Annotated in this window: 46 protein-coding genes; 28 read left to right on the top strand and 18 right to left on the bottom strand. The window is 53.8% G+C overall.

The genetic code is table 11. The features are described from left to right. Positions 1-24: 24 nt before the first annotated feature. Positions 25-618 carry an NAAT family transporter YhgN gene (gene yhgN / locus OGY19_RS00765; protein WP_061068747.1) on the bottom strand — a complete coding sequence of 198 codons (594 nt, stop codon included), beginning with the start codon at positions 616-618 and terminating at the stop codon, positions 25-27. Positions 619-809: 191 nt separating this feature from the next. On the opposite strand from yhgN, the gene asd reads away from it, so the two are divergent. The 6 genes from asd (at position 810) to glgP (ending at position 11,558) form a co-directional block, all read left to right on the top strand. After that, on the top strand, positions 810-1,916 hold the full coding sequence (gene asd / locus OGY19_RS00760) for an aspartate-semialdehyde dehydrogenase (protein WP_003023482.1): 1,107 nt from the start codon (positions 810-812) through the stop codon (positions 1,914-1,916). Positions 1,917-2,189: 273 nt separating this feature from the next. Continuing rightward, entirely contained in the window at positions 2,190-4,376 is a 2,187-nt protein-coding gene (gene glgB, locus OGY19_RS00755; protein ID WP_105242203.1) for a 1,4-alpha-glucan branching enzyme, read from the top strand. Then, complete coding sequence (gene glgX / locus OGY19_RS00750) at positions 4,373-6,349, top strand: glycogen debranching protein GlgX (protein ID WP_115601357.1); 1,977 nt, start codon at positions 4,373-4,375, stop codon at positions 6,347-6,349. Before glgB ends, glgX begins: the two co-directional genes overlap by 4 nt. A 13-nt stretch (positions 6,350-6,362) precedes the next feature. Next, positions 6,363-7,658, top strand: coding sequence for a glucose-1-phosphate adenylyltransferase (gene glgC / locus OGY19_RS00745; protein WP_057067161.1), 1,296 nt, complete (start codon positions 6,363-6,365; stop codon positions 7,656-7,658). After that, positions 7,658-9,091: a glycogen synthase GlgA gene (gene glgA, locus OGY19_RS00740; RefSeq protein ID WP_115601358.1), complete on the top strand. Its 1,434-nt coding sequence runs from the start codon at positions 7,658-7,660 to the stop codon at positions 9,089-9,091. Before glgC ends, glgA begins: the two co-directional genes overlap by 1 nt. Before the next feature lie 19 nt (positions 9,092-9,110). After that, complete coding sequence (glgP, locus tag OGY19_RS00735) at positions 9,111-11,558, top strand: glycogen phosphorylase (RefSeq protein WP_115601359.1); 2,448 nt, start codon at positions 9,111-9,113, stop codon at positions 11,556-11,558. Between the two features lie 90 nt (positions 11,559-11,648). Here glgP and glpD read toward each other — a convergent pair whose 3' ends face one another. Beyond that, the gene (gene glpD / locus OGY19_RS00730) at positions 11,649-13,157 is read right to left on the bottom strand and encodes a glycerol-3-phosphate dehydrogenase (protein ID WP_115601360.1); all 1,509 of its coding nucleotides are present in this window, start codon (positions 13,155-13,157) and stop codon (positions 11,649-11,651) included. Between the two features lie 197 nt (positions 13,158-13,354). Between glpD and glpE the strand changes: the two genes are divergently transcribed. The 3 genes from glpE to OGY19_RS00715 all read left to right on the top strand — a co-directional run bounded on the left by glpE (position 13,355) and on the right by OGY19_RS00715 (position 15,361). Further along, positions 13,355-13,681: a thiosulfate sulfurtransferase GlpE gene (gene glpE, locus OGY19_RS00725; RefSeq protein WP_048213564.1), complete on the top strand. Its 327-nt coding sequence runs from the start codon at positions 13,355-13,357 to the stop codon at positions 13,679-13,681. A gap of 75 nt (positions 13,682-13,756) precedes the next feature. Further along, entirely contained in the window at positions 13,757-14,587 is an 831-nt protein-coding gene (gene glpG, locus OGY19_RS00720) for a rhomboid family intramembrane serine protease GlpG (RefSeq protein ID WP_115602374.1), read from the top strand. A 15-nt stretch (positions 14,588-14,602) separates the two neighbouring features. Then, complete coding sequence (locus OGY19_RS00715) at positions 14,603-15,361, top strand: DeoR/GlpR family transcriptional regulator (RefSeq protein WP_003023499.1); 759 nt, start codon at positions 14,603-14,605, stop codon at positions 15,359-15,361. A 41-nt stretch (positions 15,362-15,402) separates the two neighbouring features. Here OGY19_RS00715 and malT read toward each other — a convergent pair whose 3' ends face one another. Next, positions 15,403-18,108, bottom strand: coding sequence for an HTH-type transcriptional regulator MalT (gene malT, locus OGY19_RS00710; protein ID WP_048213563.1), 2,706 nt, complete (start codon positions 18,106-18,108; stop codon positions 15,403-15,405). Between the two features lie 628 nt (positions 18,109-18,736). Here malT and malP point away from each other — a divergent pair. Together malP and malQ are read left to right on the top strand one after the other, a co-directional pair. After that, a complete protein-coding gene (gene malP / locus OGY19_RS00705) occupies positions 18,737-21,130 on the top strand; it encodes a maltodextrin phosphorylase (protein ID WP_115601361.1) in 2,394 nt (797 codons plus the stop codon). Positions 21,131-21,139: 9 nt separating this feature from the next. Next, the gene (gene malQ / locus OGY19_RS00700; RefSeq protein ID WP_115601362.1) at positions 21,140-23,227 is read left to right on the top strand and encodes a 4-alpha-glucanotransferase; all 2,088 of its coding nucleotides are present in this window, start codon (positions 21,140-21,142) and stop codon (positions 23,225-23,227) included. Between the two features lie 45 nt (positions 23,228-23,272). Here the strand turns inward: malQ and gntT are convergent, their stop codons facing one another. From gntT to gntX, 3 genes are all read right to left on the bottom strand, one after another. Continuing rightward, the gene (gntT, locus tag OGY19_RS00695) at positions 23,273-24,589 is read right to left on the bottom strand and encodes a gluconate transporter (protein ID WP_032950402.1); all 1,317 of its coding nucleotides are present in this window, start codon (positions 24,587-24,589) and stop codon (positions 23,273-23,275) included. 368 nt (positions 24,590-24,957) lie between these two features. Next, on the bottom strand, positions 24,958-25,533 hold the full coding sequence (gene nfuA / locus OGY19_RS00690; protein ID WP_003023509.1) for a Fe-S biogenesis protein NfuA: 576 nt from the start codon (positions 25,531-25,533) through the stop codon (positions 24,958-24,960). Positions 25,534-25,591: 58 nt separating this feature from the next. Then, positions 25,592-26,275: a DNA utilization protein GntX gene (gene gntX / locus OGY19_RS00685; protein ID WP_115601363.1), complete on the bottom strand. Its 684-nt coding sequence runs from the start codon at positions 26,273-26,275 to the stop codon at positions 25,592-25,594. 37 nt (positions 26,276-26,312) lie between these two features. Here gntX and bioH point away from each other — a divergent pair, with 37 nt between their 5' ends. After that, positions 26,313-27,092: a pimeloyl-ACP methyl ester esterase BioH gene (gene bioH, locus OGY19_RS00680; protein ID WP_115601364.1), complete on the top strand. Its 780-nt coding sequence runs from the start codon at positions 26,313-26,315 to the stop codon at positions 27,090-27,092. A gap of 96 nt (positions 27,093-27,188) precedes the next feature. Here the strand turns inward: bioH and feoC are convergent, their stop codons facing one another. From feoC to greB, 5 genes are all read right to left on the bottom strand, one after another. Further along, complete coding sequence (feoC, locus tag OGY19_RS00675; protein ID WP_003023516.1) at positions 27,189-27,425, bottom strand: [Fe-S]-dependent transcriptional repressor FeoC; 237 nt, start codon at positions 27,423-27,425, stop codon at positions 27,189-27,191. 11 nt (positions 27,426-27,436) lie between these two features. Beyond that, complete coding sequence (gene feoB / locus OGY19_RS00670; RefSeq protein WP_286596185.1) at positions 27,437-29,755, bottom strand: Fe(2+) transporter permease subunit FeoB; 2,319 nt, start codon at positions 29,753-29,755, stop codon at positions 27,437-27,439. 18 nt (positions 29,756-29,773) lie between these two features. Continuing rightward, entirely contained in the window at positions 29,774-30,001 is a 228-nt protein-coding gene (feoA, locus tag OGY19_RS00665) for a ferrous iron transporter A (protein ID WP_003023519.1), read from the bottom strand. A 374-nt stretch (positions 30,002-30,375) separates the two neighbouring features. Continuing rightward, on the bottom strand, positions 30,376-32,709 hold the full coding sequence (locus OGY19_RS00660; protein WP_061068735.1) for a Tex family protein: 2,334 nt from the start codon (positions 32,707-32,709) through the stop codon (positions 30,376-30,378). Positions 32,710-32,807: 98 nt separating this feature from the next. Continuing rightward, positions 32,808-33,281, bottom strand: a complete 474-nt coding sequence (gene greB / locus OGY19_RS00655) for a transcription elongation factor GreB (RefSeq protein WP_003023524.1) — start codon at positions 33,279-33,281, stop codon at positions 32,808-32,810. Between the two features lie 225 nt (positions 33,282-33,506). Here greB and ompR point away from each other — a divergent pair, with 225 nt between their 5' ends. Then, complete coding sequence (ompR, locus tag OGY19_RS00650; protein ID WP_001157751.1) at positions 33,507-34,226, top strand: osmolarity response regulator transcription factor OmpR; 720 nt, start codon at positions 33,507-33,509, stop codon at positions 34,224-34,226. After that, on the top strand, positions 34,223-35,575 hold the full coding sequence (gene envZ / locus OGY19_RS00645; RefSeq protein ID WP_048213556.1) for a two-component system sensor histidine kinase EnvZ: 1,353 nt from the start codon (positions 34,223-34,225) through the stop codon (positions 35,573-35,575). The genes ompR and envZ overlap by 4 nt, the downstream gene beginning before the upstream one ends. A gap of 111 nt (positions 35,576-35,686) precedes the next feature. Here the strand turns inward: envZ and pckA are convergent, their stop codons facing one another. Then, positions 35,687-37,309: a phosphoenolpyruvate carboxykinase (ATP) gene (pckA, locus tag OGY19_RS00640; protein ID WP_048213555.1), complete on the bottom strand. Its 1,623-nt coding sequence runs from the start codon at positions 37,307-37,309 to the stop codon at positions 35,687-35,689. A 378-nt stretch (positions 37,310-37,687) separates the two neighbouring features. Between pckA and OGY19_RS00635 the strand changes: the two genes are divergently transcribed. Further along, on the top strand, positions 37,688-39,406 hold the full coding sequence (locus tag OGY19_RS00635) for a DUF4153 domain-containing protein (protein WP_115601365.1): 1,719 nt from the start codon (positions 37,688-37,690) through the stop codon (positions 39,404-39,406). A gap of 94 nt (positions 39,407-39,500) precedes the next feature. On the opposite strand, the gene hslO is transcribed toward OGY19_RS00635, so the two are convergent. The 4 genes from hslO to igaA form a co-directional block, all read right to left on the bottom strand. Beyond that, positions 39,501-40,379, bottom strand: coding sequence for an Hsp33 family molecular chaperone HslO (gene hslO, locus OGY19_RS00630; RefSeq protein WP_005121631.1), 879 nt, complete (start codon positions 40,377-40,379; stop codon positions 39,501-39,503). 24 nt (positions 40,380-40,403) lie between these two features. Then, complete coding sequence (gene hslR, locus OGY19_RS00625; protein WP_048213553.1) at positions 40,404-40,805, bottom strand: ribosome-associated heat shock protein Hsp15; 402 nt, start codon at positions 40,803-40,805, stop codon at positions 40,404-40,406. A gap of 10 nt (positions 40,806-40,815) precedes the next feature. Continuing rightward, positions 40,816-41,484, bottom strand: coding sequence for a GMP/IMP nucleotidase (yrfG, locus tag OGY19_RS00620; RefSeq protein ID WP_048213552.1), 669 nt, complete (start codon positions 41,482-41,484; stop codon positions 40,816-40,818). A gap of 62 nt (positions 41,485-41,546) precedes the next feature. Further along, the gene (gene igaA / locus OGY19_RS00615) at positions 41,547-43,682 is read right to left on the bottom strand and encodes an intracellular growth attenuator protein IgaA (RefSeq protein WP_286596184.1); all 2,136 of its coding nucleotides are present in this window, start codon (positions 43,680-43,682) and stop codon (positions 41,547-41,549) included. Between the two features lie 322 nt (positions 43,683-44,004). Here igaA and nudE point away from each other — a divergent pair, with 322 nt between their 5' ends. Continuing rightward, positions 44,005-44,565: an ADP compounds hydrolase NudE gene (gene nudE, locus OGY19_RS00610; RefSeq protein WP_115602375.1), complete on the top strand. Its 561-nt coding sequence runs from the start codon at positions 44,005-44,007 to the stop codon at positions 44,563-44,565. Positions 44,566-44,677: 112 nt separating this feature from the next. Here the strand turns inward: nudE and mrcA are convergent, their stop codons facing one another. Further along, a complete protein-coding gene (gene mrcA, locus OGY19_RS00605) occupies positions 44,678-47,230 on the bottom strand; it encodes a peptidoglycan glycosyltransferase/peptidoglycan DD-transpeptidase MrcA (protein ID WP_186336728.1) in 2,553 nt (850 codons plus the stop codon). A gap of 120 nt (positions 47,231-47,350) precedes the next feature. Here mrcA and OGY19_RS00600 point away from each other — a divergent pair, with 120 nt between their 5' ends. The 12 genes from OGY19_RS00600 (at position 47,351) to trpS (ending at position 57,534) form a co-directional block, all read left to right on the top strand. Next, the gene (locus OGY19_RS00600) at positions 47,351-48,130 is read left to right on the top strand and encodes a type IV pilus biogenesis protein PilM (RefSeq protein ID WP_048213549.1); all 780 of its coding nucleotides are present in this window, start codon (positions 47,351-47,353) and stop codon (positions 48,128-48,130) included. Continuing rightward, positions 48,130-48,669 (top strand): PilN domain-containing protein, encoded by a 540-nt coding sequence (locus tag OGY19_RS00595; protein WP_101742609.1) that lies wholly within the window; start codon positions 48,130-48,132, stop codon positions 48,667-48,669. The genes OGY19_RS00600 and OGY19_RS00595 overlap by 1 nt, the downstream gene beginning before the upstream one ends. Then, complete coding sequence (locus OGY19_RS00590; RefSeq protein ID WP_115601367.1) at positions 48,653-49,120, top strand: HofO family protein; 468 nt, start codon at positions 48,653-48,655, stop codon at positions 49,118-49,120. The genes OGY19_RS00595 and OGY19_RS00590 overlap by 17 nt, the downstream gene beginning before the upstream one ends. After that, positions 49,110-49,514: a HofP DNA utilization family protein gene (locus tag OGY19_RS00585; protein ID WP_075551437.1), complete on the top strand. Its 405-nt coding sequence runs from the start codon at positions 49,110-49,112 to the stop codon at positions 49,512-49,514. The genes OGY19_RS00590 and OGY19_RS00585 overlap by 11 nt, the downstream gene beginning before the upstream one ends. After that, entirely contained in the window at positions 49,426-50,664 is a 1,239-nt protein-coding gene (gene hofQ, locus OGY19_RS00580; protein ID WP_115601368.1) for a DNA uptake porin HofQ, read from the top strand. Before OGY19_RS00585 ends, hofQ begins: the two co-directional genes overlap by 89 nt. Positions 50,665-51,068: 404 nt before the next feature. Beyond that, a complete protein-coding gene (gene aroK, locus OGY19_RS00575) occupies positions 51,069-51,590 on the top strand; it encodes a shikimate kinase AroK (RefSeq protein WP_003023552.1) in 522 nt (173 codons plus the stop codon). Positions 51,591-51,647: 57 nt separating this feature from the next. Beyond that, positions 51,648-52,736 (top strand): 3-dehydroquinate synthase, encoded by a 1,089-nt coding sequence (aroB, locus tag OGY19_RS00570; protein WP_048213545.1) that lies wholly within the window; start codon positions 51,648-51,650, stop codon positions 52,734-52,736. A gap of 96 nt (positions 52,737-52,832) precedes the next feature. Then, the gene (damX, locus tag OGY19_RS00565) at positions 52,833-54,137 is read left to right on the top strand and encodes a cell division protein DamX (RefSeq protein ID WP_101743302.1); all 1,305 of its coding nucleotides are present in this window, start codon (positions 52,833-52,835) and stop codon (positions 54,135-54,137) included. A gap of 117 nt (positions 54,138-54,254) precedes the next feature. Then, positions 54,255-55,091 (top strand): adenine-specific DNA-methyltransferase, encoded by an 837-nt coding sequence (gene dam / locus OGY19_RS00560; protein ID WP_048213543.1) that lies wholly within the window; start codon positions 54,255-54,257, stop codon positions 55,089-55,091. A 17-nt stretch (positions 55,092-55,108) separates the two neighbouring features. Then, positions 55,109-55,786, top strand: coding sequence for a ribulose-phosphate 3-epimerase (gene rpe / locus OGY19_RS00555; RefSeq protein ID WP_040231743.1), 678 nt, complete (start codon positions 55,109-55,111; stop codon positions 55,784-55,786). After that, positions 55,779-56,537, top strand: a complete 759-nt coding sequence (gph, locus tag OGY19_RS00550; protein ID WP_048213542.1) for a phosphoglycolate phosphatase — start codon at positions 55,779-55,781, stop codon at positions 56,535-56,537. Before rpe ends, gph begins: the two co-directional genes overlap by 8 nt. After that, on the top strand, positions 56,530-57,534 hold the full coding sequence (gene trpS / locus OGY19_RS00545; protein WP_048213541.1) for a tryptophan--tRNA ligase: 1,005 nt from the start codon (positions 56,530-56,532) through the stop codon (positions 57,532-57,534). The genes gph and trpS overlap by 8 nt, the downstream gene beginning before the upstream one ends. Before the next feature lie 74 nt (positions 57,535-57,608). Here trpS and OGY19_RS00540 read toward each other — a convergent pair. Then, positions 57,609-57,671, bottom strand: a 63-nt coding sequence (locus OGY19_RS00540; protein WP_071603212.1) for an IS1 family transposase, incomplete at its 5' end; no start/stop codon positions are given.

Below are 57,671 nucleotides of genomic sequence, written 5' to 3'. Positions count from 1 at the left end.
GCCACCCGGCGTGAAACGAGTACATCACCCCTTCATCCACATCCGTACGCCATCGAGGAACATCTGGGTGGCCATCATCACCAGAATCAGCCCCATCAGGCGCTCCAGCGCGTTCACCCCTTTCTCCCCCAGCAGGCGTAAAAATAGCGACGACTGCAACAGAATCACAAACGTACCGCCCCAGGCGATCAGCAGCGCAATCACCAGATGCCCCATCTGGTTCGGGTACTGATGCGACAACAGCATTAATGAGGCCAGGATTGTCGGACCGGCTACCAGCGGAATCGCCAGCGGGACGATAAACGGCTCTTCACCCGCCGGAAGCCCGGCGCTATTCCCGGTGGCGCTGGGGAAAATCATCTTAATGGCGATCAGGAACAAAATGATGCCCCCGGAGATAGAGACGGTTTCCGCGCGCAGGTTAAGAAATGCCAGAATTTTCTCGCCCGCAAACAGGAATATCAGCATCACTAACAGCGCAATGAACAGCTCGCGAATCATAATCGCGCGGCGGCGTTTCGGTTCGGTATGTTTCAATACGGACATGAAAATGGGCAGATTTCCGAGTGGATCCATAATCAGGATCAATAAAACTGCCGCTGAAATGATTTCATTCATAACTCAAATTCCCTGATAATTACCGCGGACTTTCTGCTTGCTTGCGCAGCGGGATAAGTCGCATTACTGATGGCTTCGCTATCATTGATTAATTTCACTTGCGACTTTGGCTGCATTTTGTATGGTGAAGGATATGCCACCAGGACACTGGCATACATACACAGCACACATCTCTGCAGGAAAAAAACGCTATGAAAAATGTTGGTTTTATCGGCTGGCGCGGTATGGTCGGCTCTGTTCTCATGCAACGCATGGTTGAGGAGCGTGACTTCGACGCCATTCGCCCTGTTTTCTTTTCTACTTCCCAGCTCGGGCAGGCGGCACCGACATTCGGTGGAACCGCGACCGGCACGCTTCAGGACGCTTTTGATCTGGACGCGCTGAAGGCGCTCGATATCATCGTGACCTGTCAGGGCGGCGATTATACCAACGAAATCTATCCAAAGCTTCGTGAAAGCGGTTGGCAGGGTTACTGGATTGACGCGGCCTCTTCGCTGCGTATGAAAGACGATGCCATCATTATTCTCGATCCGGTTAACCAGGATGTCATCACCGATGGCCTGAATAAAGGGATTAAGACCTTTGTCGGCGGTAACTGTACCGTTAGCCTGATGCTGATGTCCCTTGGTGGCCTGTTTGCCAACGACCTGGTCGACTGGGTCTCCGTGGCGACCTACCAGGCGGCTTCCGGCGGCGGCGCGCGTCATATGCGCGAGCTGTTGTCTCAGATGGGTCATCTGTATGGCCATGTGGCCGATGAACTGGCGACCCCATCCTCTGCTATTCTCGATATCGAACGTAAAGTAACGACGCTGTCCCGCAGCGGCGAACTGCCGGTTGATAACTTCGGCGTACCGCTGGCCGGTAGCCTGATTCCGTGGATCGACAAACAGCTCGATAACGGTCAGAGCCGTGAAGAGTGGAAGGGACAGGCGGAAACCAACAAAATTCTCAACACGTCTTCCGTGATCCCGGTTGATGGTCTGTGCGTGCGCGTCGGCGCGTTGCGCTGCCACAGCCAGGCGTTCACCATCAAACTGAAAAAAGATGTGTCTATTCCGACCGTGGAAGAACTGCTGGCGGCGCACAACCCGTGGGCGAAAGTAGTACCAAACGATCGTGAAATCACCATGCGTGAGTTAACCCCGGCGGCCGTTACCGGCACGTTGACCACGCCAGTAGGTCGTCTGCGTAAGTTGAATATGGGACCGGAGTTCCTGTCAGCCTTTACCGTAGGTGACCAGCTGCTTTGGGGTGCTGCGGAGCCATTGCGCCGCATGTTACGTCAACTGGCGTAATGGTTTGTTAATGATCAAAGGGTGCTGAGTCACCCTTTTTTTTGCGTAATACAGGAGTAAGCGCAGATGTTTCATTTTTTACCAGGAGTAAGATAAAGCATTGGCTATTCTTTAAGGGTGACTTAGTACCGGAGGTATTAAGTTGTTGCCTGAAGGTGGGACGACGCAGAGAGGATGCACAATTGTGCTGCGCCGTTCAGGTCAAAAAAAGTGTCGCTACCTGATGTCGAAAATCAGTTGGAAGGGGTGACACCATAAAACAGGATGACAACCATGTCCGTTCGTATCGATAGAGACGTGATTAATGCGCTAATTGCAGGCCATTTTGCGGATCCTTTTTCCGTACTCGGTATGCACCAAACTGACGCTGGACTTGAAGTCCGCGCCTTATTACCTGACGCCACCGAAGTGTGGGTGATCGAACCCAAAACCGGACGCAAAGTCGGCAAGCTGGATTGCCTCGACTCTCGCGGTTTTTTCTGTGCTGTACTTCCCCGCCGTAAAAATTTCTTTCGCTATCAGTTGGCCGTTGTCTGGCATGGACAGCAGAATCTGATTGATGACCCTTATCGTTTTGGCCCATTGATCCAGGATATGGATGCCTGGCTGCTATCTGAAGGTACGCACCTGCGACCTTACGAAACGCTGGGCGCGCATGCGGATACTATGGATGGCGTAACCGGTACGCGCTTCTCCGTCTGGGCACCTAACGCTCAACGCGTGTCAGTGGTTGGGCAGTTCAACTACTGGGATGGTCGACGCCACCCGATGCGCCTGCGCAAAGAAAGCGGTATCTGGGAGCTGTTTATCCCCGGTGCCCAGCAGGGTCAGCTGTATAAATATGAGATGATCGATGCCAACGGTAAGCTGCGAATCAAAGCGGACCCTTACGCGTTTGAAGCGCAAATGCGCCCGGAAACCGCATCGCTTATCTGTGGTTTGCCGGAAAAAGTGGTGCAAAGTGAGGAGCGCAAAAAAGCCAACCAGTTTGATGCGCCGATTTCTATCTATGAAGTGCACCTGGGGTCATGGCGTCGTCATACCGATAACAACTTCTGGCTGAGCTACCGCGAGCTGGCGGATCAACTGGTGCCTTACGCCAAGTGGATGGGCTTTACCCACCTTGAACTGTTGCCGATTAACGAGCATCCGTTCGACGGTAGCTGGGGTTATCAGCCTACCGGCATGTACGCGCCGACCAGCCGTTTCGGCACGCGCGATGACTTCCGCTATTTTGTCAATGCCGCGCATCAGGCGGGGCTGAACGTCATTCTCGACTGGGTGCCGGGTCATTTCCCGTCGGACGACTTTGGTCTGGCTCAGTTTGATGGCACCAGTTTGTATGAACACAGCGATCCGCGTGAAGGCTATCACCAGGACTGGAACACGCTGATCTACAACTATGGCCGCCGTGAAGTCAGCAACTATCTGGTGGGCAACGCCCTGTACTGGATTGAGCGCTTTGGTATCGACGCGCTGCGCGTGGATGCCGTGGCATCGATGATTTATCGCGACTACAGCCGTAAAGAAGGGGAATGGGTTCCGAACGAATTTGGCGGTCGTGAAAACCTCGAAGCTATTGAATTTTTACGCAATACCAACCGTATTCTTGGCGAACAGGTGCCGGGTGCGGTGAGCATGGCGGAAGAGTCCACTGATTTTGCTGGCGTTTCAAGACCGCAGGACATGGGCGGTTTAGGGTTCTGGTATAAGTGGAACCTCGGCTGGATGCACGACACGCTGGACTACATGAAACTGGACCCGGTTCATCGTCAGTACCATCACGACAAGCTGACCTTCGGTATGCTGTACAACTACACCGAAAACTTTGTCCTGCCGCTGTCGCATGACGAAGTGGTACACGGTAAAAAATCCATTCTCGATCGCATGCCGGGAGACGCATGGCAGAAGTTTGCCAACCTGCGCGCCTACTACGGCTGGATGTGGGCCTTCCCCGGTAAGAAACTGCTGTTTATGGGCAACGAGTTTGCGCAGGGACGTGAATGGAACCACGACGCCAGCCTCGACTGGCACCTGCTGGAAGGCGGCGACAACTGGCACCACGGCGTACAGCGTCTGGTGCGCGATCTGAACCACACCTACCGTCATCACAAAGCGCTGCACGAGCTCGACTTTGACGCCTATGGCTTTGAGTGGCTGGTGGTGGATGACAACGAACGTTCGGTGCTGGCTTTCGTGCGTCGTGACAAGGTCGGCAATGAAATCATCGTGGTCAGTAACTTTACGCCTGTGCCCCGCCACGGCTATCGCTTCGGTATCAATCAGCCGGGGAAATGGCGAGAGATCCTCAATACCGATTCGATGCATTACCACGGCAGCAATACCGGCAACGGCGGTGCGGTGCACAGTGATGAAATCGCCAGTCATGGTCGTCAGCATTCACTGAGCCTCACGTTGCCGCCGTTGGCAACGATTTGGCTGGTTCGGGAGGGGGAATGACGCAACTGGCAACCGGCAACGCCACCCCCCATGGTGCAACGTATGACGGCCATGGCGTCAATTTCACCCTTTTCTCGGCCCACGCTGAGCGCGTTGAATTATGCGTATTCGATGAGCAAGGCTGCGAACTCCGCTACGACCTGCCGGGGCGTAGCGGCGATGTCTGGCACGGCTATCTGGCCAACGCCCGGCCCGGTCTGCGCTATGGCTATCGCGTCCATGGCCCATGGCAACCGCAGCAGGGCCACCGGTTTAACCCAGCCAAGCTGCTGCTCGACCCTTGCGCGCGTCGGGTAGAGGGCGAGTTAAAAGATAACCCGCTGCTGCACGGCGGGATAAATGAACCAGATCACCGTGATAACGCCGCCATCGCGCTGAAGGGCGTGGTGGTGTCCGACCATTATGACTGGGAGGATGATGCCCCGCCGCGCACGCCGTGGGGCAATACCGTGATTTACGAAGCGCATGTCAAAGGGTTGACGTATTTGCATCCTGACCTGCCGGAAGAGATTCGCGGGACTTACAAAGCGCTGGGTCATCCGGTGATGATCGATTACTTCAAGCGTCTCGGTATTACCGCGCTGGAGCTGCTGCCGGTGGCGCATTTTGCCAGCGAACCGCGACTTCAGCGGCTGGGCCTGTCGAACTACTGGGGCTACAACCCGGTGGCCATGTTCGCGCTGCATCCGGCCTATGCCTGCTCGCCGGAGAGTGCGCTTGATGAGTTTCGCGACGCGGTAAAAGCGCTGCACAAAGCGGGGATTGAGGTCATTCTCGATATCGTTTTGAACCACAGCGCCGAGCTGGATCTTGAAGGACCGGTCTTCTCCCTGCGCGGAATTGATAACCGTAGCTATTATTGGATCAGGGACGATGGTGATTACTACAACTGGACCGGCTGCGGGAACACCCTCAACCTGAGCCATCCTGGCGTTGTGGAATACGCATGTGAATGCCTGCGTTATTGGGTGGAAACCTGCCACGTGGACGGCTTTCGTTTTGATTTAGCATCCGTCATGGGGCGTACGCCTGCGTTTCGTCAGGATGCGCCGCTGTTTACCGCGATCCAAAACTGTCCGCTGCTCTCTCGCGTCAAACTGATTGCGGAACCGTGGGATATTGGTGAAGGCGGGTATCAGGTGGGGAATTTTCCCCCACCGTTTGCCGAGTGGAATGACCATTTTCGCGACGCAAGTCGACGCTTCTGGCTTCAGCGTAATCTGTCTTTAGGTGAGTTTGCCGGACGTTTCGCTGCATCCAGCGATGTGTTTAAACGCAATGGCCGCAAACCCAGCGCCACGGTCAATCTGGTGACCGCGCACGACGGTTTTACGCTACGCGACTGTGTGTGCTTCACAAATAAGCACAATGAAGCGAATGGTGAGGAAAATCGCGACGGCACTAGCAATAACTACAGCGACAATCATGGTAAAGAAGGATTAGGCGGCACGCTGGACCTGATTGAACGGCGGCGCGACAGCATTCATGCGCTGTTAACCACGCTGTTGCTCTCCCAGGGGACGCCGATGTTGCTGGCGGGCGATGAGCATGGTCATAGCCAGCACGGCAACAATAACGCTTACTGTCAGGATAACGCCTTAACCTGGCTGGACTGGCAGCAGGCAAACAGTGGGCTAACCACATTTACTGCCGCGCTGATTCATCTGCGCCGGCAAATACCCGCATTAACGGGGGATTGCTGGTGGGAAGAGGGTGATGGCAATGTTCGTTGGCTGAATAAGTACGCACAACCCTTAAGTGCGGATGAGTGGCAAAACGGCCCGAGGCAGATGCAAATCCAGCTTTCAGACCGTTTTCTGATTGCAATAAACGCCACGCTTGAGGTGACAGATATCGTTTTACCTGAAGGGGAATGGCACGCCATTCCCCCATTTGCCGGAGAGGATAATCCGGTGCTTACGGCTGTCTGGCAGGGACCTGCGCACGGACTGTGTGTGTTCCAGAGAAGATAAAAAGGAGTTAGTCATGGTGAGTTTAGAGAAGAACGATCGTGTAATGTTGGCGCGCCAGCTGCCATTAAAATCTGTTGCCCTGATCCTGGCCGGTGGCCGCGGAACCCGTCTGAAAGATTTAACCAACAAACGAGCCAAGCCTGCCGTGCACTTTGGCGGTAAGTTCCGCATTATCGATTTTGCTTTATCCAACTGTATTAACTCCGGGATCCGCCGTATCGGCGTGATCACTCAGTACCAGTCCCACACGCTGGTGCAGCATATTCAGCGCGGCTGGTCGTTCTTTAGCGAAGAGATGAACGAGTTCGTCGATCTGCTGCCTGCCCAGCAGAGAATGCAGGGTGAAAACTGGTATCGCGGCACGGCGGACGCGGTAACCCAAAACCTGGATATCATTCGACGCTATAAAGCGGAATATGTGGTGATCCTCGCGGGCGATCATATTTATAAGCAGGACTACTCACGCATGCTGATCGACCACGTCGAGAAAGGCGCGCGCTGCACCGTGGCCTGTATGCCTGTGCCGATCGAAGAAGCTAGCGCGTTTGGCGTAATGGACGTGGACGACACCGATAAAATTATCGAGTTCGTTGAAAAACCTGCCAACCCGCCGGCTATGCCAGGCGATCCGACCAAATCCCTTGCCAGTATGGGGATCTACGTTTTTAACGCCGATTACCTGTATGAATTGCTGGCGGAAGATGACCTCGATGAAAACTCCAGCCACGATTTCGGCAAAGACATTATCCCGAAAATCACTGAAGCTGGCATGGCGTATGCACATCCATTCCCGTTGTCCTGCGTGCAGTCTGACCCAGAGTCCGAACCGTACTGGCGCGATGTGGGAACGCTGGAGGCCTACTGGAAGGCGAACCTCGATTTGGCTTCGGTGACGCCTGAACTGGATATGTACGACCAGGACTGGCCAATCCGAACGCACATGGAATCGCTGCCTCCGGCGAAATTTGTTCAGGACCGTTCCGGCAGCCACGGCATGACGCTGAACTCGCTGGTTTCCGGTGGCTGTATTATTTCGGGTTCGGTGGTGGTGCAGTCCGTTCTGTTCCCGCGCGTGCGGGTGAATTCTTTCTGTAACATTGATTCGGCAGTGTTGTTACCTGAAGTGTGGGTTGGACGTTCGTGCCGCTTACGTCGTTGCATTATCGATCGCGCCTGCATCATTCCTGAGGGCATGGTGATTGGCGAAAATGCGGAAGAAGATGCTCGTCGCTTCTACCGCTCAGAGGAAGGCATTGTGCTGGTCACGCGTGAAATGCTACGCAAACTGCAAATCAAACAGGAGCGATAATGCAGGTTTTACACGTTTGTTCAGAGATGTTCCCCCTGTTAAAAACCGGGGGACTGGCGGATGTTATTGGGGCGTTACCTGCGGCACAAATTGCGGACGGTGTGGATGCCCGCGTATTGCTTCCGGCGTTTCCTGATATTCGTCGCGGCATTCCCGATGCGCAGGTCGTGACGCGTCGGGATACCTTCGCCGGACGGATAACGCTGTTGTTCGGACATTACAACGGCGTCGGCATTTATCTGATTGATGCGCCACATCTCTATGACCGTCCCGGGAGCCCGTATCACGATACGAACCTGTTTGCGTATACCGATAACGTGCTGCGTTTTGCGCTGTTGGGTTGGGTCGGCTGTGAAATGGCCTGCGGCCTTGACCCATTCTGGCGCCCGGATGTGGTGCATGCGCACGACTGGCACGCTGGCCTGGCCCCGGCGTATCTGGCGGCGCGCGGCCATCCGGCGAAATCGGTGTTCACCGTACACAACCTGGCGTATCAAGGCATGTTTTATGCAAAGCATATGGATGACATCCAATTGCCATGGTCGTTCTTTAATGTGCACGGGCTGGAGTTTAACGGCCAGATTTCGTTCCTGAAGGCCGGGTTGTACTACGCCGACCACATTACGGCGGTGAGTCCAACTTACGCGCGGGAGATTACCGAGCCGCAGTTTGCCTATGGTATGGAAGGTCTGTTGCAGCAGCGTCATCGCGAAGGACGGCTTTCCGGCGTGCTGAACGGCGTTGATGAAAAAATCTGGAGCCCGGAAACTGACCTGCTGCTGGCGTCGCGCTATACGCGTGACACGCTGGAAGAGAAGGCGGAGAACAAACGTCAGCTACAGATCGCGATGGGACTTAAGGTTAACGATAAAGTGCCGCTGTTTGCTGTCGTGAGCCGCCTGACCAGTCAGAAAGGGTTGGATCTGGTGTTGGAGGCTCTGCCGGGTCTGTTAGAGCAGGGTGGACAGCTGGCGCTACTTGGCGCGGGCGACCCAGTATTACAGGAAGGTTTCCTCGCCGCGGCGGCGGAACATCCGGGCCAGGTGGGCGTACAGATTGGCTATCATGAAGCCTTCTCGCATCGCATCATGGGCGGGGCTGATGTGATATTGGTGCCCAGCCGTTTTGAGCCGTGTGGCTTAACACAATTGTATGGACTGAAGTACGGCACGTTGCCGCTGGTGCGACGTACCGGTGGGCTGGCTGATACGGTGTCTGATAGTTCGCTGGAGAACCTGGCGGACGGTATCGCCAGTGGGTTTGTATTTGAAGATAGTAATGCCTGGTCGCTGCTACGGGCGATCCGGCGTGCTTTCGTATTGTGGTCCCGGCCTTCGCTGTGGCGGTTTGTACAACGTCAGGCCATGACCATGGATTTTAGCTGGCAAGTCGCGGCGAAGTCATACCGTGAGCTTTACTATCGCTTGAAATAGTTATCCAGGAATCACCTATATGAATGCTCCATTTACTTATGCATCGCCCACACTCAGCGTAGAGGCACTTAAGCATTCTATCGCCTACAAGCTGATGTTCACGATTGGTAAAGACCCGGTCATTGCCAATAAACATGAGTGGCTGAACGCCACATTGTTCGCGGTGCGCGATCGTCTCGTGGAGCGCTGGCTGCGTTCTAATCGTGCGCAATTATCCCAGGAAACTCGACAGGTCTATTACCTGTCTATGGAGTTCCTGATTGGCCGCACGCTTTCCAATGCACTGTTATCGTTGGGGATTTATGACGATGTCAAAAATGCGCTGGAAGGCATGGGGCTGGATCTTGAAGATCTGATCGACGAAGAAAACGACCCGGGTCTTGGCAACGGTGGCCTCGGGCGCCTGGCGGCCTGCTTCCTGGACTCGCTGGCAACGCTGGGACTGCCGGGACGTGGCTACGGTATTCGCTATGACTACGGCATGTTCAAGCAAAACATTGTTGATGGCCGACAGAAAGAGTCGCCAGACTACTGGCTGGAATACGGTAACCCATGGGAGTTCAAACGCCACAATACGCGCTACAAAGTGCGTTTTGGCGGGCGTATTCAGCAGGAAGGCAAGAAAACGCGCTGGATAGAAACTGAAGAGATCCTCGCGGTTGCCTACGACCAGATTATCCCCGGTTACGACACTGATGCCACCAACACGCTGCGCCTGTGGAATGCACAGGCCAGTAGCGAAATCAACCTTGGTAAATTCAATCAGGGCGATTACTTTGCGGCGGTGGAAGATAAAAACCACTCCGAGAACGTTTCCCGCGTGCTGTATCCGGATGACTCCACCTATTCGGGACGCGAGCTGCGCTTGCGTCAGGAGTATTTCCTGGTCTCCGCCACGGTGCAGGATATCCTGAGTCGTCATTACCAACTGCACAAAACCTACGACAACCTGGCGGACAAAATTGCTATTCACCTCAATGACACCCATCCGGTGCTGTCGATCCCTGAGCTGATGCGTCTGCTGATTGATGAGCACAAGTTTAGCTGGGACGATGCCTTTGAGGTGTGCTGTCAGGTCTTCTCGTATACCAACCATACGCTGATGAGCGAGGCGCTGGAAACCTGGCCGGTGGATATGCTGGGTAAAATTCTGCCGCGCCACCTGCAAATTATCTTTGAGATTAACGATTACTTCCTGAAAACGCTGCAGGAGCAGTATCCGAGCGATACGGGTCTGTTGGGGCGGACGTCGATCATCGATGAATCCAACGGCCGCCGGGTGCGTATGGCATGGCTGGCGGTGGTGGTGAGCCACAAGGTTAACGGCGTGTCGGAACTGCACTCCAACCTGATGGTACAGTCGCTGTTTGCTGACTTTGCGAAGATCTTCCCGATCCGTTTTTGCAACGTTACCAACGGCGTGACGCCGCGTCGCTGGCTGGCGCTGGCGAATCCGGCGCTTTCCAATGTGCTGGATGAGAACATTGGCCGTACCTGGCGCACCGATCTCAGTCAGCTCAGCGAACTGGAACAACACTGCGATTACCCGCTGGTAAATCAGGCGGTGCGTCATGCGAAGCTGGAGAACAAAAAGCGACTGGCGACGCTCATCGCGCAGCAGTTGAATGTGGTGGTGAATCCGAAATCGCTGTTTGATGTGCAGATAAAGCGTATTCACGAATACAAACGTCAGTTGATGAACGTGCTGCATGTGATCACCCGCTACAACCGCATTAAGGCCGATCCTGACGCCGAGTGGGTGCCACGTGTGAATATCTTCGCCGGTAAAGCGGCTTCGGCTTATTACATGGCGAAGCACATCATTCACCTGATTAACGATGTCGCGAAAGTGATCAACAACGATCCGCAAATTGGCGACAAGCTGAAGGTGGTGTTTATTCCTAACTACAGCGTCAGCCTGGCGCAGGTGATTATTCCTGCCGCCGACCTGTCTGAGCAAATCTCACTGGCCGGGACCGAAGCCTCCGGGACCAGTAACATGAAATTTGCGCTGAATGGCGCGCTGACCATCGGTACGCTGGATGGCGCCAACGTCGAGATGCTGGAGCATGTGGGCGCAGAAAATATCTTTATCTTTGGTAATACGGCGGAAGAAGTGGAGGCGCTGCGTAGTCAGGGTTACAAGCCGCGTGAGTATTACGAGAAAGATGAAGAGCTGCATCAGGTGCTGACGCAGATCGGCAGTGGCGTATTCAGCCCTGAGGAGCCGGGACGCTATCGCGACCTGGTGGACTCATTGATTAACTTTGGCGACCACTATCAGGTGCTGGCGGATTATCGCAGCTACGTTGATTGCCAGGATAAGGTTGATGAACTGTATCGTCATCCGGAAGAGTGGACCACCAAGTCGATGATTAATATCGCCAACATGGGCTACTTCTCGTCGGACAGGACGATCAAAGAGTACGCCGAAAACATCTGGCATATTGATTCGGTGCGGTTGTAAAACACGAGGCCGGGGGCGCTTCGCTTGCCCGGCCTACGTTTATGCACTTTTGTAAGCCGGATAAGGCGTCGCCGCCATCCGGCATTTTTATCAGGACGCCAGCGACAGTTGGTGCTTCTCAATGTACTCCGCCAGCCACTGGGTCATGCGCGACTGCTGTTCTGCATTCAGCCACATCCCTTCTTTCGTACGACGCCACAGCGCATCGTCCGCACGACGAACCCATTCGTGATCGACCAGATATTTCAGCTCGGCCTCATAAAACTCATGGCCAAAGTCTTCACCTAACTCGGCAAGCGAGGTGGCTTCGCCGATGACCCATTCGGTGTTGCTGCCGTAGGTACGCGAATAATGGCGCGCCAGCGACTCGGTCAGGAATGGGTAGCGACGGCGCAGTTTGGCCGCGTAATCCTCGCGATCGCCGCCGATGTCACCGCCTGGCAGGATGCACTCTTTGGTCCATGCAGGCCCAATGCCCTGATAGTACGACGCCAGTTTTTCCATCGCATGTTCAGCCAGCTTACGGTAGGTCGTCAGCTTGCCGCCAAAGACCGACAGCAGCGGCGCTTTGCCGTTTTCATCATGGATATCCAGCGTGTAATCACGGGTGATAGCCTGCGGCGAGTCGGACTCGTCGTCGCACAGCGGGCGCACGCCTGAGTAAGTCCAGACGATATCATCACGGCCCAGCTGTTTCTTAAAGTGCGCATTGTAGACCTTCAGCAGGTAATTGATTTCACTCTCATCAATTTTCACCGCTTTTGGGTCGCCTTTGTATTCGACGTCGGTCGTCCCGATGATCGAGAATTCGTCCATCCATGGGATGACAAACACAATACGTTTATCTTCGTTTTGCAGGATGTAAGCCTGTTTCTGGGTATGGACGCGCGGCACCACGATGTGGCTGCCTTTAATCAGGCGAATACCGTACGGCGATGGCAGGTGCATGCCGTCGTCGAAGAACTCTTTCACCCACGGGCCGGTGGCGTTGACCAGACCGCGCGCCTGCCAGGTGTGCTTTTTGCCGGTGTCGATGTCTTCGGCTTCCACAATCCACAAACCGTTTTCACGGCGAGCGGAGGTGGCGCGCGTGCGGGTTAACACTTCTCCGCCTTTGCGTACGACCATTTGGGCATTTGCCAAAACCAGTCGTGCATCGTCTACCCAGCAATCAGAATATTCGAAACCGCGCACAATCTCGGGTTTCATTACGGAATCCGCGCCAAAACGCAAACCGGTAGAACCTGGCAAACTGGTGCGTTTGCCCAGATGATCGTACATAAACAGACCAATACGGATCATCCACGCCGGACGCAGATGCGGGCGATGGGGCAGACGAAAGCGCATTGGGAAGGCGATATGCGGTGCCATTTTCAACAGCACTTCACGTTCGGCCAGCGCTTCGCTAACCAGACGGAATTCGTAGTGTTCCAGGTAGCGCAGGCCACCGTGGATGAGTTTGGAGCTGGCGGAGGAGGTCGCGCAGGCTAAATCCTGTGCTTCCAGCATCAGTACGGATAATCCGCGTCCAGCGGCATCTGCCGCGATACCGGCACCGTTGATGCCTCCACCTATCACAATCAGATCTTTGGTTTCCATGCTGGCCTCTCGCACTTTCGTTATAGCTCATTAATGTTCGTTATCGAGCATAATAGCAAAGAATCGCGCCATTGGTAACATCGGATAAACAATTTACAGTGATACATATAACATTATGGTGTTTAACTGCCGTCGGGACGTACACTAAGAAGTAACATGTTTGAAAAGCGTCACCTGCTAATAAAGAAGAGAGAGCAATGGATCAGTTTGAATGTATTAATGTCGAAGAAGCGCATCAGAAGCTGCATCAGGGAGCTGCGGTGTTAGTGGATATCCGCGATCCGCAAAGCTATGCGATGGGTCACGCCCCGCAGGCGTTTCATCTGACGAACGACACGCTGGGGTCATTTATGCGTGAGCATGATTTCGACACCACTGTGTTGGTGATGTGTTATCACGGCAACAGCAGTAAAGGCGCGGCGCAATATCTTCTGCAGCAGGGCTATGACGCGGTTTACAGCGTTGACGGCGGCTTCGATGCCTGGCATCGACATTTTCCGGCAGAAGTGGCATACGGTTCGTAAGCTAACAAAGATGCAGCCTGAAATGGGCAGGATATATATACTGTCCTCTTTTGTGTGGATGAAGCGACAGCAACCATGTTGATGATTACCTCTTTTGCTAACCCCCGCGTGGCGCAGGCATTTGTTGATTATATGGCGACACAGGGCGTTATCCTGACGATTCAACAACATCAGCAAACGGATGTCTGGTTGGCGGATGAGTCCCAGGCTCAGCGCGTGCACGCTGAACTGGCGCGATTTCTGGAGAACCCGGGCGATCCGCGCTATCTGGCGGCAAGCTGGCAGTCAGGGCAGACCGACAGCGGTTTGCGCTATCAACGCAATCCGTTTCTTGCCACGTTGCGCGAACGTGCGGGTCCGGTGACCTGGGCGGTGATGGCCGCGTGTGTGCTGGTGTTTATCGCAATGAATGTGATGGGTGACCAGGCGGTTATGCTCTGGCTGGCATGGCCGTTTGATCCTACGCTGAAATTTGAATTCTGGCGTTATTTCACCCACGCGTTTATGCACTTCTCACTGATGCACATTCTGTTCAACCTGTTGTGGTGGTGGTATCTCGGCGGCGCGGTTGAAAAACGACTCGGCAGCGGAAAACTAATCGTCATTACCGTAATTAGCGCGCTGTTGAGCGGCTATGTGCAGCAGAAATTTAGCGGCCCGTGGTTCGGTGGACTTTCCGGCGTAGTGTACGCCCTGATGGGCTACGTGTGGTTGCGCGGTGAGCGCGATCCGCAAAGCGGCATTTTCCTGCAGCGTGGTTTGATTATCTTTGCGTTGATGTGGATTGTTGCCGGCTGGTTTGATTTGTTCGGCATGTCGATGGCGAACGGCGCGCATATCGCCGGGCTGGCCGTCGGTCTGGCAATGGCATTTGCTGATACTATTCATGTGCGAAAACGAACGTAATTTCAGGGAACCATAATGAAGCAAACACAACGACATGACGCGATCATCGAACTGGTAAAAAAACAGGGATACGTCAGCACCGAGGAGCTGGTGGAGCATTTCTCCGTCAGCCCACAGACGATTCGCCGCGATCTCAACGATCTGGCCGATCAGAACATGATTTTGCGCCATCACGGCGGCGCGGCGCTGCCCTCCAGCTCGGTCAACACGCCGTGGCATGACCGTAAAGCGACGCAGACGGCGGAAAAAGAGCGCATTGCCCGCAAAGTCGCCACGCAGATCCCGAACGGCTCCACGCTGTTTATTGATATCGGCACCACGCCGGAAGCGGTCGCTCATGCGCTGCTTAATCACAGCAACCTGCGCATTGTGACCAACAACCTCAATGTGGCGAATACGCTGATGGCAAAAGAGGATTTCCGCATTATTCTGGCCGGTGGCGAACTGCGTAGCCGTGACGGCGGTATTATGGGCGAAGCGACCCTCGACTTTATTTCACAGTTCCGTCTGGACTTTGGCATCTTAGGGATAAGCGGTATCGACAGCGATGGTTCGCTGCTGGAATTTGATTATCACGAAGTTCGCACCAAACGCGCCATTATTGAGAATTCACGTCATGTGATGCTGGTGGTGGATCATTCGAAGTTTGGTCGTAATGCGATGGTGAACATGGGCAGTATCAGCATGGTGGATGCAGTATATACCGACACGCTACCGCCTGCTGGCGTGATGCAGGTCATTGCTGACCATCATATCCAGTTAGAGTTGTGCTAAGCGGGTTCCAGGCCTGATACGCATAGCGCATCAGGCGTTAACTAAACGCCATACCCCATCATCTTCAGCAGTTTCTGCGCATGTTGCACCGCATCCTGGCGGTGCGCCACACCGAGCTTTTGGTACAAATTGCGGATGTGCGTCTTAATGGTCGTCGCGGCAACAGCCAGCTCACCGGCAATTTGCTCGTTGCTGTAGCCAGAATAAATCAGACCGAGAACCTGCCATTCACGCTGGGTCAGCGGGCTGGTACGGATCAGCTCCGGGACGTCCGGGTGGGTGAGCAGACGTTCAACGAATCCTTCATCAAAGTGGGCGAATTTGTGGCGGTGATGCTGGTTAATCTCGCGCAAAATACGCTGCGCACGATGCTGTTCAAGTTCCGGTAATGTGTTGAGCTGAATCAGCTGGCGTAACTGCTGCGCCATGGCCTCGCCTTCGATCACAAAGTGGCTGATGAACCCGGTGCGGTTCGCCAGTTGCAGGGCGTCGAGCAACACCCGCTGTGCGTCATTTTTGCGCCCCGCCTGCCAGTACAACTGATTAAGCAGCAGCAGGTTACGGTTCAGATCGCTCATCAGGCGCAGATTGCGCGCATTTTCATTCAACTCTTCCAGCACAATCTCAGCCGGTTCAAACTCGCCCAACAGGATCTGCGCACGGGCGATGTTGCGCCACTGTCCTTGCAGGAAGTGGTTATTGGCGAATTCCGGTTTCGGCGTGTGGCGCAGCCAGTTGGCGGCTGAATTTTTGTCGCCGACCATTTGCCAGTAAATCACCCGGACCTTATCAGCGTTGGAGATCCAGTCGCTGTGATAGTGGCCATTACCCAGCAGGTTTTCCAGACGGTTGAGCAGGCTACGGGCGTTGTCCAGATCGCCACGCGCCAGCGAACACTGAACCTGCAGCGCCAGACACTGTAGCTGCTGCTGCGGCTGGAAGGTGGAAAGTAGTTCAATACCCGAGCGGGCAGACGCTTCCGCTTCGTCCAGGCGCGCCCATGCCCACAGGAGCTGCGCACGAATGCGCACCAGGAACTCGTGCATCGGCAGCTGTTCGAGGTGCTGCTCTTTGATCAGCTGGAACGCTTTTTCCTGGATTTCCCAGGCGGCCTGCAAAAAGCCCTGGGCAAACAAGATTTCACTTTGCTGAATAAGACTCCACAGGGCGTAATGCCAGACGTCATGATGGCGCGCCATTTGTTCGGTTTGCTGCATCAACGCCAGAGAACGCGTGAGGTCGCCCTTACAGTGCAGAACTTCGCCGTGTACCGAGGTGGCGACAATTCGGCTATAGAACCAGGCGATGGGTAATTCATCCAGCGCCAGTTTCGCCAGACGCTCGGCTTCATCAGGATTTCCGTCGTTAATCGCGACCTGCGCTCGCAGGGCGTTAAATTCAGCATGTAGCGTCTGTTCCATATCGCCTTTCATTTCCTGCTCAGCGCGCGCCAGCAGGGTATTCACCTCGCCGTAGCGGTGCTGGCTTTGCATCAGCCAGGCTTGCAGCAGAACCAGACGCGGATTTTCCAGCAGGCTTTCCCACGGCAGAGCTTTCAATGATTCTTCAAGTAATGCCAGTTCGCTGTGGTTAAACAGCCCCCACGCATGATTGAGCAGAATGTCGCGCAGCATATGGGCGTCGCCTGCCGCCAGCGCGTGGTGGATGGCTTCGGTCGGAAAACCTTGCGCCATCCAGCTTTCAGCGGCGGCGCGGTGTATTTCGGGAAGTTCGGTAGCTAACTCCCACTGGCAACGCTGGCGTAAAAAGCTGCCAAATAGCGGGTGATAGCTAAACCATTCGCCGACATCATCCATCCGCTGCAGGAATAATCCCTGGCGCTCAATTTCCTCCAGCCGCATTTGGCCGTTTTCTTCGCCCGTGACCCGAACAATCAGCGCATCGTTCATCGAGCGCAGGATGGCGCTTTTTAGCAGGAAATGGCGGGTTCCGATATCGACGCTGTCCAGGACTTCATCGACCAGATAATCGGATAAATGGCTGGCGTTGATACCGGCCAGACGTCGTGCCGACTGGTGGGCGGAATGGTTGTTCTGACGGGCAGATAAGGCGATCAGCTGTAACGCCGTGGCCCAGCCTGCAACGTCATCGCACATGCGGCTACTTTCCGCAGCCTCAATCGGGGAGGACAGGCGACGGTCAAAGAATTGTTTGGCTTCCTGGTGGTTAAACGCCAACTGCTGACTGCCGATTTCCAGCAGTTGATCGCGTACGCGCAGGTTGGCAATGCCCAGTTGCGGTAGGTTTCGCGACAGCACGACTAATGTCAGATTCTCCGGTTGATGGCGCAGGAAAAAACGCATCGCTTCGTGGATGGCTGGATTGGAGATCAGATGATAATCATCCACGACCAGATAGAGTGGACGATGCCACTCTGCCAGTTCAATGAACAACTGGGCAAACAGTGAAGTCAGGCTGGCATACTGGCGTTTTTGCACCATGGCTTCGCTGGTGGTGCAGTGCCCACCGGTCGCCTGTTGGATTGCCGCAATCAAATAGCTGGCGAAGCGCTCTTGCTGGTTATCGCCTTCATCCAGGGAATACCAGCCTAATTCGTTCTTCCCCGCCGCCCATTGTGAAACAAGCGTTGTTTTTCCATAACCAGCAGGACTTGTTATCAGGGCAAGCCTGAAATTGTTCGCGCCGGAAAGTTTAGCCAGCAGGCGCTCACGAACCACCGTATGGTCGAGTCGAACCGGACGACTTAATTTAGACGGAATCAACATAAGTTAGTCACTTCACTGTGTGAATATGGGGGAAAACGATTTTTTTTGCGCTTCGTAATTAATAGATATAGGGTCGGCCAGAACGGGATTTATTGCAAGCTAAGCGGACTTTTTGTGTGTCTGATTTTGCACTATGTCACAAATCTATACATCTATTGCAATAATTGTTTTAAAGAGTCGCAACAGGCATGGTGACTGGATCCAGCGTTATTTTTACGGGGCGGAATAACTCCTCTTCTTTTATATGGTTACTGTGGTGATGAATAAAAGTCGATGAATTTTGTGCTCGACTTAAAACTTTCATGTGAAATATCTCAAGCAGAATGTGTATTTCAGGTTAGAAACTATTTCTCCGTTTACATATTTTTTCTAAATGTCATCTTCCTGTTTGATATTGTCTGGATAATCTCATTTTGATTAATGCGAAAACCGCGATGCATTTCAGGGGGATGCGCAGAGCCTGCGTATTTATCAGCCATAATACCCCTCGTAAAGTGGCGGCGATCACATTTTAACGCTCATCCCCGCTCCTCCTCCCTACCTAATCCCTGGCAGGATGAGGAAGGTCAACAACGAGCCTGGCAAACTAGCGATAACGTTGTTTATTACCTAAGGACCTGGAATCCCTATGTCACAGCCTACTTTCAACAAAGATCAATTTCAGGCTGCCCTGACGCGTCAGTGGCAGCGCTTCGGTTTATCGTCGGCTCACGAAATGACGTCGCGCCAGTGGTGGCAGGCCGTGAGTGGGGCGTTGGCTGAGTTACTCAGCGCCCAGCCTGCGGTGAAACCAGCAAAAAATCAGCGCCATGTTAACTATATCTCAATGGAGTTTTTGATTGGCCGTCTGACGGGGAACAACTTGCTCAACCTGGGCTGGTATCAGGCGGTGAGCGACGAGCTGAAAGCACACGACATCAACCTGACCGACTTACTGGAAGAAGAAACCGATCCGGCGTTGGGGAACGGGGGGCTGGGCCGTCTGGCTGCGTGTTTCCTCGACTCGATGGCAACGGTTGGCCAGTCGGCGACGGGCTATGGCCTCAACTATCAGTACGGCTTATTCCGTCAGTCATTTGCTGATGGGCAACAGATGGAAGCTCCGGATGACTGGCATCGCGGCAGCTACCCGTGGTTCCGCCACAATGAAGCACTGGATGTGCAAGTCGGCATTGGCGGCAAGGTCAGCAAACAAGGCCACTGGGAGCCGGGATTCATCATCACCGGTCAGGCCTGGGATCTACCGGTTCTCGGCTACCGCAACGGCGTGGCGCAGCCGCTGCGTCTGTGGCAGGCCAGCCATGCGCATCCGTTTAACCTGACCAAATTTAACGACGGTGATTTCCTGCGCGCCGAGCAGCAGGGTATCGACGCTGAAAAACTGACCAAAGTGCTGTACCCGAACGACAACCACACGGCGGGTAAAAAGCTGCGCCTGATGCAGCAGTACTTCCAGTGCGCCTGCTCCGTAGCCGATATTCTGCGCCGCCATCATCTGGCGGGACGTAAACTGCACGAACTGGCCGACTACGAAGTTATTCAACTGAACGACACCCACCCGACCATTGCGATCCCTGAACTGCTGCGCGTGCTGATCGATGAGCACCAGATGAGCTGGGACGATGCGTGGACGATCACCAGCAAGACGTTTGCGTATACCAACCACACTTTGATGCCAGAGGCGCTGGAGTGCTGGGATGAGAAGCTGGTGAAAGCGCTATTACCACGCCATATGCAAATCATCAAAGAGATTAACGACCGCTTTAAGACGCTGGTCGATAAAACCTGGCCGGGTGATGCTGAAGTCTGGGCGAAGCTGGCGGTGGTGCACAACAAACAGGTGCGCATGGCCAACATGTGCGTGGTCAGCGGCTTTGCGGTTAATGGTGTGGCAGCGCTGCACTCCGATCTGGTGGTGAAAGATCTGTTCCCGGAATATCACCAACTGTGGCCGAACAAATTCCACAACGTCACCAACGGGATTACCCCACGTCGCTGGATTAAGCAGTGCAACCCGGCGCTGGCTGCGCTGCTGGATAAATCGCTGAAAAAAGAGTGGGCTAACGACCTCGACCAGTTGATTAACCTGGAAAAATACGCCGACGACGCGAAGTTCCGTCAGCAGTATCGTGACATCAAGCTGGAGAACAAAGCGCGTCTGGTGAAGTTTATTAAAGCGCGAACCGGTATTGAGATAACGACTAACGCGATTTTTGATATTCAGATTAAACGTCTGCATGAGTACAAGCGTCAGCACCTGAACCTGCTGCATATTCTGGCGTTGTACAAAGAAATCCGTGAGAACCCGCAGGCTGATCGCGTGCCGCGCGTATTCCTGTTTGGGGCGAAAGCGGCTCCGGGTTACTACCTGGCGAAAAATATCATCTTCGCCATTAACAAGGTGGCGGAAACCATCAATAACGACCCGAAAGTTGGCGATAAGTTGAAGGTCGTGTTCCTGCCGGATTACTGTGTCTCAGCGGCGGAAATGCTGATCCCGGCGGCGGATATCTCTGAGCAGATCTCAACCGCAGGGAAAGAGGCTTCCGGCACCGGCAACATGAAGCTGGCGCTGAATGGCGCCTTAACTGTCGGTACGCTGGATGGCGCAAACGTCGAAATCGCCGAAAAAGTGGGCGACGAGAATATCTTTATCTTTGGTCATACCGTGGAAGAGGTGAAGGCGCTCAAGGCCAAAGGTTACGATCCGGTGAAATGGCGTAAGAAAGACAAAGTGCTGGATGCGGCCCTGAAAGAGCTGGAAAGCGGGAAATACAGCGACGGCGACAAGCATGCCTTTGACCAGATGCTGCACAGTATCGGCAAGCAGGGCGGCGACCCGTATCTGGTGATGGCGGACTTCGCGGCCTACGTTGAAGCTCAGAAGCAGGTTGACGTGTTGTATCGTGACCAGGAAGCCTGGACCCGGGCGGCGATTCTGAATACCGCACGTTGCGGCATGTTCAGCTCGGATCGCTCCATCCGCGATTATCAGGCCCGTATCTGGCAGGCGAAACGTTAAGGAATCGCGATGGAAAGCAAACGTCTGGATAATGCCGCGCTGGCGGCGGGGATCAGCCCCAATTACATTAATGCCCACGGTAAACCGCAGTCTATTGGTGCCGAAACCAAGCGGCGTTTGCTTGAAGCCATGCATCGCACCACCGCCGCCACGCAGGTGGCGGTGACGCCAGTGCCGAATGTCATGGTTTATACCGCCGGTAAGAAAATGTCGCTGGCGGTTGAGGGAAGCGGAGAGTTTAGCTGGCTGCTGACCACTGAAGATGGCGTACAGCACAAAGGGCATGCCATCGGCGGCAAATCTTTTCACCTTCCGACGAAACTGTCGGAGGGCTATCACACGCTGACATTGACGCAGGGCGAGCTGCGCACCCACTGTCGTGTCATCGTGGCGCCAAAGCGCTGCTATGAACCGCAGGCGCTGCTGGAGGGGCAAAAACTGTGGGGCGCATGCGTTCAGCTCTACACCCTGCGTTCAGAGAAAAACTGGGGGATTGGCGACTTTGGCGATCTCCGCGCCATGCTGGTAGATGTGGCGCAACGCGGCGGCGCGTTTATCGGGCTTAATCCTATTCACGCGCTGTATCCGGCGAACCCGGAAAGCGCCAGCCCGTACAGCCCGTCGTCACGTCGCTGGCTGAACGTTATTTATATTGATGTTAACGCAGTAGATGATTTCCGCCTGAGTAAAGAGGCGCAGGCGTGGTGGCAGAAACCCGCGACTCAGCAAACCCTGCAACGTGCGCGGGATGCCGAGTGGGTTGATTATTCTGCTGTTACCGCACTGAAGATGACAGCGCTGCGCATGGCGTGGAAAAATTTCTCTGCACGTGACGATGAGCAGATGGCGGCATTTCGCCAGTTTGTGGCTCAGGAAGGAGATAGCCTGTACTGGCAGGCAGCCTTTGACGCGTTGCATGCGCATCAGGTGCAAGAGGATGCGTTGCGCTGGGGATGGCCGGTGTGGCCGGAAGCTTTTCATTCGGTAGATTCGCCGGAGGTCAAACAGTTCTGCGCAGAGCATCGTGATGAGGTGAATTTCTACCTGTGGCTGCAGTGGCTGGCGTATACCCAGTTTGCTGACTGCTGGAAAACCAGCCAGGGTTTTGCGATGCCGATTGGACTGTATCGCGACCTGGCGGTTGGTGTGGCAGAAGGTGGGTCAGAGACCTGGTGTGACCGTGAACTGTATTGTCTGAAAGCCTCAGTTGGCGCGCCGCCGGATATTCTTGGGCCGCTTGGGCAAAACTGGGGGCTGCCGCCGATGGATCCGCACATCATCACGGCACGGGCCTACGAACCGTTTATCGAACTGCTGCGCGCCAATATGCAGAACTGCGGTGCGCTGCGTATCGACCATGTTATGTCGATGCTGCGTCTGTGGTGGATCCCCTACGGTGAAACTGCCGATCACGGCGCTTACGTGCACTATCCGGTCGATGACCTGCTTTCAATTCTGGCGCTGGAGAGTAAACGTCATCACTGCATGGTAATTGGTGAGGATCTGGGTACCGTTCCCGTGGAGATCGTCAGCAAGCTGCGCGACAGCGGCGTGTACTCCTACAAAGTGCTTTATTTCGAGAATGACCATGAGAAAAACTTCCGTGCGCCGAAAGCGTACCCGGAACAATCAATGGCAGTCGCGGCGACGCATGACCTTCCTACGCTTAAAGGTTATTGGGATAGCGGCGATTTGACGCTGGGTAAGGCGCTGGGCCTGTACCCGGATGAAGTCGTGCTGCGGGGGTTGTATCAGGACCGGGAGCTGGCGAAACAGGGGCTGCTGGACGCGCTGCACAAATACGGCTGCCTGCCAAAACGTGCTGGTCACAAGGCGTCACTGATGTCGATGACGCCGATTCTTAATCGCGGCATGCAACGCTACATCGCTGACAGCAACAGCGCGTTGCTGGGCCTGCAACCGGAAGACTGGCTGGATATGGCTGAACCGGTCAACATTCCGGGGACCAGCGACCAGTACAAAAACTGGCGGCGTAAGCTCACCGCCACGCTGGAGCAGATGTTTGCAGATGAGGGCGTGAACAAGCTGATTAAGGATTTGGATAAGCGGCGAAAAGCAGCGGCGAAGAAGAAGTAAAGAAATTAAGCCGGGTAGGCGCTAGCGCCACCCGGCTTTTTTACATCAGATTGCCATATTTAACAGCAGGCACCCTACCAGGCCGCATACTGAAATAATGGTTTCCAGCATTGACCATGACTTGATGGTTTCACCGATAGTCAGGTTGAAGTACTCCTTGAACAGCCAGAAGCCAGGATCGTTCACGTGGGAGAAAATGACGGAACCAGAACCGACTGCAATAACCATTAGCTCAGGGCTTACGCCGGTCGTTGCAATCAGTGGTGCCACAATCCCGCCAGCGGTGATTGCTGCAACAGTTGCAGAACCCAGTGCGATACGCAGTACTGCAGCGATAGACCATGCCATCAGCAGTGGAGACACGTTAGAGCCGTGCATCATTGAAGCGATGTATTTGTCGACGCCGCTATCAACCAGGACCTGTTTGAAGGCACCGCCACCGCCGATAATCAACAGCATCATCGCGATGATTTTGATTGAGGACACCAGCGTGTCGTTAATCTGATCCATCGAACGTCCACGGTTCAGACCAAACGTGAACATCGCAATCAGCACCGCGATAAGCGTTGCCATAACCGGGTCACCGAGGAATTCTGCAACAGTCAGGAAAGCATGTCCTTTCGGCAGGATCATCTCCGCCACGGCGCGCATCGCCATCAGAATAACCGGGACCAGAGAGGTCCAGACGCTGACGCCAAAGCCTGGCATCTCTTCTTCAGTGAAGGTTTTCGCGCTGTACAGACCTTCCGGGATCGGCTTATCGATACCTTTCAGGAAACGTGCGTAAACAGGACCGGCGAGAATAACGGTCGGGATTGCCAGAATCGTACCAAACAGCAGGGTTTTACCCATATCTGCATGGAAAATAGTGGCGATAGCGGTTGGACCCGGGTGCGGTGGCAGGAAGCCGTGCGTTACGGACAGCGCGGCAGCCATCGGCACGCCAACGTACAGCAGCGGGATATTGGCAGCAGCGGCAATGGTGAACACCAGCGGCAGCATCAGTACGAAACCAACTTCGTAGAACAGGGCAAAACCAACGGTGAAGCCGGTTAATACCACCGCCCACTGAATATGTTTTTTGCCGAATTTAGCAATCAGGGTGGTTGCGATGCGCTGTGCGCCGCCGCAGTCCGCCAGCATTTTGCCCAGCATGGCGCCAAAACCCATAATCAGGGCGAGGCTGCCAAGGGTTCCGCCGACACCGGCTTTAATCGAACCAATGACTTTATCCAGTGGCATCCCTTGCATCAATCCGACAGCAAGCGCCACCAGGACGAGAGCGATGAAACCGTTCATTTTGAAACGGATCATCAGGAGGAGTAACAAGATTACACCGATAGCAACGATGACTAATGGCATGATTTACCTGGCCTTTACTTTGTTATGGGTAACGTCAGTGTTTAGATGACAAATTCCGATTGTCCCGACCGGGAACAGCGTATTCACAGCACCAATGCTGATTGCCCGTAAAACTAATCAGTTTCGCTGGCTGTTATGTGCGTCTTGGGTGCTGATACGAATGATACGGGTAACATACTGCGCTTGAGAATCACCTGGACAGGCAAAATTTAAATTATGAGAGGCTGGTCAAATTATGCGGGGGATTGTTGCAGGGTACGTGCAGAGAAATGTAAGGGCGTAGGCCGGATAAAGCGTTTACGCTGCCATCCGGCATCAATGCCCGATGGCGACGCGGATGCGTCTTATCGGGCCTACAAGTCTGGTCGCTAGTAGTAAGAGTGCTCGCCACGCTGGTGTTCGGTTAAATCGCGAACGCCTTTCAGTTCCGGGAATTCAGCCAGCAGCTGCTTCTCGATACCTTCTTTCAGCGTCACATCGACCATTGAACAGCCGTTACAGCCGCCGCCAAACTGCAGAATGGCGTAGCCTTCATCGGTGATTTCCATCAGAGAGACGCGACCACCGTGGCCTGCCAGCTGCGGGTTGATCTGCGATTGCAGCATGTACTCCACGCGTTCCATCAGCGGTGCATCATCGGCAACTTTACGCATTTTGGCGTTTGGCGCTTTCAGGGTCAGCTGGGAGCCTAACTGGTCGGTAACGAAATCGATTTCTGCATCTTCCAGATACGGTGCGCTCAGTTCATCAACATATGCGGTCAGCAGGTCAAATTTAATGGCGGTGTCGGTTGCTTCCACGGCGTCCGGCGGACAATAAGAAACGCCGCATTCAGCGTTAGGCGTGCCGGGATTAATCACAAATACGCGGATTTGTGTCCCTTCTTCCTGATTTGCCAGCAGTTTGGCAAAGTGCGCTTGTGCAGCATCGGAAATATGGATCATAGTAATGGCCTAATAGTTGACTATTTTACTTGGTTATAATACGCCCATCATCGAGGCTCTACAAGGTTCGACACAGGCACCATACCTGGACAGTCGCCGCGCCGTTGCGTAAAAGCAGCTGCGCGATTTCCGCGACGGTACTTCCGGTAGTGACGACATCATCCACAATAACCATATGGAGTCCCTGCACCGGCAATTCAAGGCGAAAGGCGTTTTTCAGGTTACGTTTACGCAATCGGGCGCTGAGATGGTGCTGCGTGGCGGTTGCCCGAACCCGCGATATGGTCCGGCTGTCCCAGTCGCAGCCCAGCCAGCGCGCCAGTGGGCGACACAGTAATTCGCTCTGATTAAACCCCCTGCGCCAGTGCCGTCGCTGCCAGAGCGGGACGCTGATGAGCCTGTCTGGCAGAGGAAGACCGCTGACGCGCCGTGCCTGCAATACCTCCAGCAACAGCAAACGCGAAAGAGCGGAGGCTGTTTCGCTGCGTCGCGAAAACTTGAGCTGGTGGATAAGCCCGCTCAACGGCGGAACATAGTCGCTGACGGTGACCAGCCGCTGCCACGGCGGCGGTTTTTGCAGGCAGCGCCCACAGGGAATGATGGTATGAGCTGCAGGGAGTCCACATTGGGGGCATAGGTTGGCGTGTTGACGCGTTGCCCGCGTACAGACTGAGCAGATCCCCCAATGCCCTAACGTTAGGGGCATTCGGCATAGCCAGCACAATCCCGGTACTGTTAGCATAGATGCATCCTTTCAGGCTAAAAGAGAACAATAACTGATGAATGACATCTGGTGGCAGACCCAGGGTTCGGGAAATTGCCATCTTGTGCTGCTGCACGGATGGGGACTGAATGCGCAAGTGTGGCATTGCATAAGCGAGGAACTGAGCTCGCATTTCACGCTGCATCTTGTCGACTTACCGGGATTTGGTCGTAGCCAGGGTTTCGGTGCAATGTCGCTGGAAGAGATGGCTGAGCGGGTATTGAAACAGGCACCGGAGAAAGCTATCTGGCTCGGCTGGAGCCTGGGCGGGCTGGTTGCAAGCCAGGTGGCGTTAACCCATCCTGAGCGTGTTCAGGCGCTGGTGACCGTCGCGTCTTCCCCTTGCTTTAGCGCGCGGGATGAGTGGCCGGGTATCAAGCCAGAGGTGCTGGCAGGCTTCCAGCAGCAACTGAGCGAAGATTTCCAGCGTACAGTGGAGCGTTTTCTGGCATTGCAAACGATGGGTACGGAAACCGCGCGTCAGGATGCGCGAGCGTTGAAGAAAACGGTGCTGGCTTTACCCATGCCGGATGTCGAGGTGCTTAATGGCGGGCTGGAGATCCTGAAAACAGTCGATCTGCGAGAACCGCTGTGCGCGGTGGAAATGCCTTTCCTGCGGTTGTACGGCTATCTTGACGGGCTGGTGCCGCGCAAAGTCGTCCCGATGCTGGATGCACTGTGGCCGCAGAGCGAGTCTTTGGTGTTTGCTAAGGCGGCGCATGCACCGTTTATCTCGCATCCCGCCGCGTTCTGTGCAGCGCTGGTGGTGTTAAAACAGAAACTGAATTGCTTCTAAAGTAACGGATATCTGCATAAACGAATTATCCGGCCTGGACGTTTGCACCATTTGTAGGCCGGATAAGCGTAGCGCCATCCGGTAAAGAGCATCTGATTAGCGTAAAGCCCACCATTCGCGCAGGCAGGCTTTACCTTCCGGGCAACTTTTGCAGCTTCCGGAAAGACACCCGTCGGCATCTTCCTGAATCCGCACCGCTTTGCCCATCTTTTCTAACTGATTCAGCATGGCGTCAATCATCGGCTGCGGGGTGTGCAGCGTGTGGCTAATTTGTGTTGCCTCCATGCGCCCCCGCAAAGCCAATAAATCACGAACCTGAATAAGCGATGCCATTGTCGATAACCTTAGTGGCAATCGCCAGTGGTGCTGGAGCAGCAGGAACTTGCCGTTCTGTTGGTCGCCAGCAGTGCGAGGTCCACACGGCTACGTGCTCGACGCAGCAGGCCCAGTAACACGATGTTAAACAGGATGACCGCTAAAATGCACACCAGGCTGTAGGTCGGGTGTTCTTTGTAGCTGACCGCCTGATAAAACAGCGTTGACAGCGAATAAGCGATATTTAGCCCCCACAAAACCGAGAAGCCCATCCAGCCACGGCTGGATTCACGTGCGATAGCGCCCATCACTGAAATGCACGGCACATACAGCAGCACGAAAATCAGGTAGCTGTACGCGGCGGCGGCGCTGCCAAATTTCTCACCCATCACGCCCATTGCGCCCGTCGCCATTTCTCCGTCGCCCTTGCTGGCTTCGATAGGGTTGGCCAGTACGCTCAGGCTGAAGGTGTCTTTCAGGCTTTGCCAGGTTTCATCCACCGCACCGAGCAGCTCGTCGCCAAGGTGGAAATCTGCCGGATTGAACTCTTCTTCCTGAATGTTTTCTGCGGTATAGAGCGTGTTCAGTGTACCAACTACCACTTCTTTCGCCATCGCGCCGGTGAACAACCCTACGGTTGCCTGCCAGTTATCTTCGTGAACGCCAATCGGTTTAAACATTGGAGTAATAACACGGCTAACGGAGGCCAGAGCAGAGTCGTTGATGTTATCGACGATTTTCCCGCTCAACGAGAAACTGTTAAACGCGCTGAGGAAAATGCTGACGATGATGATGACTTTACCTGCGCGCAGAACGAAGCCTTTCAGGCGTTGCCACGTTTGAATGATCAGACTCTTGATGTGCGGCACGTGGTATACCGGCAGCTCCATCACGAACGGCGTTGCTTCACCACGCATGATGGTGTGTTTGAGCATCAGGCCCGTCAACACAGCCATCACGATACCCAGCACGTACAGCGAGAAGACCGCCAGTGCGCCGTTCTGACCAAAGAACGCCGCGGCAAAGACGGCGAAAATCGCCAGACGTGCGCCGCAGGACATAAACGGCGCCATCATGATGGTCATCAGACGCTCACGCGGGGCGTCCAGCGTACGTGCGCCCATCACGGACGGTACGTTACAGCCAAAGCCGACGATCAGCGGGACAAACGATTTGCCCGGCAGTCCCAGCGCCTGCATCAGACGGTCCATCACAAACGCGGCGCGCGCCATGTAGCCGGAGTCTTCAAGGAAGGAGAGGAACAGATACATCATGCCGATTTGCGGTACCAGCGGTAGCACGGTGTTAATCCCGCCGCCAAGGCCCTGGGCCAGGAAGATGGTTAGCCAGTCCGGGAAGTGCAGCGTGTAGCCAATCCACTGAATACCATGAATAAAGAGTGCTACGGAGCCGACGTCAAACAACGGTTGCAGCGCGCCGCCGATGTTAATGGCGAGCAGGAACATCAGGTACATCACGAACAGGAAAATCGGCAGTCCGAGGAAGCGGTTGAGAACGATTTTATCTACCGCGGTGGTGAAACGGCTCGGCTCTGCCGTCAGAGTATTGCTGACGGTATCGCAGATAGCGGCAATGCACTGATAGCGCGCATCGGCGATATGCAGCGCCGGATCGTCCATTGTCTCGCTCAGACGAGCAACGGCAGCATCCAGGTTTTGCGCGGCATCACCGGCGTAAGCGCGGCTGTAGATATCGCCTTCCAGCATCTGCAGACCCAGCCAGCGGCGCTGTTTCAGTGGCATGTCTTTGGCCATCGCGTCGGCGAGGGAATCCGCTTCCTGCAGCAACGGCTGGGCATAATGGACCAGCTCGACGGTGTCGTTTTCTTTGTAGCGGTCGATCGCCAGTTTCAGCGCTTCAATACCGCGGGCGCGGGTGGAAACCAGTGGCACCACCGGGCAGCCAAGACGCGCTGAGAGGGCGTCGATATCGATACGGATTTGCTGCTTTTCTGCGATATCCAGCATATTCAGAGCGACGATGCAGGGGATGCCCAACTCAAGCAGTTGCAACGTCAGGTAGAGGTTGCGTTCAAGGTTTGACGCATCGACCACGTTGATCAACAGATCTGCGTCGCCGCTCAAAATATAGTGACAGGCAATTTGCTCATCGAGAGAGGTCTGGGATGAGATTGTCGTCAGTGAATAGGTGCCAGGTAAATCCACCAGCGTGACCTGATGGTCCGTTGTGGCGAAATGACCTTCTTTACGCTCAACGGTAACGCCAGCCCAGTTACCTACACGCTGGCGCGCGCCGGTGAGCTGGTTGAATAAGGTTGTCTTGCCGGAATTAGGATTACCAATTAAACCAATGGTTAGTTTTTTCATTTTTATAGACTCACTGTATTAACAGGAAACCGCTTCCACTTCTAATAACGCCAGATCTTTCTTACGCAATACCAGGCTTACGCGACGCGTTTCGATATGGATAGGATCGCCGAGCGGGGCGACGCGTACCACGTTGAAGGAGGAGCCGGGCAGCATGCCAAGTGACAACAGTTTCTGACGATAAGCCGGGCTGATTTCACGGGCAAAGCCGGTAATTTTCCACGCACTGTCAGGAGTGAATTGCATAGGGACCTACTTATATCTCGCTAACTGGATGATTACCTCATGGGGCGACAGGGCGGCATGAGACCAGATGATTAGCCAACGTAAGGAAAGAGTAAATAATCAACAAAACAATGATAATGAGAATGGTTTCTATCATCAATAGAATAAATGTGACGGAATGTAGAATTGAACAATAATTTGAGCCAATTTTGATATTTCTCAACATTTATTCCGCTTTGGAATGAATGTTTCTGCAGTGTCATTATTGACTTTCTTAATGTTTAATTAAGGTTTTATTTGTTAATGAGGTGATAAATATAAGGGGCGGAGAGAAGATAATATATTAAATATGCCGGACAGGGTGTTTACACCGCCATCCGGCACATGATCCAAACTTAGCGTTTTTTACCCATTGCCGCCGCCAGCGCATCCATCATGGCGCTGTTGCCCGCATGCTGAGTGTCACGACCGCGAGGTTTCGCGGCTTTAGGGGCCGGGCGATTGCCCTGAGCGCGATCGTTGTTCCCGCCGCCGCGACGCGCATTGGTTTCACCCGGCTGCTCGTCCAGGCGCATGGTCAGCGCGATACGCTTGCGTTGCAGGTCAACTTCCAGCACTTTCACCTTCACGATGTCGCCCGCTTTCACCACGGTGTGTGGATCGTCGACGAACTTATTCGACAATGAAGAGATATGCACCAGTCCATCCTGATGAACGCCGATATCCACAAACGCGCCGAAGTTGGTGACGTTGGTGACCGCCCCTTCCAGAATCATTCCTGGCAGCAGGTCGTTCATGGTTTCTACACCATCGGCAAACTGTGCGGTTTTAAATTCAGGACGCGGGTCGCGGCCCGGTTTTTCCAGCTCTTTGATGATGTCGGTGACAGTCGGTACCCCGAAACGTTCATCGGTGAAATCGGCAGCTTTCAGATTACGCAGTTCGTCGCTGTTGCCCATCAGGTCACGCAGCGATTGCTCGGTGGCGGCCAGAATGCGTTCCACGATCGGGTAGGCTTCCGGGTGAACGGTGGAGGCATCCAGTGGGTTATCGCCATGGTTGATGCGCAGGAAGCCCGCGCACTGTTCAAAGGCTTTTGGCCCCAGACGGCTGACTTTCAGCAGTTGCTGACGGTTCTGGAACTGACCGTTCTCATCGCGCCAGGCGACGATGTTTTGCGCCATCATGCGCGTCAGGCCGGCCACGCGGGTCAACAGCGGAACGGAGGCAGTATTGAGATCGACGCCGACGGCGTTTACGCAGTCTTCCACCACCGCATCCAGCTTACGCGCCAGCTGCGTCTGGCTAACGTCGTGCTGATACTGGCCCACGCCGATCGATTTCGGATCGATTTTCACCAGCTCAGCCAGCGGGTCCTGCAGACGACGGGCGATAGACACCGCGCCACGCAATGAAACGTCGAGATCCGGGAATTCCTGCGCCGCCAGCTCGGAAGCAGAGTAAACTGATGCCCCGGCTTCGCTGACGATCACTTTCTGTGCGGTGACTTTCGGGAACTGTTTCTGCACGTCGAGGAAGAAACGTTCGGTTTCACGCGACGCCGTACCATTACCAATCGCCACCAGTTCAACGTTGTATTTTTCACACAGCGCCGCTACAGCAACGGCGGCTTTGGCGGCCTGACCGGTGTGTGGATAAATGGTGTCGGTCGCGACCAGCTTGCCGGTGCCGTCAACAACCGCCACCTTCACGCCGGTACGCAGACCGGGATCGAGGCCCATAGTGGCGCGCAGCCCCGCAGGCGCGGCCATCAGCAGATCGTGCAGGTTACGGGCGAAGACGTTAATCGCTTCATCTTCGGCACGTTCACGCACGGTGCCCATCAGCTCGGTTTCGAGGTGCATCAGCACCTTAATTCGCCATGTCCAGCTGACCACGCCTTTACGCCAACTGTCGGCAGGGGCGTTGTTCAGGCGCAGTCCCAGGTGGTTCTGGATAATCTGTTCGCCGTGGCTCTCTTTTGGCGGCTCATCGAATTGCGGATCGGCATTCAGCGAAAGCTGAAGCACGCCTTCGTTACGGCCACGGAACATGGCCAGCGCACGGTGAGACGGCACGGTAGAGATCGGTTCGTGGTGATCGAAGTAGTCGCGGAACTTTGCGCCTTCCTCTTCTTTACCGCTTACCACGGTGGAGACCAGGTGGGCGTTTTTCCACAGGTAATCACGGACTTTCGCCAGCAGGGCGGCGTCTTCTGCGAAGCGCTCCATCAGAATGTAGCGTGCGCCGTCGAGTGCGGCTTTGGTATCCGCCACGCCGTTGTCGGCGTTGAGGTATTTAGCGGCTTCCGTTTCCGGGTCGTGAGACGGTTCGTTCCACAGCAGGTCTGCCAGCGGCTCAAGGCCTGCTTCAATGGCGATCTGCCCACGGGTACGGCGCTTAGGTTTGTACGGCAGATAGAGATCTTCGAGTTCGGTCTTACTTAACGTGCCGTTGATCGCTTTCGCCAGGTCGTCGGTCAGTTTGCCTTGCTCGCCGATAGATTTCAGGATTGCCTGACGGCGGTCTTCCAGTTCACGCAGATATCCCAGACGGGTTTCCAGATTACGCAGTTGCGTATCATCCAGACCGCCGGTGATTTCCTTACGATAACGTGCGATAAACGGCACGGTGTTCCCTTCGTCAAGCAAGCGAACGGCAGCTTCTACCTGTTCAGCACGAGCCTGAATTTCACCTGCGATAATGCGGCAGAAAGAATCATTCATCATGGATAGCTTCGTCTATAGGATAAAAAATCAGGGGATAGTTATACGGATTGACTGGCAAAAATGCCAGTCATCTACGGGGGCTTCGGATTGTTCCGGTCTCACTTAACGTATTCAATCTCATTCACGTACCAGCTGGCTTCCCCGCCAGGGGTGTTCACCACGGCGAGATCGCCGACCTCTTTTTTCAGCAGCGCCCGCGCCATCGGCGAATCGATAGAGATGTAATCTTTACGGCCGAAGATCTCATCGTAGCCGACAATGCGGAATTTGCGGATGTCGCCATCGTCATTTTCAATCTCAACCCATGCGCCAAAGAAGACTTTGCCTTCCTGCTGCGGGGAGTAATCGACGATTTTCAGATTCTCCATGCACTTGGTCAAATAACGGACGCGGCGGTCGATCTCGCGCAGGCGCTTTTTATTATACTGGTAGTCAGCATTTTCGCTGCGGTCGCCCAGACTTGCGGCCCAGGTAACCTTCTTGGTGACTTCCGGGCGCTCTTCACGCCAGAGGTAATTGAGCTCTTGTTTGAGTTTTTCATACCCTTCACGGGTTATCAGGGGCGTTTTCATCTTATTGTTTTGCCTTCGACTCTGTGATGATGCGCACAATTAGTATTACATGAGCATATCAACAGAATAAATAATGTATTGCGAGAAACATTGTATACTTAAGCTGCTGTTTAATATGCTTTGTAACAATTTAGCCTGGAATTCATACCAGAATTCGCTGGTGACTCACGCTAGCTTTCTTAAGAATATACACTTAATTGTTGCGAACCTTTGGGAGTAATAACAATGCAAGAGAACTATAAGATTCTGGTGGTCGATGACGACATGCGCTTGCGTGCGCTTCTGGAACGTTATCTGACCGAGCAGGGCTTCCAGGTTCGAAGCGTCGCAAACGCTGAGCAGATGGATCGTCTGCTGACCCGTGAGTCTTTCCACCTGATGGTGCTCGATTTAATGCTGCCGGGAGAAGATGGCCTGTCTATTTGCCGCCGCCTGCGCAGCCAAAGCAACCCGATGCCGATCATTATGGTCACGGCGAAGGGCGAAGAAGTGGACCGTATTGTTGGACTGGAAATCGGCGCTGACGATTACATTCCGAAACCGTTTAACCCGCGTGAACTGCTGGCGCGTATCCGCGCTGTACTGCGTCGTCAGGCAAACGAACTGCCGGGCGCGCCTTCCCAGGAAGAAGCGGTCATTGCGTTTGGTAAGTTCAAACTGAACCTCGGTACGCGTGAAATGTTCCGCGAAGATGAGCCTATGCCGCTCACCAGCGGTGAATTTGCGGTGCTGAAAGCGTTGGTAAGCCACCCACGTGAACCGCTGTCCCGCGACAAGTTGATGAACCTCGCCCGTGGTCGTGAATATTCTGCGATGGAACGTTCTATCGACGTCCAGATTTCCCGTCTGCGTCGTATGGTGGAAGAAGACCCGGCGCACCCTCGTTATATTCAGACCGTATGGGGTCTGGGCTACGTCTTTGTTCCGGACGGTTCTAAAGCATGAGGCGAATGCGCTTCTCGCCACGAAGTTCGTTTGCTCGCACGTTATTGCTTATCGTCACCTTGCTGTTTGCAAGCCTGGTGACGACCTACCTTGTGGTGCTGAACTTCGCGATTCTGCCGAGCCTCCAGCAGTTTAATAAGGTCCTGGCCTACGAAGTCCGTATGCTGATGACTGATAAACTGCAACTGGAGGACGGTACGCAACTGGTAGTGCCACCTGCATTTCGTCGGGAAATTTACCGTGAGCTCGGTATTTCCCTCTATTCCAACGAGGCCGCTGAAGAAGCCGGTCTGCGTTGGGCGCAACACTATGAATTCTTAAGCCACCAGATGGCGCAGCAGCTGGGCGGCCCGACGGAAGTCCGCGTTGAGGTGAACAAGAGCTCGCCGGTCGTGTGGCTGAAAACCTGGCTGTCGCCCAACATCTGGGTACGCGTGCCGCTTACGGAAATCCATCAGGGTGATTTCTCACCGCTGTTCCGCTATACGCTGGCGATTATGCTGCTGGCTATCGGTGGCGCGTGGCTGTTTATCCGTATTCAGAACCGACCGTTGGTGGATCTTGAACATGCGGCGTTACAGGTGGGGAAAGGCATTATTCCACCGCCGCTGCGCGAGTATGGTGCCTCTGAGGTACGCTCTGTTACCCGAGCCTTCAACCATATGGCCGCCGGCGTAAAACAGCTGGCCGATGACCGTACGCTGTTAATGGCGGGCGTGAGCCATGATTTACGCACCCCGCTGACGCGTATCCGTCTGGCGACGGAAATGATGGGCGAAGAAGACGGATACCTCGCGGAGTCCATCAATAAGGACATTGAAGAGTGTAATGCCATTATCGAACAGTTCATCGATTATCTGCGGACGGGTCAGGAGATGCCGATGGAGATGGCCGATCTGAACTCGGTATTAGGTGAAGTGATCGCGGCAGAAAGTGGTTACGAGCGTGAAATTGATACTGCATTACGCCCAGGCGTCATTCAGGTGAAGATGCACCCACTGTCTATCAAGCGCGCGGTTGCTAATATGGTGGTTAACGCTGCTCGCTACGGTAATGGCTGGATTAAGGTCAGTAGCGGTATGGAAGCGCATCGCGCCTGGTTCCAGGTCGAAGATGACGGGCCGGGTATCAAACCGGAACAGCGTCAACACCTGTTCCAGCCGTTTGTGCGCGGTGACAGCGCGCGTAGCACCAGCGGCACGGGCCTGGGACTGGCGATTGTACAGCGTATTATTGATAACCATAACGGTATGCTGGAAATTGGCACCAGTGAGCGAGGCGGGCTGTCGATACGCGCCTGGCTTCCGGTTCCATTCACGCGCACGCAGGGGACAACGAAAGACGCGTAGAAAAAAGGGAGGCTAAATGCCTCCCTTTTTATTTCGCTAACCGACTGATGTCGCTGCGCTTATCAGTTGCAGTAGGCCGGATAAGGCAAAGCCGCCATCCGGCACTTTTCGTTACAGCTTCGGTCCGGCGCTAACCAGCGCTTCGCCCGCAGGGGTGTCGGTGTACTTCTCGAAGTTCTCGATAAACAGTTTCGCCAGTGCGTTGGCTTTTTCTTGCCACTGCTCCGGGGATGCGTAGGTATTACGCGGATCGAGAATACGCGTATCCACACCCGGCAGCTCGGTTGGGATTGCCAGGTCAAACATCGGCAGACGGAACGTTTCCGCGTTATCCAGAGATCCGTTCAGGATGGCGTCGATAATCGCACGGGTATCTTTGATTGAGATACGCTTGCCGGTGCCGTTCCAGCCGGTATTCACCAGATAAGCCTGTGCACCAGCCGCCTGCATGCGTTTCACCAGTACTTCTGCGTACTGCGTTGGGTGCAGCGACAGGAATGCCGCGCCGAAACAGGCAGAGAAGGTTGGCGTAGGCTCAGTGACGCCACGCTCGGTGCCAGCCAGTTTGGCGGTAAAGCCAGACAGGAAGTGGTACTGGGTTTGGTCCGCCGTCAGGCGAGAAACCGGTGGCAGTACGCCAAATGCGTCGGCGGTCAGGAAGATGACTTTGGTTGCATGACCCGCTTTTGACACCGGCTTAACGATATTGTCGATGTGATAAATCGGGTAGGACACACGGGTGTTCTCGGTTTTGGAACCATCATCGAAGTCGATAGAACCATCTTCGCGCACGGTGACGTTTTCCAGCAGGGCATCACGGCGGATTGCGTTGTAGATTTCCGGCTCAGCATCTTTAGACAGTTTGATGGTCTTCGCGTAGCAACCGCCTTCGAAGTTAAATACGCCGTCGTCATCCCAGCCGTGTTCGTCATCGCCAATCAGGCGGCGTTTCGGGTCGGTGGACAGCGTGGTTTTACCGGTACCGGACAGGCCAAAGAAGACCGCCACATCCCCTTTTTCACCGACGTTTGCCGAGCAGTGCATGGATGCAATGCCTTTCAGCGGCAGCAGGTAATTCATGACGGAGAACATACCTTTCTTCATCTCGCCGCCGTACCAGGTGCCACCAATTAACTGAATGCGTTCAGTCAGGTTAAACGCCACGAAGTTTTCGGAGTTCAGACCTTGTTCTTTCCACTGTGGGTTAGTGCATTTTGCACCGTTCATCACGATGAAATCAGGTTTGAAATCAACCAGTTCTTCGTCGCTCGGGCGGATGAACATATTTTTGACAAAATGTGCCTGCCAGGCGACTTCGGTAATGAAGCGCACGGAAAGACGGGTATCCGCATTAGCACCGCAGAAAGCATCAATGATAAACAGACGTTTGCCGGAGAGTTGATGGGTGACTAACCCTTTCAAATGCTGCCAGGTTTCCTGGGAAAGCGGTTTGTTGTCGTTCTTACCTTTACCTTTGTCGGACCACCAGAGTGTATCTCGTGTGGTGTCGTCACGGACAATGTACTTATCCTTTGGCGAACGTCCGGTAAAGATACCGGTATCAACTGCAACGGCGCCCAGATTCGTTAACACGCCACGCTCATAACCTTCCAGGTTTGGATCAAGTTCTTCCTGATAAAGCGTGTCGTAGTCTGGATTGTAAACGATATCCTGAACGTCATTGATACCATAAGCCTTGAGATCTTGCGGGGTTAAACTGTTGTTCACACGCATTTCACTGCTCCTTAGCCAATATGTATTACCTGGAATAGTAAGGTTTTTTAGGGATTGCTAACCGCGACAAGGCTCATAGATTTACGCATCCGGTGATTCCACGAATAACCGAATACGCTGCGACTCCTGTCACAAAGAGGCGGATATTATGGCAGGAAACCCTTTTTTGTTGTGGAAAATGTTCTTAAAACGTTAATAGAGAGTGTTTTTGGCGGGAATCTTGTGAGTGTAATCGCATTCATGTAAGAAAAAAACGTAACTCAAACATAAACAATATCGATTCACCTCGCGCAGTTGGGCTCCGAAATGGACCGACAAATACTCATATTTGTGAAGTTGATGCGATAATTAGATTTTCTCTTCTTTCTGGAAAACGACATGGACAGTGTTGAGCTTTCACCAACGACCCGCTGGGGCATGATCTTTATCGGACTGCTACAAGGGTGTGTGTGCTACCTGCTGATGGCGTATCTTGCGCCGCAGAACAGTGACTGGCTGTTCTACGGGATGCCCGTAACGATTGCGCTCTCCTCTGCGCTTTTGCTGACTGTCGTCTCATTTAAGCAACGTGCTCTATGGTGCTGGATGGCGTTGATCTGTGTGGTTGTGCTGGCGATGAGTGTGTGGCTGAAATGGAGTGTGGCAGACAGTGACAGATGGCGGCAGGATGACATTTTTTTTGCCTACGGCTGGCGCTTACTGTTGATGGCGATGCTGGCTTTGCCGTGGATTCAATATCAACTTCATGCCCGTCGTGAACAGGCTCGCTATCCGCAGTTTTATACCTACCTGTGGCTTAACTCGCTGACGCTGCTGATCGCTTTTGTGGCCAACGGCCTGTTCTGGCTGGTGCTCCTGCTGTGGAGTGAAATGTTTCAACTGGTCGGAATCACCTTCTTCAACACGCTTTTCTTTGAGACTGACTGGTTTGTTTATTTGGCTTTAGGTCTGATCACCGCACTGGCAGTAGTGCTGGCACGTACGCAGTCGCGTCTGGTTGCTGCGGTGCAAAAGTTGCTGACGTTCCTTGCCACAGGTTTACTCCCGCTGGTTGCACTGTTAGCGCTGATGTTTATGCTGATCCTGCCTTTTAGCGGACTGGACGCTATCTCACAGCGCGTGTCAGCGGCTGGCCTGATGTCCACGTTGACGCTGATCTTCCTGTTGCTGATGGCCATTGTGCGCGAGCCGCACAAAGAGGCGTTACCTTATCCTGGCGCATTACGTTACTTGATTAACGCTTCACTGGTTGTTGCTCCTCTCTATATGCTGATTGCCGGTTGGGCCATGTGGCTGAGAATTCATCAGTATGGCTGGACGCCTGAGCGTTTGTATGGCGCATTGGTGGTCTTTGTATTACTGGTGTGGTCCCTCGGTTATCTGATCAGTATTTTGCGCGCTGGAGGCAACCCGCTCGATATTCAGGGAAAGGTCATTCTTGGCGTTTCGCTCCTGACATTGGGCCTGTTGATTCTGCTGACGTCGCCGGTCATTGATGTCTGGCGTATTAGCGTCAACAGCCATATGGGGCGCTACTACAGCGGGAAAATTACGGCTGACCAGGTCAGTCTGTATATGCTGGATCACAGCGGAAAACCCGGTCGCGCCGCACTGGAAGCATTGCAAAAAGACGATGTATTCAACAAAGACAGCAAGCGCAGGCGTGATTTAAATGCCATCCTGCGGGGGCATCGCGATCCGGTAAATGAGCTGACGGCAACGCAGTTAGCGCCGAAGGTGATGATTGCACCGGGAAGCAAGAAGCCCGATGACGCGTTTTGGTCGTTTTTAAAGGGGCAGCGCTACCGGATCGCCTCCTGTATTGAGCAGGATGCGTGTGTGTTGGTGGATCAGGATCTCAACGCGGATGGGCAGCCCGAGCAAGTATTGTATGCTTTTGGCGATGGGGAGAGCTTGGTCTTTGGCGTTAAGGAAAACAAATGGGTGTTGATCGCGACAGCCCGGCTACCGGAGGGATTCAATAAGGATCAACTGCTGCAGGCGCTGGCGAATCATCAACTGGATTCGGCTTCAAGAGTCTGGCGGGATATCACCATTAATGGCAAACGACTGCCGATGACTTATTACAATGAGTGAATCTGTTGCCGGATGGCGGCGCGAGCGCCTCATCCGGCCGACAAAAGTTTTACCGTAGGCCCGATAAGCGTTGCGCCACCGGGCAAAACGGGGATTAATGCACCTGTGGATCGGCAGGGGAGGCGTTGCTGCGGATCTCTGCAATATCCATGGCGTTAAACAGATAGTGGCTACCGCAATAATCGCAGTGCATATCGATTTCACCTTCTTCTGCCAGAATGCTGTCAACTTCTTCATCCGGCAGCGTTTTCAGAGCGCCCGCGCAGCGTTCGCGTGAACAGGTGCATTTGAACTCAACATCCTGAGGATCGTAGAGGGTGACTTCTTCTTCGTGGTACAAACGCCACAGAACTTCGTTGGCTGGCAGCGTCAGCAACTCTTCGGCTTTGATGGTTTCTGTCAGTGCGGCAAGGTGATCGAAATCATCTGCCTGTGCGTTTTGCGCTGGCATGACCTGCAACAGCATACCGCCAGCAGCAGGTTTACCGTCGACGTCGCCAGTGCGGATAAACAGACGCGTCGGCAGCTGTTCTGAACGCATGAAGTAATCTTCCAGGCAGGCCGCCAGCGTGTCACCTTCCAGACCGACCACGCCCTGATAGCGTTCGCCTTCTTCCGGTGTAATAGTGATCACCAGATAGCCGTTGCCAACCAGTGTTTTCAGATCGGCATCTTCAGGGATATCGCCTTGTATACGAGCCACGCCGCGCATCTGCTGGTTGTTGTTGCCGTTAATGACCGCCAGGCTCAACGGACCGTCGCCCTGCAGTTGTACGGTGATATCACCGGCAAACTTCAGCGTCGCGGTCAGCAGGCTGGTGGCAACCAGCAGCTCCGCCAGCACGGTTTTGACCGGCTGTGGGTAAGTATGATTTTCGAGGATCTGTTGCAGGGTTTGCGAAACGGTTACCAGTTCGCCGCGCACGGCAAAGTTTTCAAACAGATAACGATGTAATTGGTCATGTTGCGGCATAATCATCTCTCTTGCAGGTGACAGTCACTCGCTGTCGCCGTGTTTAAATCGTAACAGGTCGCGGCGCTCTTTTTTGTCCGGTCGCCTGTCCGGGTGCGGCATGGTTAACGCGTTAAGTTTACGCGCCAGCGCCATTTTTTCGCGTTTTTCCACGCTTTCCGCGGTTTCTTCATACAGCATAACGGCTTCAGTTGCCGGGCGACGCTGCTCGCTAATGGCTTTAATAATGACCGTTCGTTCGTCATTTCCCTGGCGCAGGGTGAGGGTGGCATTTAGCTCGACAATCTTACTCGGCTTGCTGCGCTGCCCGTTGTAATGCACCTTACCGCCTTCAACCATTTCGCGGGCGACTGCGCGCGTTTTATAAAAGCGTGCTGCCCACAGCCATTTATCCAGCCTGACTTCGACAGGGGGCTTCTCTTTCATGGCGTCTCCTTCACATCAGTGAGGGGATCAGTCGGCGGTAGTCATTTAGTGACGGATGGCGTGCGTACTGTTTTTCCGCTGTACCTGAGTCGGGATTGGTTACGCCGAGGCAGTAACGAATGCCGAATTGAGCAGCGGCGTCGAGAATTGGTTCGCTGTCGTCAATAAACAACGTCTTCTCTGCACTCATTCCCGTTTCTTCAGCGACAGCGTGCCATAACCGCTGATCCTCTTTGGGATAACCAAATGTGTGGGTGGAAAGTAATAAATCAAGGTGTGAGGCCAGACCGGTATGCTGAAGCTTCACCGCCAGGTTATGCGGATGCGCATTGGTGAGCAAAATACGACGTTTGCCGCTCGCTTTTAGGGCATCAAGGAACGGTACCGTATCTTCACGCAGTACGGCTCGTGGTCCCTGTGCGGTTGTCATGGCGCATATATCCAGACCCAGGCGTTCGCTCCAGTAATCCAGGCAGTACCAGTTTAGCGTATGCTGTACGGCATGATACTGCTGACGAATAAATTCCTGGGCTTCCTGGGGAGAGATACCCTGCTGCGCGCCGTAGGTTTCCGGCACCAGTTTTTGCCAGAAATAGTTATCGAATGCCAGATCGAGCAGCGTACCGTCCATATCCAGCAGAACGGTGTCGACGTCCTGCCAGGCAATATCTATGTGCATGGAAACTCCCCAGAGGAAAATAAGATGCGCGACAGGGTAGCATATTCCGTCGCGCGGGCGTGTTATCGAATCAGGCTTTCTGGGTCTTCAAGCAGCGTTGGATTCAGGCAACTCTCGTAATATTCCTGAATTTCCGCGATGCGCGAACGATGACGCTGGTAGCGTCTGAATGCCTGAACGCTGTTGTAGATAGCGCATCCCAGCATGGAGAGCATCAGCAGCGTGGTGCCAAGGTAACGCCATAAACCTGAACGATCCGGGATCCGGTGCAGGCCAATGTGCTGGGTACCGTTGGCGTCGGTCGAGATGTTGGTGACAATCCCTTCAGCGCGAAATGGCGTTTGCATCAACATCTGGGCAAGGCGCTGGAAAGCGTTCCATTGCTCTTGTGGCGGATAGTCGTACAACGAGGTCGCCGGCCAGGGCTGATCAACCAGGTCGCTGCCTTCGTCACTGATAATCAGGAAACCACCGGGGGCAGGGCTATTCAGTGCCTGAGCCGCCCGGGCGGTCTCGCGTGAAATGAACGGTGCCGTAGAGGTATTCACCAAGTTATCCAGTGATTCGGCGCTTACCGGGCGCAACAGCACATTCACACCATCCAGTTTCCCGGCGTTTGCTCGCTTAACCAGAGCGTTCCAGTCCTTACTGTTACCCAGGTTAACCAGGGCATTTTTCAGGCGTACGCATTCATCTTCGGCGGCACACAAATCGGCGGTTTTCAGGACAATATCGCCAAAATCATCCAGCAATACCATGCCGGACTTCTGAATGGCTGAGCGTAATGATGAGCTGACGCGAGAGTCATCGTCGGGTTTGGGATGCAGTTGGCGGCTAACGCTTTGGGTCAGTGCGGTCGCCTTATTGACCAGGTCGGACTCAGGCAGCGGCAGGGCGCGCGCGTCATTCCAGATAATCTGCGAACAATCAAATGGCATAAAAGGTGTCGCGGGTTGTGCGTTCCAGCTCCCCTGAGTGTGGATGTTACACATCCCTGTGCCACTCAGATGCAGCGTGTCGCCCACGCGAACGCCTGCCTTTTCCAGTTGCTTTACGCTGGTGGCCTCAACAGTTTGCGCCCCTTTCATCCAGGAAAGCGTAAGTTTAATTGGCATATCCAACGGGACCCAAAACAGCAGCATTAGCAATACCAGCAACGAACCGCCGGCAATGACGGCGCTGCGTAGCCAGTGTTGCAACGGGAAGTTTTTCACCTCGTCATGCAAAGATAAAAAACGCCCCTGGCGGACAACATGGCGATCCAGATAGATATCAATATCCGTTTGCTGGCCAAGGTCCTGTGCAATGTAAGGTTGCCAGTGTGGTGGATAAATCAGGTCAATAATACCCAGGGAGATATTATTAATTTGCTCCTGATCGTTTTCACCAAACAGCCCCCAGCGACGTGGAGTGCCACGCAGACAGTGGATTTCTCGTAGAGCCGTTTTAGACGGTGGTGCAAACAGGCCCCACAGACCCGCAGCCAGCAGCAACACCGCGCCACCGGCGGTCCACGGTACGAACGTGTCTGGCATGATTAAACAGAAAAAGAACAGCAGGAATGAGGCAGCAATCAGTAACGCTTCGCGCAATCCCGACGGGCGGCTGAGAGCATATTCTTCATGCGTTTCCTGACGAATATTCAGCAGTTCAATCTGCTCGCTTTCTTCACCACGAATAGATGCCTGAGTAGACGCGGTGTGCTGTAGGGTGTAGCCGCGCGCTTCCTGCATATACTCTTTCAACGTATGACCGTTCAACGAGATAACCAGCGGCAGCGTATTGGTGTGGATCAGCTCAACGCTGTTTTCGTCATTGATGTATTGTTCCCAGAAGGGAGGCAAATGCACTTCGACGGAGTCGAGATAATAGCGCCATTTATTCGGATCGTCGGTGGTGATGCCATAGCGCGTAATTGAATGCGTCAGTACGATGACGCTATTACTTTGGGCATTCAGGGTTAACGATACCGGTGCCGAGCTGGCACCTGTTGGGCCAGGTACCTGCTGAATTTGACTGAGGTTTTCGAGATAGTTTTCGACTGCGCCACGTTCTTCGGGTGTTAGTTTACGCTTAGAGGCGTCAGAGAAGACGTTGCTCAACGGTAATTTTTGTTGTCTGAATTTTGATCTGAATCGCCACCCTGCAAGCAATGAGCAGGCCAGCAAAGCAGCTAAAAAAATCAGAATGGTGCTCATGCTTTCCCCATCTTACTTAGTCTGTCAGGCGTGGTCAGTCGCACCCTGTTCAATATTCGTGATTCTGTGGTTGGCTATCGGCAAGTGTGGAGTTGAACTTGAGCATCTTTAAGTACAGCCCAATAAATGCGAATAATAGCAAAATCACCAAAAACGGAATATCAGCAAATTCCTGGAGTTATTTCAACCTATTGACTTTTAATTTGAAATAGGGATTAACTTTTAGTACGTTACATAAATGTAAATAAACGGCAATTCACATTGCCGAAACCGTGCTGTATATCGCACAATAACCCCAGATTTCACAGCAAAGATCCTCATGATGAGCAAATCATTACAAAAACCCACGATTTTGAAAGTGGAAACCGTCGCACAATCCCGGCTATTTAAAGTCGAAAGCGTGGACCTTGAGTTCAGCAACGGCGTACGTCGTGTTTATGAGCGTATGCGCCCATCCACGCGCGAAGCGGTAATGATTGTGCCGATTGTGGATGACCACCTGATCCTCATTCGCGAATATGCGGTCGGAACCGAATCCTACGAGCTTGGTTTTTCCAAAGGGTTAATCGATCCGGGTGAAAGCGTGTTTGAAGCGGCTAACCGGGAACTGAAAGAAGAAGTGGGATACGGTGCGAAGGACCTGACGTTTTTGAAAAAACTCAGCATGGCGCCTTCCTATTTCTCCAGCAAGATGAATATTGTGGTCGCTGAGGATCTTTATCCTGAGTCGCTGGAAGGTGATGAGCCCGAGCCATTGCCACAGGTGCGCTGGCCGCTGGCGCATTTGATGGATCTGTTAGAAGACCCTGATTTTCACGAAGCGCGTAATGTCAGTGCGCTGTTCCTCGTGCGCGAATGGCTGAAAGGGCAGGGGCGGCTTTAGTTGCGATTGCCGGAACTCGGCTAACGTCTTATCCGGCCTACAACATCCAGCAATATCAAACAATTGTGCCGAAAATGTAGGCCGGATAAGCGAAGCGTCATCCGGCAAAAGATTAGAACAACTCGTGCGTCTCACCATTATCGATAATGGTTGTCCCCACCTCATGTACCGCCTGTTGCGTTGGCTGAGTACCTTCAATGAAATACTCTGCACGGCTGTTACCGCCGTTTGCCAGTTGGCCGGTGCTACGATCGATATTGACCGTAACGATACCCGGTGGTGGTGTCAGCGGCTGCTCAGGAACACCTTCTAATACACTCTTCATGTAGGCATCCCATGCAGGCTGCGCACTCTTGGCACCGCCTTCGTAGCCGGAGATTTGGTCTTTGATCGCGCCGGATGCCGTCGTATGTCCGAGATCGCGGCGATGATCATCAAAGCCGATCCATACCGAGGTCACCACCCCTGGGCCGTAGCCGGAGAACCATGCATCTTTCGAGCTGTTGGTTGTCCCGGTTTTCCCGCCGATGTCATGGCGCTGTAAATCGCGTCCTGCACGCCAGCCGGTTCCCATCCAGCCTGGTTCACCAAAGATATTGGTGTTCAACGCGCTCTTGATCAGGAAGGCCAGCGGCGTGTTGATGACGTGCGGTGCGTATTCTTGCGTGCCGCTTTGTGCGACCAGCGCCTGGTTAGCTTGCTCAAGCTGTGGCATTGGCACGGCGGCGTTTTGTTGTTCCTGAGATACCGCAACATCTTCAACGTTACTGTTTTCCAGCACGTTAGACTTCTGCGTATCGCCGTAAATTACCGGGATATCACATTCCGGGCAGGCAATTTTTGGCTTCGCCTCAAAGATAACGCCACCCATATCGCTTTCAATCTTACTGATGAAATACGGGTCGACCAGGAACCCGCCGTTTGCCATTACCGCGTAACCGCGAGCAACCTGCAGCGGAGTGAACGAGGCTGAGCCCAGCGCCAGTGATTCAGTATGCACAATATTCTGTGCCGGAAAGCCGAAACGCTGCAGATACTCTGCCGCGTAATCCACACCCATTGCGCGCATGGCACGAACCATCACCACGTTTTTCGACTGGCCGAGCCCCTGACGTAAGCGGATAGGGCCAGCATATTGCGGCGGTGAGTTTTTTGGCTGCCAGTCAGAACCTGCACCGGCATCCCAACGGGAAATCGGTACGTCATTCAGCATACTTGCCAGCGTCAGGCCTTTATCCATGGCGGCGGTATACAGGAAAGGTTTGATGTTAGAACCCACCTGGCGTAACGCCTGGGTTGCACGGTTAAACTTGCTCTGGTTGAAATCAAAACCCCCCACAAGTGCCAGCACTGCGCCGTTTTGCGGGTTAATAGAAACCAGTGCGGAGTTAACGTCCGGCACTTGCGCCAGCCACCAGGCATCTCCCACCTGGCGTACCCAGATTTGCTGGCCAGTCTGTACTACGTCGGTCACTTTACGCGGTGTTGGGCCTTGTTGAGTATCCGAACGATAAGGACGCGCCCAGCGCATACCTTCCATACGTAATGACACCGATGTTCCATCCGCCAACGCAGCGGTCGCTTCCTGTGGGTTGGCGCTGGTGACAACCGCGGGCAGCAGCGGACCGTAGGTCGGCAGCGCTTTCAGCGTATCGGTGATTTTTTTGCTGTCCCAACTGCTTTCGCCCACTTTCCACAGCACGTTCGACGGGCCGCGGTAGCCGTGGCGCATGTCGTAATCCATCACGTTGTTACGTACTGCCTGCTGAGCCGCCTGCTGTACTTTGCGCGTAATGGTGGTGGTGATGCGATACCCGTCTTCATAGGCTTTTTCGCCATAACGGTTATACATCTCCTGGCGCACCATCTCAGACAGATACGGCGCAGAGAAAGCGATTTCCGGCGCGTGGTAGTTGGCGTCAATCGCTTCATTACGCGCCTGATCATACTGGGCCTGCGTGATGTAGTTTTCGCTCAACATACGTGACAGCACGACGTTACGTCGCGCGGTTGCCCGGTCCATCGAATAGAGGGGGTTGAAGGTTGACGGCGCTTTTGGCAGACCGGCAATCACCGCAATTTCACTTAAGCTAAGCTGATCAACGGTCTTACCGAAATAGACCTGCGCGGCGGCACCCACGCCATAGGCGCGATACCCCAGGTAGATCTTGTTCAGATACAGTTCGAGGATCTCATCTTTACTCAGCAGTTGTTCAATGCGGATCGCCAGGAACACTTCTTTGATCTTACGCATCAGCGTACGTTCCGGGCTGAGGAAGAAGTTTCTCGCCAACTGCTGGGTAATGGTACTCGCCCCTTGCGACGCGTGGCCGGAGAACAATGCAACGCTGGCCGCACGGAAGATCCCCACCGGGTCTACCCCGTGGTGCTCATAGAAGCGGCTGTCTTCTGTGGCGATAAAGGCTTTAACCATTACCGGCGGCATTTGATCCAGCGTAACCGGAATTCGACGTTTCTCGCCATATTGCGCGATGAGTTCGCCGTCAGCACTGTAAACCTGCATTGGGATCTGCAGACGCACATCTTTTAGCGTCGCGACGTCAGGTAATTGTGGCTCGATATAGCGATAAAGGCCATAGATCGAGCCTGCTCCCAGCAGGATGCAACATACTGCAAGGATTAATAAATACTTTACGAACTTCACTGGAGATTTCCCATTTAGTGGCATTTGGGCAGTTTATAAACAAACGCGCGGTAGTATAAAGGCAAGCCAGACGCATTGATATACCCGTTGAAGGAACGGGTGATAAGGAGATCATCAGCAATGGCTTTTCGTATATGGAAAATTGGTCTGCATATTCAGCAACATGATGCGCTGGCTGTCGCTATCGTTCGTGACGCATCCGGTTGGGTCCTACAACGCTGGTGGCGTATGCCGCTGGCACATCAGGTTGTCGTCGATGGGCACATTCGTGAGCCGGAACAGCTTACTGCGGTGCTCCTGCCGTGGAGCCGTGAACTACCGCACAGGCACCATATTCACCTTTCTTTTCCTGCCAACAGGACGTTACAAAAAAAGTTACCCCGTCCAGCAATGACCCTACGCGAACCAGAGCAAACGGCATGGTTGTCTGGGGCAATGGCTCGCGAACTGGATATGGAGCCGGATGCGCTGCAGTTTGATTATAGCGAAGACACGCTAAGCCCGGCGTTTAACGTGACGGCGGCACAAAGCAAAGAAATATCGGCACTCCTGACACTGATGCATCCCCTGAAAGTACAGGTTACGGCCATTACGCCGGATGCCAGCGCCTTGCAGCGATTAATTCCTTATTTACCCGTGCATCAATCGTGTCTGGCATGGCGTGACGATACCCAATGGCTCTGGGCGAGCCGCACGGCATGGGGACGTAAATCGACGGGGGAAATTGACGATATTGACGCGCTTGCCGCGGCATTATCTCTTTGCCCTGTGGATATTGCGCTATGTGACGCTGGTGGCTTTGATCCCTTTAATGCGGTGTCCGTCCGCCAGCCACCGATTCCAACGGAAAGCCACAACTTTGCTGTTGCGCTTGGGCTGGCGATGGGAGGTGTGTACTGATGACGGCGAACATCAATCTTTTGCCCTGGCGTCAGTCGCGGCGGTATGCCCGTCTGCAATGGTGGGGAGCATTATTGAGTGGATCTTTACTGGTTATTGTGGGTATCGCGTTGGGTTATTACGCGCTTTCTCGCGTAGATAATCGGGTCGATTTACTGCTGGCTGATGCCGAAAAAATGCGGGCTGAAACCCTGATAGCGCTCAAGCCGCGCCTGCAACAGCGTCAACAACAATGGCAGCAGGCGCAACAAAGAGAAAAACGGCGTGAACAGATGCGAAGCTGGCAGTCTGTTTTACAAGGGGTGGCCGAGTTGCTGCCAGAACAGGCGTGGTTAACAGGAATGACCTGGCAGCAGGATACGCTGGAGCTGACAGGGCTGACGCTGAACGTTGCTGCGCTTCATAGACTGGAGACGCAATTACGTAAACACCCTGGGTTTCAGTTGGGAAGCTCAGGGGAAACGCGACAAGATGCGCAGGGACACTGGCAGTTTCACTATCGTCTGATACGGAGCGTTATGCATGCAGGCGCTTTGTGATGGCTGGTTAGCGCAGACGCCGCGGTTTCGACTTTTGTGCTGGGGCGGCTGGATGGTGGTTCTGATCGCGGCTGCGCTGTTGTGCCTTTATCCTGTAGAGCAACAACGGAAAGCGCAGCAGGCAGCATTAGTCCGTCAACGCGTGGCGATTCAAGATCAATGGCGCAATCTGTATCTGCTGGCGTCATCGGTTGAACAACCCTTTTCTCCCTCTGAAGCGAGGCCGGTTCCTTTTTCCCCATTGGTATATCAAAGCTCTCTTACACGTCTGATCCACTGGCAGCCCTCCGTACGGGGAGGCGAACTGGCGCTGAAAACTGCGTGGGATGCAGTCCCACACGTGTTTGCCCTACTGGCGGAACAGGGAATGAGTACGAGTCAGTTTTCTCTTAGTGCAGAAGATGCTGATGTGTTGTTGACGATACACCTGGAGCGTCTGAATGATGACTAAGCGCTGGCTGTTCGCGTGTTTTAGCGTGCTGTTGTTGACCGGCATGCGCAATCCCTTTCAGCCGCCAGAGGATCTCTGCCGGATGGCTGAGTTGTCGGCATGGCGTTATCAGGGGGCGGTGATCCAGGGAGGGCGCTCAATTGGTTTTATGCAGGATGGTCAACACAAATGGCGGAGGGTCGAGCAGCGAGATGTTCTGAATGGCATCTGGAGGGTATCTCAGGTGACAGCCCAAAGCGTAACTATCGACACAGGGAATGATTGTGAGCCATCACGGTGGCAGTGGCAACGACAAGGAGAGGCGAATGAAGCGGTGGATAGTCATCGTGCTGATGACCGTAATACCCAGCGTGCTGGCTGGGAAAGCACAAAACGTGACGCTGGTGGTCGATGATGTGCCCGTTGTACAGGTGCTGCAGGCGCTGGCGGTGCAGGAGAAGAAAAATCTGGTGGTGTCACCGGATGTTAGCGGTGTGCTGTCATTGCATCTGACGAATGTGCCCTGGAAACAGGCATTGCAGACAGTTGTGAAAAGCGCCGGGCTGGTATTACGCCAGGAGGGTAATATTCTGCATGTGCATTCTGTTCAATGGCAGAGTGAAAATGCGGCCCGCCAGGAAAACGAGCAGGCACGGATTCAGGCCAGCTTGCCGCTGGAACATCGCAGCATCATTTTGCACTATGCCGATGCATCCGAGTTGGCCAAAGCCGGTGAAAAACTGCTGAGTACTAAAGGAAGTATAACGGTCGATAAACGTACCAACCGCTTACTGCTGCGAGACAATTCTGTTGCGCTAAACACACTGGAACAGTGGGTGGCGCAAATGGACTTGCCCGTTGAACAGGTCGAGCTGGCGGCGCATATCGTCACGATTAATGAAAAAAGTTTGCGTGAGCTGGGGGTTAAGTGGTCGCTGGCAGATGCACAATTGCCAGGGGCGGTGGGGAATGTCACCACGCTTGCCAGCGACCTTTCTGTGTCTACTGCAACATCGCGGGTGGGATTTAATATTGGCCGCATTAATGGTCGTTTGCTGGAGCTTGAGTTGTCCGCATTGGAGCAAAAACAGCAGCTCGACATCATTGCCAGTCCTCGATTACTGGCTTCTCATCTGCAACCTGCCAGTATTAAGCAGGGCAGTGAAATCCCGTATCAGGTCTCCAGCGGTGAAAGCGGCGCGACTTCCGTCGAATTTAAGGAAGCGGTGCTGGGGATGGAGGTAACGCCGACCGTGCTGCAGAAAGGGCGGATCAGACTGAAACTGCATATTAGCCAGAATGTCCCCGGGCAGGTGCTACAGCAAGCGGATGGCGAAGTGCTGGCCATCGATAAGCAGGAAATTGAAACCCTGGTGGAGGTTAAGAGCGGTGAAACGATCGCGTTGGGCGGGATTTTTTCACATAAAAATAAATCAGCAGCTGACAGTGTGCCGTTACTCGGCGACATTCCGTTGCTCGGCCATTTTTTTCGTCATGATGGTAAAGAAGATGAGCGGCGTGAGTTAGTGGTTTTTATCACGCCCAGACTGGTCCCAACAGAATAACTTATGCATGAAAACCCGTTGTTTTCGCGCTGAACACGTTTCAGGGATTTGACGTGCGGGTGTATTTAGCATACAAGGAGTACCGATTTGAGTGTCGGGACTTTTCTGTACTTATGCAGCAGTGAATACGCTTCGCCTTTCCGGTGGTGTGTCATAGGCTTATTTGGCGTCATTTGGCTACACGATACGTCATCAGGTCAGATGTTTGCAGGGTAGCATGCCTGCCACGACCAGAAATGCGTAAGGTTTGGTGATTTATTCAGTTGCCAAACCCGCTTGAGTATTGAGATAATTTTCAGTCTGACTCTCGCAATATCTTATGAGGTTTCAGTTCATGTCCTGCTGCGCTGGGTGTCTGCGAAGCGGGTTTACCATTAACGAATAGTCTTAGTAGTACCGAAAAAATGGCAGAGAAACGCAATATCTTTCTGGTTGGGCCTATGGGTGCCGGAAAAAGCACTATTGGGCGCCAGTTAGCTCAACAACTCAATATGGAATTTTACGATTCTGATCAAGAGATTGAGAAACGAACCGGAGCTGATGTGGGCTGGGTCTTCGATGTAGAAGGTGAAGACGGCTTCCGTGATCGCGAAGAAAAAGTCATCAACGAGTTGACGGAAAAACAGGGTATTGTGCTGGCAACTGGCGGTGGCTCTGTAAAATCACGTGAAACACGTAACCGTCTTTCCGCGCGTGGCGTCGTGGTCTATCTTGAAACGACAATTGAAAAACAACTTGCACGTACTCAACGTGACAAGAAACGCCCGCTGCTGCAGGTAGAATCGCCGCCGCGTGAAGTTCTGGAAGCATTGGCCGACGAACGCAACCCTCTGTATGAAGAGATTGCCGACGTGACCATTCGCACCGACGATCAGAGCGCGAAAGTCGTAGCAAACCAGATTATTCATATGCTGGAAAGCAACTAATTCTGGCTGAATACACACTCGTCTGCGGGTACAAGTAACTAAGGTGGATGTCGCGTAATGGAGAGGATTACAGTCACTCTCGGGGAACGTAGTTACCCTATCACCATCGCGGCTGGTTTGTTTGATGAGCCAGCTTCATTCTTACCGCTGAAATCGGGCGATCAGGTTATGTTGGTGACCAACGAAACCCTGGCTCCCCTTTATCTCGATAAGGTTCGCGGCGTACTTGAACAGGCGGGTGTTAACGTTGATAGCGTTATCCTTCCCGATGGCGAGCAGTATAAAAGCCTGGCGGTGCTGGATACGGTCTTCACTGCGTTACTGCAAAAACCGCATGGTCGCGATACCACGCTGGTCGCACTTGGCGGCGGCGTGATTGGCGATCTTACCGGTTTTGCAGCAGCCAGCTATCAGCGTGGTGTTCGTTTTATTCAAGTCCCGACAACGCTGTTGTCGCAGGTTGACTCCTCCGTAGGCGGTAAAACCGCCGTAAACCATCCCCTCGGTAAAAACATGATTGGCGCGTTTTACCAACCTGCTTCCGTGGTGGTGGATCTCGACTGTCTGAAAACGCTTCCTGCGCGTGAATTGGCATCGGGCCTGGCGGAAGTGATCAAATACGGCATCATCCTTGACGGTGAATTTTTTAGCTGGCTGGAAGACAATCTGGATGCGTTGTTGCGTCTGGATGGTCCGGCAATGGCGTACTGTATTCGCCGTTGTTGTGAGCTGAAAGCAGAAGTTGTCGCAGCGGACGAGCGCGAAATGGGCTTACGTGCTTTACTGAATCTGGGACACACGTTTGGCCATGCTATCGAAGCTGAAATGGGTTATGGCAATTGGTTACATGGTGAAGCCGTCGCAGCAGGTATGGTAATGGCTGCCCGCACGTCAGAACGTTTGGGCCAGTTTACCTCCGCTGAAACGCAGCGCATTATTACGCTGTTGCAGCGCGCAGGTTTACCGGTGAATGGGCCGCGTGAAATGTCTACACAGGCTTATTTGCCGCACATGCTGCGAGATAAAAAAGTGTTGGCGGGAGAGATTCGTTTAGTGCTTCCGCAGGCGATAGGGAAGAGTGAAGTGCGCGGCGGAGTGTCGCACGAGGTGGTTCTTAACGCGATTGCTGATTGCCAGCAGGCGTAACAACAAGAAAGGTCAGGCTTGCGTTGTAAAGCGTAAGTCTTTTAGCTTCAGGTTATGTGCAAAGTCGTAAGCATTAACCTTTGAGTGGGGTGTTAAATGGATGAATTCAAACCAGAAGACGAGCTGAAACCCGATCCCAGCGATCGTCGTACTGGTCGTTCTCGTCAATCGTCTGAACGCGATAATGAGCCGCAAATCAATTTTGATGATGTTGATCTGGATGCCGACGATCGCCGTCCTGCGCGGGCACGTAAAGAGCGTGATGAAGAGCAGGACATTGAAGAAGACTATGAATCTGATGACGATGTTGTGGATGAAGAACGTGTAGAACGTCGCCCACGCAAGCGTAAAAAAGCGGTCAGTAAACCAGCCTCCCGTCAGTACATTATGATGGGTGTGGGTGTTCTGGTACTGCTGCTGCTAATTGTCGGTATCGGTTCTGCGCTGAAGGCCCCCTCATCTTCCTCTTCCAGCGAGCAGGCTGCGTCTGGTGAGAAGAGCATCGATCTTTCTGGCAGCAATGCGACGGATCAGGCGAACACCACAATGCCTGCGACGGGTGCTGAGCAGACCGCTGGCAATACGCAGCAGGATGTTTCTCTGCCGCCGATTTCCTCTACCCCGACTCAAGGCCAGGCACCTGCCACAGCGGAAGGTCAGCAGCGCGTCGAAGTTCAGGGCGATCTGAACAATGCACTGACGCAGCCGCAAGGTCAGGCACAGGTTAACAACGTCGTAGTCAACTCTACGCTGCCAACTGAACCTGCTACCGTAGCACCAGTTCGCAATGGCAATGCAGGGCGTCAGACTGCGAAGACTGAGCCAGCAGAACGTACTGCAGTTGCACATCAGGAACGCAAACAGGCTGTTATTGAGCCGAAGAGCAAGCCGCAGACCACGGTAAAAGCGACGCCGACAGAGCCAAAACCTGTTGCCCAGGCGAAACCAACCGCAACTGCGCCGACTACCACAACCAAAGCGCCTGTGGTAACCGCTACGCCGAAAGCGACCGCTGAGCCGAAAGCAACCACGACGGCGCCAGCACAGACCGCAACGCCTGCGCCAACGGCGACAGCAACAACGACAACACCTGTTGCTGGCGGAGCGAAAAGTGCAGGGAACGTTGGCGCGTTAAAATCAGCGCCATCCAGTCACTACACGCTGCAGCTCAGCAGTTCCTCTAACTACGACAACCTGAATGGTTGGGCGAAGAAAGAGAACCTGAAGAACTACGTGGTGTACCAGACGACGCGTAACGGTCAACCGTGGTATGTTCTGGTGACGGGCGTGTATGCGTCTAAAGAAGATGCAAAACGTGCAGTGTCTACGTTACCCGCCGACATTCAGGCGAAAAACCCGTGGGCAAAACCGCTGCACCAGGTTCAGGCCGATTTGAAGTAAGATAGGATATGTTCTGCAATGGTTTGCTGTTTCGCCCAATTGCGGGACAAAGACTAAAGCGCAGGATGCTGTCGGAGCTTTCTCCACAGCCGGAGAAGGTGTAATTAGTTAGTCAGCATGAAAAAAAATCGCGCTTTTTTGAAATGGGCAGGGGGGAAATATCCCCTGCTTGATGACATCAAACGGCATTTACCTCAGGGTGAATGCCTGATTGAACCCTTCGTGGGTGCCGGGTCGGTGTTTCTCAACACCGACTTTTCTCGTTATATTCTTGCCGATATCAACAGCGACCTTATCAGTCTCTATAACATCGTGAAGACGCGTACCGATGAGTATGTGCAGGCTTCACGTGAGCTGTTTATGCCTGAAACGAATCAGGCTGAGGTGTACTACCAGTTCCGGGAAGAATTTAATGCCTGCCAGGACCCGTTCCGACGTGCAGTGCTGTTCTTATATCTCAACCGTTTTGGCTATAACGGGTTATGCCGTTATAACCTGCGTGGTGAGTTTAACGTCCCCTTTGGTCGTTATAAAAAACCTTACTTCCCGGAAGCCGAGTTGTACCATTTTGCTGAAAAAGCGCAAAATGCAGAGTTCCATTGCCTCTCCTATGAAGAGTGCATGGATCGCGCGGATAGCAACTCTGTGGTCTACTGTGACCCGCCATATGCACCGCTCTCGGCGACGGCAAATTTCACCGCGTATCATACCAACAGCTTTAGCCCGAAAGAGCAGGCGCATCTGGCCGAGATGGCAGAAAAGCTGGTCAGTAAGCAGATCCCGGTGTTAATTTCGAATCATGACACGCCGGATACCCGCGAATGGTATCGAGCGGCGAAACATTTTCAGGTCAAAGTGCGGCGCAGTATAAGCAGCAACGGCGGCACACGTAAAAAGGTGAACGAACTGCTGGCACTATACAAACCAGGAGTCGCAACGCCTGCGAAAAAATAATTCTCAAGGAGAAGCGGATGAAACAGTATTTGATTGCCCCCTCAATTCTGTCGGCTGATTTTGCCCGCCTGGGTGAGGACACCGCGAAAGCGCTGACCGCGGGTGCTGATGTCGTTCACTTCGACGTCATGGACAACCACTACGTGCCGAACCTGACCATCGGCCCGATGGTACTGAAATCGCTGCGTAAATATGGCATCACCGCTCCGATTGATGTTCATCTGATGGTGAAGCCCGTTGATCGTATTGTCCCGGACTTCGCCGCCGCTGGCGCCAGCATTATTACGTTTCATCCGGAAGCCTCCGAACACGTCGATCGCACTTTACAGCTGATCAAAGAGCATGGCTGTAAAGCGGGGCTGGTGTTCAACCCGGCAACACCGCTGAGTTATCTGGACTACGTCATGGATAAGCTCGACGTGATCCTGCTGATGTCCGTTAACCCAGGCTTTGGTGGACAGTCCTTTATCCCGCAAACGCTGGATAAGCTGCGCGAAGTGCGCCGTCGCATTGATGAATCTGGCTATGACATCCGTCTGGAAGTGGACGGCGGCGTTAAGGTGAACAACATTGGTGAAATCGCGGCTGCCGGTGCGGATATGTTTGTCGCAGGCTCTGCTATTTTCGACCAACCAGACTACAAAAAAGTCATTGATGAAATGCGCAATGAACTGGCGAAGGTAAGTCATGGATAAATTTCAGGACATTCGGGGCGTAGCATTTGACCTCGACGGTACGCTGGTTGACAGTGCGCCGGGATTAGCCGCAGCGGTGGATATGGCGCTGTATGCGCTGGAACTGCCGGTAGCCGGTGAAGAACGCGTTATCACCTGGATTGGCAATGGCGCAGACGTACTGATGGAGCGCGCGCTGGCGTGGTCTCGTCAGGAGCGCGCGACATTACGTAAAACGATGGGTAAACCGCCCGTTGATGATGATATTCCCGCTGAGGAACAGGTACGTATTTTGCGTAAGCTGTTCGACAGATACTACGGTGATGTCGCAGAAGAGGGGACATTCCTGTTCCCTGATGTTGCCGACACGCTGGGCGCGCTGCATGCGAAAGGATTGCCGCTGGGTCTGGTGACCAACAAACCGACCCCGTTTGTCGCGCCATTACTCGAAGCATTAGATATCGCCAAATACTTTAGCGTGGTCATCGGTGGTGACGACGTGCAGAATAAAAAACCGCATCCGGATCCGCTGCTGCTGGTGGCAAGCAAGCTTGGCATCAAGCCTGAGCAAATGCTCTTCGTAGGGGATTCACGCAATGATATTCAGGCGGCAAAAGCTGCTGGCTGTCCGTCCGTTGGCCTGACCTATGGCTACAACTACGGTGAGTCGATCGCGCTGAGCCAGCCCGACGTTATTTACGACCGTATTAATGAACTACTGCCCGCTCTCGGGCTTCCGCATAGCGAAAATCAGGAATCAAAAAATGACTAAGCCCATCGTTTTTAGTGGCGCACAGCCCTCAGGTGAATTGACCATTGGCAACTATATGGGTGCGCTGCGTCAGTGGGTGAGCATGCAGGATGACTACCATTGCATCTACTGCATCGTTGACCAACATGCTATCACTGTTCGTCAGGACGCTCAGCAGTTGCGTAAAGCAACGCTGGATACGCTGGCGCTGTACCTGGCATGCGGTATCGATCCTGAAAAAAGCACCATTTTCGTCCAGTCTCATGTGCCGGAACACGCACAGTTAGGTTGGGCGCTGAACTGCTACACCTATTTCGGCGAGCTGAGCCGTATGACCCAGTTCAAAGATAAATCCGCACGCTATGCGGAGAACATCAACGCCGGGCTGTTTGATTACCCGGTGCTGATGGCGGCGGATATTCTGTTGTATCAGACCAACCAGGTACCGGTTGGTGAAGATCAGAAACAGCATCTGGAACTGAGCCGTGATATCGCTCAACGTTTTAACGCCCTGTACGGCGATATCTTTAAAGTGCCTGAGCCGTTTATTCCGAAATCCGGTGCGCGCGTCATGTCGCTGCTGGAACCGACGAAGAAAATGTCCAAGTCGGATGACAACCGCAATAACGTGATCGGTCTGCTGGAAGATCCGAAATCTGTGGTTAAGAAAATCAAACGCGCGATGACCGACTCGGAAGAGCCGCCGGTTGTGCGCTACGACGTGCAGAATAAAGCGGGTGTTTCCAACCTGCTGGATATCCTCTCTGCCGTTACTGGCCAGAGCATTCCTGAGCTGGAACAGCACTTTGAAGGCAAAATGTATGGTCATCTGAAAGGTGAAGTCGCAGAAGCTGTCTCCGGCATGCTGACGGAGCTTCAGGAGCGCTATCACCGTTTCCGTAACGATGAAGCTTTCCTGCAGAAAGTGATGAAAGACGGTGCGGAAAAAGCCAGCGCGCGTGCCTCTGTTACGCTGAAAGCCGTGTATGAGGCTATTGGCTTTGTTGCCAAGCCGTAATACTTTCTGCATTGCTGAAAAAAACCGGGAATTTCCCGGTTTTTTTGTATCTGCGCAAAGGTAATGACTCCAACTTATTGATAGTGTTTTATGTTCAGATAATGCCCGATGACTTTGTCATGCAGCTCCACCGATTT

The organism is Citrobacter sp. Cy070 (assembly GCF_030332245.1).
In the GTDB taxonomy this organism is placed as follows: domain Bacteria; phylum Pseudomonadota; class Gammaproteobacteria; order Enterobacterales; family Enterobacteriaceae; genus Citrobacter; species Citrobacter youngae.
This window is presented reverse-complemented; position numbering and strand designations above follow the sequence as displayed.

Coding starts and splice junctions, on each gene's coding strand:
- aroB (WP_048213545.1), top strand. CDS start 51,648: ATGGAGAGGATTACAGTCACTCTCGGGGAACGTAGTTACCCTATCACC.
- malT (WP_048213563.1), bottom strand. CDS start 18,108: ATGTTGATTCCGTCTAAATTAAGTCGTCCGGTTCGACTCGACCATACG.
- feoB (WP_286596185.1), bottom strand. CDS start 29,755: ATGAAAAAACTAACCATTGGTTTAATTGGTAATCCTAATTCCGGCAAG.
- nfuA (WP_003023509.1), bottom strand. CDS start 25,533: ATGATCCATATTTCCGATGCTGCACAAGCGCACTTTGCCAAACTGCTG.
- OGY19_RS00590 (WP_115601367.1), top strand. CDS start 48,653: ATGCAGGCGCTTTGTGATGGCTGGTTAGCGCAGACGCCGCGGTTTCGA.
- OGY19_RS00585 (WP_075551437.1), top strand. CDS start 49,110: ATGATGACTAAGCGCTGGCTGTTCGCGTGTTTTAGCGTGCTGTTGTTG.
- glpG (WP_115602374.1), top strand. CDS start 13,757: ATGTTGATGATTACCTCTTTTGCTAACCCCCGCGTGGCGCAGGCATTT.
- glgB (WP_105242203.1), top strand. CDS start 2,190: ATGTCCGTTCGTATCGATAGAGACGTGATTAATGCGCTAATTGCAGGC.
- glpD (WP_115601360.1), bottom strand. CDS start 13,157: ATGGAAACCAAAGATCTGATTGTGATAGGTGGAGGCATCAACGGTGCC.
- gntX (WP_115601363.1), bottom strand. CDS start 26,275: ATGCTAACAGTACCGGGATTGTGCTGGCTATGCCGAATGCCCCTAACG.
- damX (WP_101743302.1), top strand. CDS start 52,833: ATGGATGAATTCAAACCAGAAGACGAGCTGAAACCCGATCCCAGCGAT.
- OGY19_RS00600 (WP_048213549.1), top strand. CDS start 47,351: ATGGCTTTTCGTATATGGAAAATTGGTCTGCATATTCAGCAACATGAT.
- glgA (WP_115601358.1), top strand. CDS start 7,658: ATGCAGGTTTTACACGTTTGTTCAGAGATGTTCCCCCTGTTAAAAACC.
- trpS (WP_048213541.1), top strand. CDS start 56,530: ATGACTAAGCCCATCGTTTTTAGTGGCGCACAGCCCTCAGGTGAATTG.
- nudE (WP_115602375.1), top strand. CDS start 44,005: ATGAGCAAATCATTACAAAAACCCACGATTTTGAAAGTGGAAACCGTC.
- dam (WP_048213543.1), top strand. CDS start 54,255: ATGAAAAAAAATCGCGCTTTTTTGAAATGGGCAGGGGGGAAATATCCC.
- gntT (WP_032950402.1), bottom strand. CDS start 24,589: ATGCCATTAGTCATCGTTGCTATCGGTGTAATCTTGTTACTCCTCCTG.
- glpE (WP_048213564.1), top strand. CDS start 13,355: ATGGATCAGTTTGAATGTATTAATGTCGAAGAAGCGCATCAGAAGCTG.
- OGY19_RS00660 (WP_061068735.1), bottom strand. CDS start 32,709: ATGATGAATGATTCTTTCTGCCGCATTATCGCAGGTGAAATTCAGGCT.
- malP (WP_115601361.1), top strand. CDS start 18,737: ATGTCACAGCCTACTTTCAACAAAGATCAATTTCAGGCTGCCCTGACG.
- igaA (WP_286596184.1), bottom strand. CDS start 43,682: ATGAGCACCATTCTGATTTTTTTAGCTGCTTTGCTGGCCTGCTCATTG.
- asd (WP_003023482.1), top strand. CDS start 810: ATGAAAAATGTTGGTTTTATCGGCTGGCGCGGTATGGTCGGCTCTGTT.
- OGY19_RS00635 (WP_115601365.1), top strand. CDS start 37,688: ATGGACAGTGTTGAGCTTTCACCAACGACCCGCTGGGGCATGATCTTT.
- OGY19_RS00595 (WP_101742609.1), top strand. CDS start 48,130: ATGACGGCGAACATCAATCTTTTGCCCTGGCGTCAGTCGCGGCGGTAT.
- rpe (WP_040231743.1), top strand. CDS start 55,109: ATGAAACAGTATTTGATTGCCCCCTCAATTCTGTCGGCTGATTTTGCC.
- OGY19_RS00715 (WP_003023499.1), top strand. CDS start 14,603: ATGAAGCAAACACAACGACATGACGCGATCATCGAACTGGTAAAAAAA.
- greB (WP_003023524.1), bottom strand. CDS start 33,281: ATGAAAACGCCCCTGATAACCCGTGAAGGGTATGAAAAACTCAAACAA.
- ompR (WP_001157751.1), top strand. CDS start 33,507: ATGCAAGAGAACTATAAGATTCTGGTGGTCGATGACGACATGCGCTTG.
- envZ (WP_048213556.1), top strand. CDS start 34,223: ATGAGGCGAATGCGCTTCTCGCCACGAAGTTCGTTTGCTCGCACGTTA.
- bioH (WP_115601364.1), top strand. CDS start 26,313: ATGAATGACATCTGGTGGCAGACCCAGGGTTCGGGAAATTGCCATCTT.
- aroK (WP_003023552.1), top strand. CDS start 51,069: ATGGCAGAGAAACGCAATATCTTTCTGGTTGGGCCTATGGGTGCCGGA.
- gph (WP_048213542.1), top strand. CDS start 55,779: ATGGATAAATTTCAGGACATTCGGGGCGTAGCATTTGACCTCGACGGT.
- glgP (WP_115601359.1), top strand. CDS start 9,111: ATGAATGCTCCATTTACTTATGCATCGCCCACACTCAGCGTAGAGGCA.
- pckA (WP_048213555.1), bottom strand. CDS start 37,309: ATGCGTGTGAACAACAGTTTAACCCCGCAAGATCTCAAGGCTTATGGT.
- hslR (WP_048213553.1), bottom strand. CDS start 40,805: ATGAAAGAGAAGCCCCCTGTCGAAGTCAGGCTGGATAAATGGCTGTGG.
- feoA (WP_003023519.1), bottom strand. CDS start 30,001: ATGCAATTCACTCCTGACAGTGCGTGGAAAATTACCGGCTTTGCCCGT.
- feoC (WP_003023516.1), bottom strand. CDS start 27,425: ATGGCATCGCTTATTCAGGTTCGTGATTTATTGGCTTTGCGGGGGCGC.
- hslO (WP_005121631.1), bottom strand. CDS start 40,379: ATGCCGCAACATGACCAATTACATCGTTATCTGTTTGAAAACTTTGCC.
- malQ (WP_115601362.1), top strand. CDS start 21,140: ATGGAAAGCAAACGTCTGGATAATGCCGCGCTGGCGGCGGGGATCAGC.
- glgX (WP_115601357.1), top strand. CDS start 4,373: ATGACGCAACTGGCAACCGGCAACGCCACCCCCCATGGTGCAACGTAT.
- hofQ (WP_115601368.1), top strand. CDS start 49,426: ATGAAGCGGTGGATAGTCATCGTGCTGATGACCGTAATACCCAGCGTG.
- yhgN (WP_061068747.1), bottom strand. CDS start 618: ATGAATGAAATCATTTCAGCGGCAGTTTTATTGATCCTGATTATGGAT.
- glgC (WP_057067161.1), top strand. CDS start 6,363: ATGGTGAGTTTAGAGAAGAACGATCGTGTAATGTTGGCGCGCCAGCTG.
- yrfG (WP_048213552.1), bottom strand. CDS start 41,484: ATGCACATAGATATTGCCTGGCAGGACGTCGACACCGTTCTGCTGGAT.